53 protein-coding genes (1 of these 53 cut by a window edge) are annotated in these 55653 nt (G+C 63.5%); 29 read left to right on the top strand and 24 right to left on the bottom strand.

Going from position 1 to position 55653, the window contains the following annotated elements:
• From AZSI13_RS01710 to AZSI13_RS01695, 4 genes are all read right to left on the bottom strand, one after another.
• On the bottom strand, nt 1-2601 hold the 5' portion of the coding sequence (locus tag AZSI13_RS01710) for a valine--tRNA ligase (RefSeq protein ID WP_109039453.1). Its footprint begins 237 nt before the window's first position; the window shows 2601 of its 2838 coding nt (coding positions 1-2601); the start codon lies at nt 2599-2601; its stop codon lies beyond the left edge, outside the window.
• 171 nt (nt 2602-2772) lie between these two features.
• The gene (locus AZSI13_RS01705) at nt 2773-3249 is read right to left on the bottom strand and encodes a hypothetical protein (protein ID WP_133247244.1); all 477 of its coding nucleotides are present in this window, start codon (nt 3247-3249) and stop codon (nt 2773-2775) included.
• Nucleotides 3246-3677, bottom strand: a complete 432-nt coding sequence (locus AZSI13_RS01700) for a DNA polymerase III subunit chi (RefSeq protein WP_109039451.1) — start codon at nt 3675-3677, stop codon at nt 3246-3248. Before AZSI13_RS01700 ends, AZSI13_RS01705 begins: the two co-directional genes overlap by 4 nt.
• 19 nt (nt 3678-3696) lie before the next feature.
• Complete coding sequence (locus tag AZSI13_RS01695; RefSeq protein WP_109039450.1) at nt 3697-5193, bottom strand: leucyl aminopeptidase; 1497 nt, start codon at nt 5191-5193, stop codon at nt 3697-3699.
• A gap of 101 nt (nt 5194-5294) precedes the next feature.
• On the opposite strand from AZSI13_RS01695, the gene lptF reads away from it, so the two are divergent.
• Together lptF and lptG are read left to right on the top strand one after the other, a co-directional pair.
• Nucleotides 5295-6383 (top strand): LPS export ABC transporter permease LptF, encoded by a 1089-nt coding sequence (gene lptF, locus AZSI13_RS01690; protein ID WP_109039449.1) that lies wholly within the window; start codon nt 5295-5297, stop codon nt 6381-6383.
• Nucleotides 6380-7486, top strand: a complete 1107-nt coding sequence (gene lptG, locus AZSI13_RS01685; protein ID WP_109039448.1) for an LPS export ABC transporter permease LptG — start codon at nt 6380-6382, stop codon at nt 7484-7486. Before lptF ends, lptG begins: the two co-directional genes overlap by 4 nt.
• A 64-nt stretch (nt 7487-7550) precedes the next feature.
• Here the strand turns inward: lptG and AZSI13_RS01680 are convergent, their stop codons facing one another.
• From AZSI13_RS01680 to AZSI13_RS01665, 4 genes are read right to left on the bottom strand one after another with little or no spacing between them, the layout of a single operon-like run.
• Entirely contained in the window at nt 7551-7988 is a 438-nt protein-coding gene (locus tag AZSI13_RS01680; RefSeq protein ID WP_165833262.1) for an RDD family protein, read from the bottom strand.
• A gap of 17 nt (nt 7989-8005) precedes the next feature.
• The gene (locus AZSI13_RS01675) at nt 8006-8737 is read right to left on the bottom strand and encodes a DUF3106 domain-containing protein (RefSeq protein ID WP_109039446.1); all 732 of its coding nucleotides are present in this window, start codon (nt 8735-8737) and stop codon (nt 8006-8008) included.
• Nucleotides 8734-9105, bottom strand: a complete 372-nt coding sequence (locus tag AZSI13_RS01670) for a DUF3619 family protein (protein ID WP_165833261.1) — start codon at nt 9103-9105, stop codon at nt 8734-8736. Before AZSI13_RS01670 ends, AZSI13_RS01675 begins: the two co-directional genes overlap by 4 nt.
• Nucleotides 9102-9692: an RNA polymerase sigma factor gene (locus tag AZSI13_RS01665; RefSeq protein WP_235609590.1), complete on the bottom strand. Its 591-nt coding sequence runs from the start codon at nt 9690-9692 to the stop codon at nt 9102-9104. Before AZSI13_RS01665 ends, AZSI13_RS01670 begins: the two co-directional genes overlap by 4 nt.
• Before the next feature lie 188 nt (nt 9693-9880).
• On the opposite strand from AZSI13_RS01665, the gene AZSI13_RS01660 reads away from it, so the two are divergent.
• From AZSI13_RS01660 to pssA, 5 genes are all read left to right on the top strand, one after another.
• The gene (locus AZSI13_RS01660) at nt 9881-11587 is read left to right on the top strand and encodes an acetolactate synthase 3 catalytic subunit (protein ID WP_268807494.1); all 1707 of its coding nucleotides are present in this window, start codon (nt 9881-9883) and stop codon (nt 11585-11587) included.
• 17 nt (nt 11588-11604) lie between these two features.
• Nucleotides 11605-12096, top strand: a complete 492-nt coding sequence (gene ilvN, locus AZSI13_RS01655; RefSeq protein WP_109039443.1) for an acetolactate synthase small subunit — start codon at nt 11605-11607, stop codon at nt 12094-12096.
• Nucleotides 12097-12125: 29 nt separating this feature from the next.
• Complete coding sequence (ilvC, locus tag AZSI13_RS01650; RefSeq protein WP_109039442.1) at nt 12126-13142, top strand: ketol-acid reductoisomerase; 1017 nt, start codon at nt 12126-12128, stop codon at nt 13140-13142.
• A 141-nt stretch (nt 13143-13283) separates the two neighbouring features.
• Nucleotides 13284-13928: a phosphatidylserine decarboxylase gene (locus AZSI13_RS01645; protein WP_109039441.1), complete on the top strand. Its 645-nt coding sequence runs from the start codon at nt 13284-13286 to the stop codon at nt 13926-13928.
• A gap of 12 nt (nt 13929-13940) precedes the next feature.
• Nucleotides 13941-14702 (top strand): CDP-diacylglycerol--serine O-phosphatidyltransferase, encoded by a 762-nt coding sequence (pssA, locus tag AZSI13_RS01640; RefSeq protein WP_109039440.1) that lies wholly within the window; start codon nt 13941-13943, stop codon nt 14700-14702.
• 10 nt (nt 14703-14712) lie between these two features.
• Here the strand turns inward: pssA and AZSI13_RS01635 are convergent, their stop codons facing one another.
• Nucleotides 14713-16110 carry a sensor histidine kinase gene (locus AZSI13_RS01635; protein ID WP_109039439.1) on the bottom strand — a complete coding sequence of 466 codons (1398 nt, stop codon included), beginning with the start codon at nt 16108-16110 and terminating at the stop codon, nt 14713-14715.
• Nucleotides 16085-16795, bottom strand: a complete 711-nt coding sequence (locus tag AZSI13_RS01630; protein ID WP_109039438.1) for a response regulator — start codon at nt 16793-16795, stop codon at nt 16085-16087. The genes AZSI13_RS01635 and AZSI13_RS01630 overlap by 26 nt, the downstream gene beginning before the upstream one ends.
• A gap of 75 nt (nt 16796-16870) precedes the next feature.
• Here AZSI13_RS01630 and AZSI13_RS01625 point away from each other — a divergent pair, with 75 nt between their 5' ends.
• The 4 genes from AZSI13_RS01625 to AZSI13_RS01610 all read left to right on the top strand — a co-directional run bounded on the left by AZSI13_RS01625 (nt 16871) and on the right by AZSI13_RS01610 (nt 24141).
• Entirely contained in the window at nt 16871-18142 is a 1272-nt protein-coding gene (locus AZSI13_RS01625; RefSeq protein WP_109039437.1) for a TolC family protein, read from the top strand.
• A 25-nt stretch (nt 18143-18167) separates the two neighbouring features.
• The gene (locus AZSI13_RS01620) at nt 18168-19310 is read left to right on the top strand and encodes an efflux RND transporter periplasmic adaptor subunit (protein ID WP_235609589.1); all 1143 of its coding nucleotides are present in this window, start codon (nt 18168-18170) and stop codon (nt 19308-19310) included.
• A 4-nt stretch (nt 19311-19314) separates the two neighbouring features.
• Nucleotides 19315-22422 carry an efflux RND transporter permease subunit gene (locus tag AZSI13_RS01615; protein ID WP_109039435.1) on the top strand — a complete coding sequence of 1036 codons (3108 nt, stop codon included), beginning with the start codon at nt 19315-19317 and terminating at the stop codon, nt 22420-22422.
• 177 nt (nt 22423-22599) lie between these two features.
• Nucleotides 22600-24141, top strand: a complete 1542-nt coding sequence (locus AZSI13_RS01610) for a 2-isopropylmalate synthase (RefSeq protein ID WP_109039434.1) — start codon at nt 22600-22602, stop codon at nt 24139-24141.
• A gap of 173 nt (nt 24142-24314) precedes the next feature.
• Here the strand turns inward: AZSI13_RS01610 and AZSI13_RS01605 are convergent, their stop codons facing one another.
• Entirely contained in the window at nt 24315-24698 is a 384-nt protein-coding gene (locus AZSI13_RS01605; protein ID WP_109039433.1) for a DUF2069 domain-containing protein, read from the bottom strand.
• A 93-nt stretch (nt 24699-24791) separates the two neighbouring features.
• Between AZSI13_RS01605 and AZSI13_RS01600 the strand changes: the two genes are divergently transcribed.
• Nucleotides 24792-25625: a YihY family inner membrane protein gene (locus tag AZSI13_RS01600; protein WP_165833260.1), complete on the top strand. Its 834-nt coding sequence runs from the start codon at nt 24792-24794 to the stop codon at nt 25623-25625.
• Here AZSI13_RS01600 and AZSI13_RS01595 read toward each other — a convergent pair.
• Nucleotides 25622-27151, bottom strand: coding sequence for a hypothetical protein (locus AZSI13_RS01595; protein WP_109039431.1), 1530 nt, complete (start codon nt 27149-27151; stop codon nt 25622-25624). The two genes, AZSI13_RS01600 and AZSI13_RS01595, sit on opposite strands and share 4 nt — an antisense overlap.
• A 284-nt stretch (nt 27152-27435) precedes the next feature.
• On the opposite strand from AZSI13_RS01595, the gene rpsP reads away from it, so the two are divergent.
• Genes rpsP through rplS form a run of 4 tightly spaced genes read left to right on the top strand, consistent with a single transcriptional unit; the run spans nt 27436 to nt 29466 of the window.
• Nucleotides 27436-27687 (top strand): 30S ribosomal protein S16, encoded by a 252-nt coding sequence (gene rpsP / locus AZSI13_RS01590; protein ID WP_109039430.1) that lies wholly within the window; start codon nt 27436-27438, stop codon nt 27685-27687.
• A gap of 6 nt (nt 27688-27693) precedes the next feature.
• Nucleotides 27694-28242: a ribosome maturation factor RimM gene (gene rimM, locus AZSI13_RS01585; RefSeq protein WP_109039429.1), complete on the top strand. Its 549-nt coding sequence runs from the start codon at nt 27694-27696 to the stop codon at nt 28240-28242.
• 25 nt (nt 28243-28267) lie between these two features.
• Nucleotides 28268-29083: a tRNA (guanosine(37)-N1)-methyltransferase TrmD gene (gene trmD / locus AZSI13_RS01580; protein WP_109039428.1), complete on the top strand. Its 816-nt coding sequence runs from the start codon at nt 28268-28270 to the stop codon at nt 29081-29083.
• 11 nt (nt 29084-29094) lie between these two features.
• Nucleotides 29095-29466: a 50S ribosomal protein L19 gene (gene rplS, locus AZSI13_RS01575; protein ID WP_109039427.1), complete on the top strand. Its 372-nt coding sequence runs from the start codon at nt 29095-29097 to the stop codon at nt 29464-29466.
• A 338-nt stretch (nt 29467-29804) separates the two neighbouring features.
• Here rplS and folE2 read toward each other — a convergent pair whose 3' ends face one another.
• The 4 genes from folE2 to AZSI13_RS01555 form a co-directional block, all read right to left on the bottom strand.
• Nucleotides 29805-30611: a GTP cyclohydrolase FolE2 gene (folE2, locus tag AZSI13_RS01570; protein ID WP_109039426.1), complete on the bottom strand. Its 807-nt coding sequence runs from the start codon at nt 30609-30611 to the stop codon at nt 29805-29807.
• A gap of 89 nt (nt 30612-30700) precedes the next feature.
• Nucleotides 30701-32554, bottom strand: coding sequence for a 1-deoxy-D-xylulose-5-phosphate synthase (gene dxs / locus AZSI13_RS01565; RefSeq protein ID WP_109039425.1), 1854 nt, complete (start codon nt 32552-32554; stop codon nt 30701-30703).
• Between the two features lie 65 nt (nt 32555-32619).
• The gene (locus AZSI13_RS01560) at nt 32620-33534 is read right to left on the bottom strand and encodes a polyprenyl synthetase family protein (RefSeq protein WP_109039424.1); all 915 of its coding nucleotides are present in this window, start codon (nt 33532-33534) and stop codon (nt 32620-32622) included.
• Nucleotides 33535-33605: 71 nt separating this feature from the next.
• A complete protein-coding gene (locus tag AZSI13_RS01555) occupies nt 33606-33884 on the bottom strand; it encodes an exodeoxyribonuclease VII small subunit (protein ID WP_109039423.1) in 279 nt (92 codons plus the stop codon).
• Nucleotides 33885-34031: 147 nt separating this feature from the next.
• Between AZSI13_RS01555 and AZSI13_RS01550 the strand changes: the two genes are divergently transcribed.
• The 5 genes from AZSI13_RS01550 to AZSI13_RS01530 all read left to right on the top strand — a co-directional run bounded on the left by AZSI13_RS01550 (nt 34032) and on the right by AZSI13_RS01530 (nt 37795).
• Complete coding sequence (locus AZSI13_RS01550; RefSeq protein ID WP_109039422.1) at nt 34032-35141, top strand: aromatic ring-hydroxylating dioxygenase subunit alpha; 1110 nt, start codon at nt 34032-34034, stop codon at nt 35139-35141.
• 86 nt (nt 35142-35227) lie between these two features.
• Nucleotides 35228-36085 carry a DMT family transporter gene (locus tag AZSI13_RS01545; protein ID WP_109039421.1) on the top strand — a complete coding sequence of 286 codons (858 nt, stop codon included), beginning with the start codon at nt 35228-35230 and terminating at the stop codon, nt 36083-36085.
• Between the two features lie 97 nt (nt 36086-36182).
• Nucleotides 36183-36539 (top strand): STAS/SEC14 domain-containing protein, encoded by a 357-nt coding sequence (locus tag AZSI13_RS01540; protein WP_109039420.1) that lies wholly within the window; start codon nt 36183-36185, stop codon nt 36537-36539.
• Nucleotides 36539-37387, top strand: coding sequence for a sulfurtransferase (locus tag AZSI13_RS01535; protein WP_109039419.1), 849 nt, complete (start codon nt 36539-36541; stop codon nt 37385-37387). Before AZSI13_RS01540 ends, AZSI13_RS01535 begins: the two co-directional genes overlap by 1 nt.
• A gap of 12 nt (nt 37388-37399) precedes the next feature.
• Nucleotides 37400-37795 (top strand): DUF1992 domain-containing protein, encoded by a 396-nt coding sequence (locus AZSI13_RS01530; RefSeq protein WP_109039418.1) that lies wholly within the window; start codon nt 37400-37402, stop codon nt 37793-37795.
• A 20-nt stretch (nt 37796-37815) separates the two neighbouring features.
• Here the strand turns inward: AZSI13_RS01530 and queG are convergent, their stop codons facing one another.
• Nucleotides 37816-38925 carry a tRNA epoxyqueuosine(34) reductase QueG gene (queG, locus tag AZSI13_RS01525; RefSeq protein WP_109039417.1) on the bottom strand — a complete coding sequence of 370 codons (1110 nt, stop codon included), beginning with the start codon at nt 38923-38925 and terminating at the stop codon, nt 37816-37818.
• 48 nt (nt 38926-38973) lie between these two features.
• Between queG and tsaE the strand changes: the two genes are divergently transcribed.
• The 8 genes from tsaE to ispH all read left to right on the top strand — a co-directional run bounded on the left by tsaE (nt 38974) and on the right by ispH (nt 47373).
• On the top strand, nt 38974-39525 hold the full coding sequence (gene tsaE, locus AZSI13_RS01520; protein WP_109039416.1) for a tRNA (adenosine(37)-N6)-threonylcarbamoyltransferase complex ATPase subunit type 1 TsaE: 552 nt from the start codon (nt 38974-38976) through the stop codon (nt 39523-39525).
• Complete coding sequence (locus AZSI13_RS01515; RefSeq protein WP_109039415.1) at nt 39474-40829, top strand: N-acetylmuramoyl-L-alanine amidase; 1356 nt, start codon at nt 39474-39476, stop codon at nt 40827-40829. The genes tsaE and AZSI13_RS01515 overlap by 52 nt, the downstream gene beginning before the upstream one ends.
• Nucleotides 40830-41112: 283 nt before the next feature.
• Nucleotides 41113-42036: a bifunctional riboflavin kinase/FAD synthetase gene (locus tag AZSI13_RS01510; RefSeq protein WP_109039414.1), complete on the top strand. Its 924-nt coding sequence runs from the start codon at nt 41113-41115 to the stop codon at nt 42034-42036.
• 26 nt (nt 42037-42062) lie between these two features.
• Nucleotides 42063-44855: an isoleucine--tRNA ligase gene (ileS, locus tag AZSI13_RS01505; protein ID WP_109039413.1), complete on the top strand. Its 2793-nt coding sequence runs from the start codon at nt 42063-42065 to the stop codon at nt 44853-44855.
• Complete coding sequence (gene lspA, locus AZSI13_RS01500) at nt 44848-45348, top strand: signal peptidase II (protein ID WP_109039412.1); 501 nt, start codon at nt 44848-44850, stop codon at nt 45346-45348. The genes ileS and lspA overlap by 8 nt, the downstream gene beginning before the upstream one ends.
• A gap of 12 nt (nt 45349-45360) precedes the next feature.
• Nucleotides 45361-45921, top strand: a complete 561-nt coding sequence (locus AZSI13_RS01495) for a sulfite oxidase-like oxidoreductase (protein ID WP_109039411.1) — start codon at nt 45361-45363, stop codon at nt 45919-45921.
• Nucleotides 45921-46361: a peptidylprolyl isomerase gene (locus tag AZSI13_RS01490; RefSeq protein WP_109039410.1), complete on the top strand. Its 441-nt coding sequence runs from the start codon at nt 45921-45923 to the stop codon at nt 46359-46361. The genes AZSI13_RS01495 and AZSI13_RS01490 overlap by 1 nt, the downstream gene beginning before the upstream one ends.
• 73 nt (nt 46362-46434) lie before the next feature.
• Nucleotides 46435-47373, top strand: a complete 939-nt coding sequence (gene ispH, locus AZSI13_RS01485) for a 4-hydroxy-3-methylbut-2-enyl diphosphate reductase (protein WP_201262274.1) — start codon at nt 46435-46437, stop codon at nt 47371-47373.
• Nucleotides 47374-47427: 54 nt separating this feature from the next.
• Here ispH and AZSI13_RS17160 read toward each other — a convergent pair whose 3' ends face one another.
• The 7 genes from AZSI13_RS17160 to AZSI13_RS17825 form a co-directional block, all read right to left on the bottom strand.
• Nucleotides 47428-48030, bottom strand: a complete 603-nt coding sequence (locus tag AZSI13_RS17160; protein WP_133247243.1) for a hypothetical protein — start codon at nt 48028-48030, stop codon at nt 47428-47430.
• 124 nt (nt 48031-48154) lie between these two features.
• Nucleotides 48155-52168 carry a pilus assembly protein gene (locus tag AZSI13_RS01475; RefSeq protein ID WP_109039407.1) on the bottom strand — a complete coding sequence of 1338 codons (4014 nt, stop codon included), beginning with the start codon at nt 52166-52168 and terminating at the stop codon, nt 48155-48157.
• Between the two features lie 29 nt (nt 52169-52197).
• The gene (locus AZSI13_RS01470; RefSeq protein WP_133247242.1) at nt 52198-52752 is read right to left on the bottom strand and encodes a hypothetical protein; all 555 of its coding nucleotides are present in this window, start codon (nt 52750-52752) and stop codon (nt 52198-52200) included.
• Nucleotides 52749-53942: a PilW family protein gene (locus AZSI13_RS01465; protein ID WP_165833269.1), complete on the bottom strand. Its 1194-nt coding sequence runs from the start codon at nt 53940-53942 to the stop codon at nt 52749-52751. Before AZSI13_RS01465 ends, AZSI13_RS01470 begins: the two co-directional genes overlap by 4 nt.
• Nucleotides 53926-54348 carry a hypothetical protein gene (locus AZSI13_RS01460; protein ID WP_109039404.1) on the bottom strand — a complete coding sequence of 141 codons (423 nt, stop codon included), beginning with the start codon at nt 54346-54348 and terminating at the stop codon, nt 53926-53928. Before AZSI13_RS01460 ends, AZSI13_RS01465 begins: the two co-directional genes overlap by 17 nt.
• A gap of 1 nt (nt 54349) precedes the next feature.
• Nucleotides 54350-55012, bottom strand: a complete 663-nt coding sequence (locus AZSI13_RS01455) for a Tfp pilus assembly protein FimT/FimU (protein WP_109039403.1) — start codon at nt 55010-55012, stop codon at nt 54350-54352.
• Nucleotides 55006-55440 (bottom strand): type IV pilin protein, encoded by a 435-nt coding sequence (locus AZSI13_RS17825; protein ID WP_109039402.1) that lies wholly within the window; start codon nt 55438-55440, stop codon nt 55006-55008. Before AZSI13_RS17825 ends, AZSI13_RS01455 begins: the two co-directional genes overlap by 7 nt.
• Nucleotides 55441-55653 lie beyond the last annotated feature (213 nt).

Here is a 55653-nt window from a genome sequence, read left to right as displayed (position 1 = left end):
GCCGACCACGGCCACGGGGGCCGGTTCGTCGCTGGCAATGTCATCCACGATCTGCACTTCGGAGAGCTTGGACAGGGCCGCCAGGTAGGGGGCGAAGCGGGCCAGGGTGTCCTTGTCGCCGACGGCCAGCAGGGGCACCTTGGTGGCGGGGGACATGTTCATCTCGCCGCGCAGGTTGCGGCAGGCACCCACCAGTTCCTTGAGCAGGGCTACCTGGGCTTCCGAGGCCTCGTCCAGCTTGGCCGGGTTGGCTTCCGGGTAGCGGGTGAGCATGATGGAATCAAAGTCCTTGCGGCCGGCGATGGGGGCCACGGCCTGCCACAGTTCCTCGGTGATGAAGGGGATCAGTGGGTGGGCCAGGCGCAGGATGGTTTCCAGCACCCGCACCAGGGTGCGGCGGGTGGCCTTGGCTTCTTCCGGGGTGCCACCGTTCATCTGCACCTTGGCGATTTCCAGATACCAGTCGCAGAACTCGTCCCAGATGAAGCGGTAGAGGGTCTGGGCTAGCAGGTCGAAGCGGTATTCCTCGAAGTGCTTGGCCATTTCCTGCTCCACCTTCTGCAGGTGGCTGACGATCCAGCGGTCGGCGAAGCTGAACTTCAGGGGGGCGTCGGCACTGCAGGCGCCGCCTTCGGCCTGCTGGTGCTGCAGGGCCAGGTCGTGGCCTTCCACGTTCATCAGCACGAAGCGGGTGGCGTTCCACAGCTTGTTGCAGAAGTTGCGGTAGCCGTCGCAGCGGTTCAGGTCGAACTTGATGTCGCGGCCGGGGGAAGCCAGGCTGGCGAAGGTGAAGCGCAGGGCGTCGGTGCCGAAGGCGGGAATGCCTTCGGGGAATTCCTTCTTGGTCTTCTTGGCGATGCTCTCGGCCTGCTTGGGATTCATCAGGCCGGTGGTGCGCTTCTGCACCAGGGCGTCGATGTCGATGCCGTCGATGAGGTCGATGGGGTCCAGCACGTTGCCCTTGGACTTGGACATCTTCTGGCCTTCGCCGTCCCGGATCAGGCCGTGCACATAGACGTGCTTGAAGGGGATCTTGCCGGTGATGTGCTTGGTCATCATGACCATGCGCGCCACCCAGAAGAAGATGATGTCGAAGCCGGTGACCAGCACGGAGGAGGGCAGGTACAGGTCCAGGGCCGGGTTGGACTTGGCCGGGTATTCCGGGGTCCAGTCCAGGGTGGAGAAGGGCCACAGGGCGGAGGAGTACCAGGTGTCGAGCACGTCCGCATCCCGGGTCAGCTGGCCGGCGTAACCGGCGGCGTCGGCCTGGGCCCGGGCTTCTTCCTCGTTGTGGGCGACGAAGACTTCGCCGTTAACGCCGTACCAGGCGGGAATCTGGTGGCCCCACCACAGCTGGCGGGAGATGCACCAGTCCTGGATGTTGTTGAGCCACTGGTTGTAGGTGTTCACCCAGTTTTCCGGATAGAACTTGATCTCGCCGGATTGCACCACGTCCAGGGCCTTCTCGGTGATGGACTTGCCGTCCTCGCCGGGCTTGCTCATGGCGACGAACCACTGGTCGGTGAGCATGGGCTCGATGACCACGCCGGTACGGTCGCCGCGGGGCACCTTGAGCTTGTGCTTGTCGGTCTTTTCCAGGATGCCCAGGGCCTCCAGGTCCGCCACCACGGCCTTGCGCGCGTCGAACCGGTCCAGGCCCCGGTACTTCTCGGGGGCGTGCTCGTTGATCTTGGCATCCAGGGTCAGGATGCTGATGATCGGCAGGTTGTGGCGCTGGCCCACAGCGTAGTCGTTGAAGTCGTGGGCCGGGGTGACTTTCACCACGCCGGTGCCGAATTCCATGTCCACATAGGCGTCGGCGATGACCGGGATTTCCCGGTCGGTCAGGGGCAGCTTCACCATCTTGCCGATGAGGTGCTTGTAGCGCTCATCTTCCGGGTGGACCATGACGGCGGTGTCGCCCAGCATGGTCTCGGGCCGGGTGGTGGCCACGGTCAGGGTGGCGCTGCCGTCCGCCAGGGGGTAGCAGATGTGCCACATGAAACCGTCTTCCTCCTCCTGCACCACTTCCAGGTCGGAGACGGCGGTGTGCAGCTTCGGGTCCCAGTTCACCAGGCGCTTGCCGCGGTAGATGAGGCCTTCCTTGTAGAGGCGGACGAAGGATTCGGTAACGATCTTGTTGAGGCCGGCATCCATGGTGAAGCGTTCCCGCTTCCAGTCCGGGCTGGTGCCCATGCGGCGCATCTGGCGGGTGATGGTGCCGCCGGAGTATTCCTTCCACTCCCACACCTTCTCCAGGAACTTCTCCCGGCCCAGGTCGTGGCGGGAAATGCCCTGGGCGTCCAGCTGGCGCTCCACCACGATCTGGGTGGCGATGCCGGCGTGGTCGGTGCCCGGCTGCCACAGGGTGTTGTGGCCCTTCATCCGGTAGTAGCGGGTGAGGGCGTCCATGATGGTCTGGTTGAAGCCGTGGCCCATGTGCAGGGTGCCGGTGACGTTGGGCGGCGGCAGCAGGATGCAGAAGGACTGGTCGGCGGGCTTGCTGGTGTCCAGGCCGGCGGCGAAGTAGCCGCGTTCTTCCCAGAGCGGGTACCAGTGGCGTTCGACGGCTGCCGGCTCAAAACTTTTGGCGAGTTCCATAGGAATCAGGGGATTGGGGCTAAAGGAAAGGGCGCAATTATACCGGAAGCGGCGGCGGCTCCCGGCCTGCTTGCGCTGGAGAATGGGGTGAAATGATCGGGGGGCGGGGGATTCGGCCGGATCGGGTGCGAGGGTGTTACGGTGGCCCGGCTGATAGCCGGGCCAAGGGGCTCAGTCTGCCGCAGGGGACTCGAGGGGGAGTTGCAGTTGCTGGCGACGGGCAATGAAGTCTCGCAGGGCGGCCTCGGTGGCGGCGATGATGCCCTGCTTCAGGTCGTCCTGCAGGTTAGCCAGGGTCGCTTCCACCAGGCTGGGCAGTTCTGCGGCCAGCCGCTGCTCGATGGAGTGGGCCAGTTCTGCTGCCAGGGTGTCGGCCAGGGTTTCCCGTAGGGCTTCCAGATCGATACCGGCTTCCCGCTCGTCGGGGGCATCGGCACTGACGGTGGCCAGATCCACCACTTCCGTCAGTACCGGGATGTCGTCGTCGGCTTCCGGCGTCAGGTCGGAAAGGTCGAAATCCAGAGGGCCGGCAGGGGCCGGTGGGGGCGGCGGCGCGGCCAGGAAACTGCGGCGGCGCGGCGGAAAGGGAATGACGCTGGAGGTGCCTTCCGGCGGGGTGCCGTGGTTGCCGTTCATGGAGTCGCTCATTTGGCGGAGAGGTCGTGGCGGTTGATTTCGTAGCCCCGATCCTTGTAGAACTTAAAACGGGCGCGGCCGGGGGCCTTGTCTTCCTCGTCCCGGCCAACGATTTCGATGAGGCGCTTGAAACGGGCAAAGCCCGGGGGCACGTCATCATCCAGGTTGAGCAGAAGTTCATCCTGTTTCAGGGCGTCCAGGGCCGCCGGGGTGCCGGCGATAAGTACCGGTGTTTCGGCCGCCAGGGGAGCCTCGGCCCGGCAATGGGGCAGGAAGCCGAGGGCCGGCTGGGTCCATAGCAGGCGGTCGATCTGCTCGGCCATGGCGGGCTCGGAGGTGTAGATGGCCATGGGCAGGCGCTGCGCAAAGGCCTTGTGGGCCAGCCGCACGGCAACGGCCAGGCGGCTTGGGGCGTCGTGGTAAAAATCCACCCGGGTCATGGCCTGCGACTTCCTTCGCTCAGTCCAGCTTGCCGGCCCGCTTCAGCAGGTAATGGGTGAGCAGGGGTACGGGGCGGCCGGTAGCGCCCTTGTCAGCGCCGGATTTCCAGGCGGTGCCGGCGATGTCCAGGTGAGCCCACTCGAATTTCTTGGTGAAGCGAGCGAGGAAGCAGGCGGCGGTGATGGCCCCGGCGTAACGGCCGCCGATATTGGCCATGTCGGCGAAGTTGCTCTTCAGCAGTTCCTGGTAGTCCTCCCACAGGGGCATGTGCCAGGCCCGGTCGAAGGCCTCGTCGCCGCAGTGGGCCAGTTCCCGAGCCAAGCTGTCGTTGTTGCTGAAGAGGCCGGTGGCCACGGCCCCCAGGGCGACGACGCAGGCGCCGGTGAGGGTGGCCACGTCGATCACCGTTTCCGGCTCGAAGCGCTCGGCGTAGGTGAGGGCGTCGCACAGCACCAGGCGGCCTTCGGCATCGGTATTGAGGACTTCGATGGTCTGGCCGGAGAGGGAGGTGACCACGTCGCCGGGCTTGGTGGCGGCGCCACCGGGCATGTTCTCCGTGGCCGGCACGATCACCGTCAGGTTCACCGGCAGCTTCATCAGGGCGGCGGCCTTGATGGTGCCGAGGACGCTGGCGGCGCCGCACATGTCGTACTTCATCTCGTCCATTTCGGCGGCCGGCTTCAGGGAGATGCCGCCGGTGTCGAAGGTGATGCCCTTGCCCACCAGTACCAGGGGCTTTTCATCCTTCTTGCCGCCCTTGTAGTGCAGGACGATGAACTTGGGCGGCTGGTGGGAGCCGCGGGCGACGGAAAGCAAGCTGAACATGCCCAGGGCTTCCATGTCGGCCTTTTCCAGTACCTGGCATTCCAGGCCGTGTTCCTGGGCCATGGCAGTGGCCTGCTCGGCCAGATAGGAGGGCGTACACAAGTTGCCCGGCAGGTTGCCCAGATTTTTCGCCAGGGCCATGCCCTCGGCAATGGCCAGGCCCTGGTTGAGGGCTTCTTCGGCCGGCGTCAGTTCGTTGCGCCGTTCAACGGCAAAGGTGAGCTTACGCAGGGGGCGGCGGACTTCATCCTTTTTGCTTTTCAGCTGGTCGAAGCGATAAACCGTTTCCTGGGCGACGATGGCGGCCTGGCGCACGCGCCAGCTGACGGTGCGCTTTTTGACGGGAATTTCGGTGAGAAAGACGACGCCGTCGAAGGAGCCGGTTTCATTGAGGGTTTTCACCGCCGTGCGCACGGCCTGGCAATATTCCTTTTCCCGGAATTCCTTTTCTTTTCCCAGACCTACCAGGAGAACCCGGTCGCATAGCGTGCCGGGGACATTGTGCAGCAGCAGGGTCGAACCCAGTTTGCCTTCCATGTCACCGCGCCGGATGATGTCGGAGATATAGCTGCGGGCGGCGTTGTCGAGCAATTCCGCGGGGAGGGTCAGCTTGCGCGGTTCGTGGACGCCGACCACGACGCAGGCACTGCGCTGCTTTTCCGGACTACCGCTTTTTATGCTAAATTCCACCGTCCGCTCCTATCCGTAACTTTGTGATAAATCGGCAAAAAAGTAGCTAAACCGCAAATTTCCCGTCGATTATCACCGTTTCCTTCCGGCAAAGTCAAAGCATGATTTTCCAGCGCGCCGTGCGGCGCGAATTCACCCAGGCGGCCGTGGGCGTGTTTGTTGCCCTCTTTGCCATTTTGCTGACCACCCAGCTGATTCGTCTGCTGGGCCAGGCTGCGTCCGGTCAGGTGGCTTCCGAAGCCGTGGTGGCCCTGCTCGGTTTCGCCGCCCTCAATTCCCTGCCGGTACTGCTCTCCCTGACCGTTTTCATGGCCATTCTGCTAACCCTTTCCCGCAGTTACCGGGATTCGGAAATGGTGGTCTGGTTTGCCTCCGGACAGTCCCTGGTGGCTTGGGTGCGCCCAGTGCTCACTTTCGCCCTGCCGGTGGTGGTGACCATTGCCCTGCTTTCTCTGCTGATTTCCCCCTGGGCGTTGAAAATGAGTGCCGAATACCGGCAGAAACTCTCCGGCCAGAGCCGCAACGATACCGCCCAGGTGGCACCGGGCGCCTTCAAGGAGTCGGGCAGCGGAGAGCGAGTGGTGTTCGTCGAGGCTGTGGCTGACGATTCCAGCCTGGTGCGCAACGTTTTCGTCAGTTCACTTCAGCATCAGAAGCTGGGGGTGATGATGGCGTCCTCCGGGCATTCCGAGCAGATGGAGAACGGCGACCGCTTCATGATCCTGGAAAATGGCCGTCGCTATGAAGTGACGCCGGGGCAGCCAGAATTTCGCATCCTGGAATTTGCCCGCTATGCCCTGCGTGTGGAAACCAAGGAAAGCCAGGGTATCGAGAAGACCCCTCGCAATACGTCCACCCGGGAGTTGCTGAAAAATCGTTCGGCCGGCGCCCTGGCGGAAGTCCTGTGGCGCGTCGGGGTGCCGATTTCCGCTCTGGTGCTGGCCCTGCTGGCCATTCCCATGAGCTTCGTCAATCCCCGGGCCGGCCGTTCGGCTAACCTGATCCTGGCGCTGCTGACCTTTACCATTTACAGCAACCTGCTCTCCGTCAGCCAGGCCTGGGTGACCCAGGGGCGTTTGTCCTTCGACCTGGGCTGGTGGCTGGTGCATGTGGTGATGGCAGCCTTGCTGCCGCTCCTGTTCTTCCGCCGCATCGCGGTGTTTTCCTTCCTGCGGTGGCGTAATCGATGAGTTCTTTTCTCGGCAAAACCTATCAGCGTTACCTTTCCCGGGAGGTTTTCGCCGCCACCCTGCTGGTGTTGGCAGCCTTTCTGGCGCTCTTCGGCTTTTTTGACCTGATTAACGAATTGGGGGAGATCGGCAAGGGGGGCTACCGCATTCAGCATGCCGTGATGTTCGTGACCCTGACATTGCCCGGGCGCATCTACGAACTGATGCCGATAGCGGTGCTGATTGGTGCCCTATTCGCCTTGTCCACCTTGGCTCGCCATTCCGAAATCACGGTGTTGCGGGCTTCCGGGCTATCTACCCGGGAACTCTTGATGACCCTGTTCCGGGTGGCGGCCTTGTTCGCCCTCCTGACCTTTCTGATTGGCGAGTTCGTGGCGCCGCCAGCGGAAAAATTGGGTCAGCGTATCCGTCTGCAGGCCCAGGGCATGGCCCTGTCGGCAGATTTTCGTACCGGCTTGTGGGTGAAGGACGAATTCCGCTTCATCAACGTGCGCACGGTGACCCCGGAAGCCAAGCTGCAGGGAGTTCGCATCTATGAGTTCGATGATCGCCAACGCCTGTTGATGGTGAGCGAGGCTAAAGAAGGCGAATATCTGCCGGACAGTATCTGGAAATTGACCCAGGTTGAGCAGACCATCCTGGATTACGACGCCAAGGGAGCGCCACTGCGCGGGCGGGTCGACCACAAGGCGGAAGTGATGTGGCAGTCAGCCCTTAATCCCGACATCCTGTCGGTGCTGCTGGTCATTCCCGAGCGTATGTCGGTGTGGAACCTGATGTCCTACATCAAGCACTTGTCGGACAACCACCAGAAGACCCAGCGTTACGAGATTGCCCTGTGGAAAAAGGTGGTTTACCCCCTGGCAGCCCTGGTGATGGTGGCCCTGGCCCTGCCTTTTGGTTACACCCATAATCGAGTGGGCGGTGTCAGCCTGAAGATTTTCTCCGGCGTCATGCTGGGGGTGTTCTTCCACATGCTCAACGGCCTCTTTTCCAACCTCGGCATAATCAACAGTTGGCCGCCCATTTCTAGTGCCATGGCGCCGTCTGCCATGTTCTTCCTGGCGGCGGTAGGGATGCTGTGGTGGGTGGAGCGGCGATAAGCGGACTACATCTGCATCCGGTCCGATCCCGTAGCAGGGGTCGAAGGCGCTGTGGAACGAGGGGTTAGGGCAGGCGGGTGTCGATGAGCCGGGTGCCGGCCAGTCGGTCGTGCAGGAACTGGCGGTCCTTGTCGAACAGGCACCAGAGTAGGCCGAGGCCGCCCAGCAACAGGCTGGGCCAGGCCAGCAGGTAGCGCAGCAGTGCTTGCAGAGGGCGCACGGCCCTGCCATCGCTGCCGGTCAGGCGGATGTGCCAGGTTTTCATGGCCAGGGTCTGGCCGCCGTGGAGCCAGAACCAGCAGAAATAGAGCAACAGGGTCAGGAAGAAGTGGGCTTGCAGTAGTACTGGATGAGCCACTTTCTGGGTAAACATGCCCAGCAGAACATGGGGAAACAGCAGGGTGATGGCTAGTACGCCAGCCAGCAACAGGGTGTCGTAAAGCATGCCGGCCAGTCGGCGCAGCAGACTAGCCGCCTTCGGCGGTGTGTCGTGGTGGGGCATCGGTGCCATCCTGACGGTTAAGGCTTTTTCGCCACCGGGGTGCGTCGCACCGGCAGTGGTGGAAGCAGGGAGGGCAGTTGGCCTTCTGTAAGAATGCGGATCGGCTTGGGCAGGCGAGGAGCGACAATGCCGTTGCCTTCCTGCCGCCGTTCGCGGGCGTCGGGAACGCCAATCGGCATGGGTTTGGCTGCCGCACCTGCGACGGGATGCATCGGGCGCGAGGCCAGGGGCGTCAGGGTACGGCGCGGCGGCAGAGAGGTAAACGGACTAAAACCCAGGAAGGCCATGCTTTTCGGGCGCACGGTTCCGGCTTCCTTGAGTTGTTGGCGTTGCTCTTCCGAGAGGCTGGTGTATTCCTCCCATTTTTGCTTGACCACTTCCTTGCGTTCCGGCGGCAGGCGCTTCAGATTGCGGAACTTCTCCCGTGCTTCCTTACGCTGTTGGGGCGTCATGTCGGCCCATTCGCGCATCCGGCGCTGGACTCGAGCCTGCTCCTGTTCGCCCATGCGCGGGTAGCGTTCGGCAATGCCGAGCCATTTCTTGCGTCGATAGTTCTCCATGCGGTCCCAGTCCTCGGCCAGGGGGGCGAGAATCTGTTGCTGGCTTTCACTCAACTCCTGCCAGGCCGGCTGGGGCGGGGTGGCCACCACCGTGGTCGTGCTGATGGTCTGGGCGGTGGCAGGCGCCACAGCACCTGCCAGCAAAGCCAGCAACACCAGGGAACAGGCGGCGCCCGGGGCGAACTTCATTCGTCGGGATTCTCGTCCAGCCAGGCGGCAAAGCCCTGGTCGGTATAGGCATCCAGGGGCAGGTCATCGGCCAGCAGGGCGCTATCCACTTCTTCGAGTTCGGCTACCTGCTCCTGGGCCTGCCAGAACATACCGCTGGACAAGCCGATAGCCAGGGCCAGGGCAGCCAGGAAATGCCGGGGACGCAGGTTGTCCATGTGAAAGTGGACACCCAGTCCGGCCAGGACTGGTACGTGGCTTGGCATGCGCTGGTGGGCCAGGGCCTGGGTCCGTGCTGCCGCCAGGCGGTCCATGACGCTCGGGCTGAGGGCCATGGTGCCCTGGTTCAGGTGGCGCCGCACCTGATAGGCAAAGTGCTGTTCATTCATAGGGTTATTCCTTTTGCTTTCAGTGCCGCGGCCAGCGTGTGGGTGGCCCGGGAGCAATGGGTCTTGACGCTCCCCTCGGAGCATCCCATTGCCGCCGCCGTCTCTGCGACGTCCATATCTTCCCAATAACGCATGAGGAAGGCCTCCCGTTGACGTGTCGGGAGGCGGGATATCTCGGATTCGATCACGGCCATGACCTGAGTCTGCTCCAACGCCCCTTCTGGAGTGTCTTCCGGCTTGTTTTCCGTTTCCAGCGTATCCAGGGGGTCGCTGTCCTCGTCGTCTCCGGGCGTCAGGGAGGAGAGGAGGGTGGTCCACATGGAGCGTACCTTGCTACGCCGGTAAAAATCCCGGATGGCGTTCTGCAGAATGCGCTGGAACAGCATCGGCAATTCCTCCGCCGGGCGGTCGCCGTACTTTTCGGCCAGGCGCATCATGGCGTCCTGAACTAGGTCCAGGGCGCTATCTTCGTCTCGCACAGCGAATAGCGCCTGCTTGAAGGCGCGGCGTTCGGTGCTGGCGAGAAAGTCCGACAGTTCGCGTGGTGTAGCCAGAAGTGTTCCTAGTTGGGGAGGCGCGCCCCTCAATGGAGGCTTTGTATTATAGCGCCGGACCGTTCCTTGGCGTTGGCGGGAGTCTTGCCAGGAGTATATCGGGCGGCGGGGCCGATTGATCCGGCACCCTGCATTGGCCGGCCCGAAAAGCCGGGTTTTCCTTGACCAATCCAGGGCAAGCCATTAACGTAACGGGTTTTTCGAGCGACTTACGTAAGGCCATAAAAATGACACTTACCGGTGCGGAGATTGTAATCAGGTGCCTTCAGGAAGAAAAGGTCGACTATGTGTTCGGCTATCCTGGTGGCTCGGTGCTGCATATTTACGACGAGCTGTTCAAGCAGGACGACATCAAGCATATCCTGGTACGCCATGAACAGGCTGCCGTCCACGCCGCCGATGCCTATTCCCGCTCTTCCGACCGGGTCGGCGTGGCCCTAGTGACCTCCGGTCCCGGCGTCACCAATGCCGTGACTGGCATTGCCACGGCCTATATGGATTCCATTCCCATGGTGGTGCTGTGCGGCCAGGTGCCGACCTACTACATCGGCCAGGATGCCTTTCAGGAATGCGACACCGTCGGCATCACCCGTCCCTGTGTGAAGCACAACTTCCTGGTGAAGGACGTCAAGGATCTGGCGGCCACCATGAAGAAGGCCTTCCATATTGCCAAGACCGGCCGTCCCGGCCCCGTGGTGGTGGATATCCCCAAGGACATTACCGCCAACAAGTGTGAGTTCGACTACCCGGCCTCCGTGCAGATGCGCTCCTACAACCCGGTGGTCAAGGGCCACCTGGGGCAGATCAAGAAGGCCGTGCAGATGCTGCTTGAAGCCAAGCAGCCCATCATCTACACCGGCGGCGGCGTGGTCCTCTCCGACGCCTCCGAGAAGCTGGTGAAGCTGGCCAAGCGCCTCAACTTCCCGGTGACCAACACCCTCATGGGCCTGGGCGGCTACCCCGCCACTGACAAGCAGTTTGTCGGCATGCTGGGTATGCACGGCACCTACGAAGCCAACATGACCATGCAGCACGCCGATGTGGTGCTGGCTATCGGCGCCCGCTTCGATGACCGGGTGATCGGCAATCCCGAACACTTCGGCGAAGTGGCCCGCAAGATCATCCATGTCGATATCGACCCCTCCTCCATCTCCAAACGGGTGAAGGTGGATGTGCCCATCGTCGGCAATGTCCCCGATGTGCTGGATGAGTTGCTCAAGCTGCTGGAAGAGAGCGGCAAGGCCGCCCCGGACGTGTCCGCCTGGTGGCAGCAGATCGATGCCTGGCGTGGCAAGAACTGTCTGGGCTACAAGCAGAAGAGCCTGATCGAGCCCCAGTACGTGGTGGAAAAACTCTACGAAGTGACCGGCGGTGACGCTTTCATCACCTCCGATGTGGGCCAGCACCAGATGTTCGCTGCCCAGTACTACAAGTTCGACAAGCCCCGCCGCTGGATCAACTCCGGTGGCCTGGGCACCATGGGTGTGGGCCTGCCCTATGCGATGGGTGTGCTCTTCGCCAACCCGGGCGCCCAGGTGGCCTGTATCACCGGTGAAGGCTCCATCCAGATGTGCATCCAGGAGCTTTCCACCTGCAAGCAGTTCGAGCTGCCGGTGAAGATCATCAACCTGAACAACGGCATGCTGGGCATGGTGCGGCAGTGGCAGGAAATGTTCTATTCCAAGCGCTACTCCCAGTCCTACGTCACCTCCATCCCCGATTTCGTCAAGCTGGCCGAGGCCTATGGCCACGTCGGCATGCGCATCGAAAAGCCCGAGGACGTGGAGCCGGCCCTGAAGAAGGCCTTTACCGAATACAAGGACCGCCTGGTATTCATGGACTTCATCATCGACCCCGAAGCCAACGTCTTTCCCATGGTGGCGGCTGGCAAGGGCCTGTCCGAAATGATCCTGTCCGAAGACCTGTGAGCCCGGAGTAGAGAACCATGCGACACATCATTTCCATCCTGCTGGAAAACGAAGCCGGCGCCCTGTCCCGCGTGGCGGGCCTGTTCTCCGCCCGTGGCTACAATATCGAATCCCTCACCGTGGCGCCTACCGAGGATGCCTCCCTGTCCCGCATGACCATCGTTACCACGGGGTCCGAAGATGTGCTGGAACAGATCACCAAACAGCTCAACAAGCTGGTGGACGTGGTCAAGGTGGTGGATCTTTCCGAAGCCGCTCACTCCGAGCGGGAGCTCATGCTCATCAAGGTCCGCGCCACCGGCAAGGACCGCGAGGAGATGAAGCGGATGGCCGACATCTTCCGCGGCCGCATCATCGACGTCACCGATTCGACCTACGTCATCGAGCTGACCGGCACCGGTAACAAACTGGATTCCTTCATCGCCGCCCTTGATGCCGGCCTGATCCTGGAAACCGTGCGTACCGGCGTCTGCGGCATCGGCCGCGGTGACCGTATTCTCAAAGTTTGAAGCAAGCCCTTGAACCCGAAAGGAAAAAAATGAAAGTTTATTACGACAAGGACGCTGACCTCTCCCTCATCAAGGGCAAGAAAGTCACCATCGTCGGCTACGGCTCCCAGGGCCACGCCCACGCCCAGAACCTGAAGGATTCCGGCTGCAAGGTCACCGTTGGCCTGCGCAAGGGCGGTGCCTCCTGGTCCAAGGCCGAAAAGGCCGGCCTCAAGGTGGAAGAGATCGCCAAGGCCGTCAAGGGCGCCGACGTGGTCATGATTCTGCTGCCCGATGAAAACATCCCCGCCGTGTATTACGCCGACGTGGAACCCAACCTGAAGAAGGGCGCCGCCCTGGCCTTCGCTCACGGCTTCAACGTGCATTACAACCAGGTGGTGCCCCGCGAAGATGTGGACGTCATCATGGTTGCCCCCAAGGGCCCCGGTCACACCGTGCGTTCCGAGTACCTGAAGGGCGGCGGCGTGCCTTCCCTGATCGCCGTGTACCAGGACAAGACCGGCAAGGCCAAGGACATCGCCCTCTCCTACGCTGCTGCCAATGGCGGCACCAAGGGCGGCGTGATCGAAACCAACTTCCGTGAAGAAACCGAAACCGACCTCTTCGGCGAACAGGCCGTGCTCTGCGGCGGTGCCGTGGAACTGGTGAAGATGGGCTTCGAAACCCTGGTGGAAGCCGGCTACGCTCCTGAAATGGCCTACTTCGAGTGCCTGCACGAACTGAAGCTGATCGTGGACCTGATGTACGAAGGCGGCATCGCCAACATGAACTACTCCATCTCCAACAACGCGGAGTATGGCGAGTACGTGACCGGCCCCGAAGTCATCAACGAAGAGTCCCGCTACGCCATGCGTGCTGCCCTGAAGCGCATCCAGACTGGCGAATACGCCAAGATGTTCATCCAGGAAGGCAAGACCAACTACCCCAGCATGACCGCCCGCCGTCGTCTGACCGCCGATCATCCCATCGAGCAGGTTGGCGAGAAGCTGCGCGACATGATGCCCTGGATCAAGAAGAACAAGCTGGTGGACCAGTCCAAGAACTAAGACTGGCAAGACGGGGCGCAGCTTCCGGGGCGGCTTCATGCCGATTCCCGGGGCGGCGCCCCGCTTTTCGTTTCATTCTCCGAATTTTTCCATTGCGGCATTGGCCGGCAATGGTTCGCCAACAGCCCAGAGAGCGCGTCCTTGAACAACTATCCCCACCCCATCATTGCCCGCGAAGGCTGGCCCTTCCTGACCATCGCTCTGGTGGCGGCCCTGGCCGGCAGCCTGTTTGCTCCCGCCTACGTGGCCGTGCCCCTGTGGATCATCGCCCTCTTCGTGCTGCAATTTTTCCGCGACCCGGCCCGCAAGATCGCCGGTGGCGCCAAGACCATCGTGGCCCCAGCCGACGGCCGTATCGTTGCCGTGGAAAAGGCCCTGGATCCCTATCTCAACCGTGAAGCGGTGAAGGTCAGTGTCTTCATGAACGTCTTCAACGTGCACTCCAACCGTAGCCCGGTGGATGGTACCGTGCAGCAGAAGTGGTACAACCCCGGTGCTTTCGTGAACGCCGCCCTGGACAAGGCCTCCGTCGAGAACGAGCGCTGCGCCCTGTGGATCAAGACCGCCGACGGCCAGGACGTGACCTCCGTGCAGGTGGCCGGTCTGGTGGCCCGGCGCATCCTCAACTACGTGGATGGTGGCGTGCAACTGGCCCGGGGCCAGCGCTACGGCTTCATCCGCTTTGGTTCCCGAGTGGACGTGTACCTGCCCCTGGATGCCCGCATCAAGGCCAGCATCGGGGAGAAGGTGTATGCTTCCTCCACCGTTCTCGCCGAACTGGCGTAATCCCCTGAGAAAATGCCCGAACTGAAACCCCGCAAGGCCCTTTTCAACCCGGAACTGAAACGCCGGGGCATCTACGTCCTCCCCAACCTGTTCACCACTGCCGCCCTGTTCGCTGGCTTTTTCGCCATCGTCCAGGCCATGAACGGGTTCTACGAGCAGTCCGCTGTGGCCATTTTCGTGGCCATGGTGCTGGACGGGCTGGATGGCCGGGTCGCCCGCCTGACCCGCACCCAGAGCGCTTTTGGTGCCGAGTACGATTCCCTGTCGGACATGGTGTCCTTCGGTGCCGCACCCTCCCTGGTCATCTACGAATGGGCCCTGCGGGACATGGGCAAGCTGGGCTGGATCGCCGCCTTCATCTACTGTGCTGCCGCCGCCCTGCGCCTGGCCCGCTTCAACACCACGCTGGAAGTGATCGACAAGCGCTTCTTCCAGGGGCTGCCCAGTCCGGCCGCTGCCGCCCTGGTGGCCGGTTTCGTCTGGCTGATGCTGGATAACGACATCGCTGGCAGCGACGTGCGGGTGATTGCCTGCGTGCTGACTATCTTTGCCGGCATCTCCATGATCACCAACTGCCGTTTTTCCAGCTTCAAGGACATCAACCTGCGCAAGAGCGTGCCCTTCATCGTGGTGGGCGCCATCGTGCTGGGTTTTGCCCTGGTGACCATGTATCCCCCCGGCGTGCTGTTCGGCCTCTTCGTGGTCTACGCCCTCTCCGGCTACGTGCTGGCGGGCCTCCGCCTGCTGCGGCGCAAGCCCGCCGCCTCCCAGTAAGTCCGCCTGACTAAACCTGGCCCACCGGCGGGAAGCTGACTTCCAGCCGGGTGCCACCCAAGACCGGGGCCTCGTCCAGCCAGACGTCGGCCCCGTGTTGTTTGGCGATTTCCCGCACGATGGCCAACCCCAGGCCGCAACCTTCCGGGTTGTGTTCGCCATTCACCCGATGGAAACGCTCGAAGACCTTTTCCCGGTGTTCTTCAGGAATGCCGGGTCCCGAGTCGTCCACCTGCAGCACTGCGGCACCGTCACGGCAGAACGTGCGCACGGTGATGCTGCCGGGGGCCGGGGTGTAGTGGATGGCGTTGTCGATCAGGTTGCTCAGCAACTCCTCCAGCAGGAGCGGGTGACCCAGCATCGGGGCCGGTGCCAGGTCGAAGCCCAGGTCGATGCCCTTTTCCAGGGCCAGGGGGTGCCAGATTTCAGCGCACTGATGCACCACCATCATCAAATCCACCGCCTTGGTGGTATCGCCGCTGCGCGGCTCTGCCCGGGCCAGGGCCAGCAGCTGGCGGGCCAGGTGGGTGAGGCGCCGGGTGGCAGTGAGAATGCGCTCCAACTCCGGTCGCAGGGCCGACTGGTTGCTGGCGGTGCCCTTGTCGAGTGCCCGCAGGGCCAGTTCCGCCTGGGCCTGCAGGGCGGCCAGGGGCGTGCGCAGCTGGTGGGCGGCGTCGGAAACGAAATTGCGCTGGGCCGAAAGGGAGCCTTCGAGACGTCCCAGCAGATGGTTCAGTTCTTCCACCAGGGGTGCGATTTCCTCTGGCACCCGGTCGGATGAAACGGGGCTCAGATCCTTGGGTGAGCGCTGGGAAAGCTGTTCCCGCAAGTCTTCCACCGGCTTCAGTCCGTGGCGGATGCCGAGCCAACCCAGGCCCAGGGTGGCGGCCACCAGCAGCAGCTCCGGCAGCAGCATGGAGGTGAGGATTTCCCGTACCAGATTGTCCCGCTTGGTCTGGGTTTCCGCTGCCAGCACCAGCATGGGGATGCCTTCGTGCAGGACGAAGAGGGCGGCGACCCGCACTTCCTTGCCCTGAAACCAGCCGTCGTAATACAGGCGGCCTTCTTCCGGCAACAGGCGGGGCGGGCGGGGCAGCCCCCGGTGGCCGCCGACGGATTCACCCTGGGGGCCGATGACTTCATAGAAGACGTTGTCGTAGCGGTCAGTGAGCAGGATTTCCTGGGCCTGGGCGGGCAGGTTGAGCACCGGGTGGCCGGAGACGACGCGAATCTGCCCCGACAGGGCCAGGGCCGTGTCCAGCAGGGCCCGGTCGTAGGCCCAGGTAGCCGAGCGCAGGGCGATGCCATAGGCCGTCAGGGCGCCTGCCGCCACCAGCGTTAGCATCGCCGGCAGCAGCCAGGTTAGCAGCAGGCGGCGCAGGCTAGGCCGGCGGGGGTTCGTCGCCATGGCTGCCGGCCTCGTCTTCCTTGGGTTTTTCCAGGTAGTAGCCGAGGCCCCGCACGGTGCGGATGGAAATACCCCCCGTCTCCAGCTTCACCCGCAGCCGGGAGATGAACTTCTCGATGGCATTGGGGGTGATGTCCTCGTCCCAGCTGTAGAGGGACTGCATGATCTGTTCCTTGCTGACGATGCGGTTGGCGCGGCTGGCGAGGAACTCCAGGGCCGCCCATTCCCGGGCCGTCAGGTCCAGGGGCTCCTCCCCCAGCCAGGCCCGCTTGCCTACCGTGTCGAGGCGCAGCTTGCCCAGGCGCAGCTCCGGCTCGGGCTGGGTGCGGCCGCGGCGGATCAGGGCCCGGGCCCGGGCCTCCAGCTCCGTCAGGGCCACTGGCTTGACCAGGTAGTCGTCGGCCCCCAGGTCCAGCAGGCGCACCCGCTCTTCCAGGGCTTCCCGGGCCGAGAGGATGAGTACCGGCACCGGCTGCCGCCGCCCCCGCAGGCGTTGCAGCACTTCGCTGCCCTCCAGGCCGGGCAGGCCCAGGTCCAGGATCGCCAAGTCGTAGTTCTGGTCGGCCAGCCAGGCATCGGCCTGCTTGCCGTCCCGCGTCCAGTCCGTGACATAGCCGGATTGGCGCAGGGCCTTCACCAGGCCGTCGGCCAGGAGTTCATCGTCTTCCACCAGGAGAATGCGCATGGGGCGTCAGTAGTTGGTCAGTGAGGGTCAATACGATACCAGCCTCACCTGCTACGAGAAACCCGGTCCAAGCCGATGCTGCGCGCCCACATGTTCCTCCTGGCCTGCCTTGCCCTGTTTTCCGGGGCCGCCATGGCGGCCTCTCCCGCTCCTGCTGCGGCCGATCTCGATCTGGCCACTGCCGAAAGCCTCTGGCAACGCCACAACCGGGAAGTCCGCCTGGCCCGGGAAGGTGTGGCGGCGGCCGAGGCCGACAGCGTGGCGGCCGGCCAGGCCCCCAACCCCCAGTTCAGTATTTCCACTTCCTCCATCAACCCCCGCACGGGCATCGGTGGCGGCTCCCTGAGCCAGAAGCGGGTGGATTCCGTACTGCGCCTGGAGCAGCTGGTGGAACGCGGCGACAAGCGGGAGCTGCGCCAGCAGGTGGCCGGTGCCATGGTCGAAGCCGCCGGTCGCGGCCTGGCCGATGTGCAGCGCCAGAGCCTGCTGCAATTGCGGGCGGCCTACTGGGAACTGCGCCTGGCCCAGGAACGTCAGGCCATCGCCGAGGAAAGCGCCGGTCTCTTCCGTCGTAGCGTGCGGGCGGCAGAGCAGCGCCTCAAGGTGGGCGACGTGGCCGGCACCGAAGTGGCCCGCCTGCGCATCGAGGCCGGCCGAGCCGAAAACGAAGCCCGGGGCGCCCAGGCCGACCTGGAACGTGCCCGTGTGAACCTGGCCTACCTCATCGGCAAGGAACAGGAAGCCGACGGCCTGCGGGCCAGCGAGCCCTGGCCGGCCCTGGAAGGGGCCGTCATGGACAGCAGCGGCGCCCAGGCCCCAACCGACGTTCGCCCCGACGTGCAGGCTGCCCGGGCCCGGGTGCAGGCCGCCGAAGCCGCCCGGGAACTGGCCCGGGCCTCTCGTACCCGGGACGTGGCGGTGGGCGTGCAGTTCGAGCATTACCCCCCGGGCAACGATTCCCCCAACAACACCTATGGCGTCAGTCTGAGCGTGCCCCTTTTCGTACGCCATGCCTACGAGGGCGAAATCGCCCGGGCCGAAGCCGATCTGCTGGGTGCGCGCATCCAGGAAGAGCAGGTACGGGCCCTGGCCCAGGGCGAAACCGCCCAGGCCGCCTCCCTGCTGCGGGCCGCCGTGGAGCGTCGCCGACAGCTGGAATCGGGGCTCCTGGCCGATGCCGAGCGGGTCGCCACCGCCACCGAATTTGCCTATGTACGGGGCGCCCTGGGCCTGCTGGAGCTGCTGGATGCCCGCCGCACCCTGCGTGCCGTCCGTCTCGATGCCGCCGCCCTGCGTGCCGACCATGCCAAGGCCCTGGCCGCCTGGCAGGCCGCCCTGGGGCATTAGGCCCCGGAATTCTGAGGAAATGTTTGTGAAAACCCTGCGCCTTCCGCCCAAGAAAAACCTGGCCATTGCCATCGGTGTGCTCGGCTTCGGCCTGGCCCTGGCCCTCTTCCTGCGCCAGCCGGTGCCGGCTGCCGGCCCCCAGGAGCCGGTGCGCCCCGCCGTCAATTCGAATCAGAGCATCAGCTTCCCCGCCGGTGCCCCCCAACTGGCCTACCTGCGTATCGAAGCTGCGCCGGAACTGCCGGTGCCCCTGCTGGAGCCCCTCACCGGCCGGGTGGCCTATGACGACAACCGCACTGCCCGTATTTTCGCCCCAGTGGCCGGCCGGGTATTGAAAGTGCTGGCCCAGGCCGGTGATACGGTAAAGGCCGGCCAGCCCCTGCTGGCCCTGGATGTGCCTGACTACGCCGACCTCGGCAAGGCCTCGTCGGACCGGGATACCAAGCGCTCGGCCCTGGAGCGCAGCAAGGCCCTCTATGAACTGGAGGTGGTGGCCAAGAAAGACCTGGAAGCGGCCCAGAACGACTACCGGGCGGCGGAGGCCGAGGTGGCCCGCGTCCGGGCTCGCCTGCGCAATCTGTCGCCCCTGCCCGGTGATGCCGGCTTTGCCCTGCGCACGCCCCTGGCCGGCATCGTCACCGAACGTCAGGCCGCTCCCGGCAGCGAAGTGCGGCCCGATGCCGACCAGCCCCTGTTCGTCGTCAGCGACCCCCGCCAGCTCTGGGTCATCGCCGAACTGACGGAGAAGGACCTGGGCAAGTTGCGGGTCGGCCAGGTGGTTTCTGTGGGGGTGGACGCCTATCCGGACCGGCGTTTCCCCGGCACCGTGGAAGCCATTGGCGACGTGCTGGATGCCCAGTCCCGCCGGGTGCCAGTACGTTGCGCCGTGGCCAATCCGGAACGCCTGCTGAAGCCGGAAATGTTCGCCCGCATCATTCCCGAGAATCCCGACCGCCGTCTGCCCCGGGTGCCCAACACCGCCTTGGTGACCGAGGGCCTGCACACCTACCTCTTCGTTGAGAGTGAGCCCGGCGTGGTGGCCCGGCGGGAGGTCACCCTGGCCTTCCGTGGCCACGACAGCAGCTTCATCGAGACGGGCCTGAAGGCCGGGGAGCGGGTGGTCACCGCCGGCGCCCTGCTGCTCAACGCCGAACTGGCCGGGAACTGAGCCCATGCTGGAACGCCTGGTTACCTTTGCCCTGGCCCAGCGCCTCTTCGTCATTGTCGGCGTGCTGGTGCTGCTGGCCGCCGGCGGCTACGCGGTGATGAACCTGCCCATCGAGGCCTTCCCCGACGTGCAGGACGTGCAGGTGAATATCGTCACCCAGGCCCCGGGCCTGGCGCCGGAGGAGGTGGAACGCAGCATTTCCCTGCCCATCGAGCGGGAAATGAACGGGGTGCCGCGCATGACCCAGCTGCGCTCCGTCTCCATCACCGGCCTCTCCATCGTCACCCTGACCTTTGCCGACAATACTGACGACTACTTCGCCCGCCAGCAGGTGACGGAGAAGCTGCAGAACGTCGTTTTGCCTCCCGGCGCCCAGCCCGGGCTGGCGCCCCTCACCACGGCGGTGGGGGAAATCTACCGCTACGTCTTCGAAGCCCCTGCCGACATGCCCATGCACGAAGTGCGGGCGCTGCAGGACTGGGTGGTGCGGCCCGCCCTGCGCCGGGTCACCGGGGTGGCCGACGTGGTCAGCTTCGGCGGTGCGGTGAAGGAATACCAGGTGCGGGTCGATCCGGCCCGCCTGCGCAAGTACAAGATCAGCATCGACCAGCTCACCCAGGCCCTGGCCAGCAATAACGCCAATGCCGGCGGCGGCGCCTTGCGGCGCGGCGACGAGGCCCTGGTGGTGCGCTCCATCGGCCTGCTCGGCAAGGTGGAAGACATCGCCCGGGTCACCGTGGCGGTGCGGGACGGCAAGCCCATCCTGGTGCAGGACGTGGCCCGGGTGGAAATCGGCCCCCGTACCCGTTCCGGCATCGTCTCCTTCAACGAGCGGGACGACGTGGTCCAGGGCATCGTACAGATGAGCAAGGGGCAGAACGCCATCAAGGTTTCCGCCGCCCTCAAGGAAGAAGTGGAGCGCCTGGCCGCCAAGCTGCCGCCGGGGGTCAAGCTGGTGCCCATCTACGACCGGGTGGAGCTGGTCAAACACACCGTCCATACGGTCAGCGAGAACCTGCTGGTGGGCGCCTTCCTGGTGGTGGGCATCCTCATCCTCTTCCTGCGCTCCTGGTTTGCTGCCGCCGTGGTGGCGGTGGTCATTCCCCTCTCCCTGCTCACCGCCTTCGTCATGATGCATACCAAGGGGGTGGCGGCCAATCTCATCTCCCTGGGCGCCGTGGACTTCGGCATCATCATCGACGGCGCCGTGGTGCTGGTGGAGGCCCTCATGGTGCGGCTGGCCGTGGCCAGCCAGGACAACAACCCCATGCACGGCACCCTGCAGTGGCGCATGTTGACCCTCAAGCACACTGCCATCGAGATGGGGCACCCGATCATTTTCTCCAAGGCCATCATCATCCTGGCCTTCCTGCCCATCTTCACCTTCGAGCGGGTGGAGGGAAAAATCTTTTCCCCCATGGCCTACACCCTCTCCTTCGCCATCTTCGGCGCCATTCTCCTGACCCTGACCCTGACACCGGCCCTGACTTCCTTCTACCTGAAGAAGCACAACCTGGCGGAAAAGCATCTGGACTGGATGCACCGCCTGCAGGAGCGTTACCGGGACCTGATGCAGTGGGCTGACGGCCGGCGGCGCCAGATCGTCGCTGGCTCCGCTGCGGCCCTGGTACTCTCCCTGGCCCTGGTGCCCCAGCTCGGCAGCGAATTTCTGCCCAAACTGGACGAAGGCAACATCTGGCTGACCATCACCCTGCCGCCCGCCACCAACTTGGGCAAGACCAAGGAGATCGAGCAGGAGGTGCGGCGCATCCTCATGTCCTATCCGGAAGTGAGCAAGGTCATCGCCCACGTCGGCCGGCCCGATGACGGCACGGACCCGAAGGGGCCCAACAACATGGAAATCCTGGCCGATCTCAAGCCCCATGGTGATTGGCGCTTCTCCAGCAAGGAGGCCCTGATTGCCGACATGAGCCAGAAGATTCGCAGCATTCCCGGCGTGCCCACCAACTTCTCCCAGGTCATCGAGGACAACGTGCAGGAATCCATTTCCGGCGTGAAGGGTGAAATCGCCGTGAAAATCTTCGGCCCCGACCTGGATATCCTGGAAGACAAGGCGGAACAGGTGGTGGGGGTGCTCAGCGCCATCCACGGCGCCGCCGACGTGGCCGCCATCAAGGTCAGCGGCCAGACCGAGCTGGACATCACCCTGGATCGGGAACGCATGGCCCGCTACGGCGTGAGCGCCCAGGATGTGAATGCCACCGTGCAGACCGCCCTGGCCGGCAGCGCCGCCTCCGTTTTCTACGACGGCGACCGGCGTTTCGATATCGTGGTGCGCCTGGAGAAGGAATATCGGGACGCGGTGGATGACGTGGGCGAACTGCCCATCGCCCTGCCCCAGAGCGACCACCCGGCCCTGGCCGACCCCGGCACCATTCCCCTGGCCGCCATCGCCAATGTGGAAGTGCGCCAGGGGCCGGCCCGCATCGCCCGGGAGGCCGGCGGCCGCTATGTGGCGGTGAAGGCCAACCTGCTGGGCCGGGACCAGGGCAGCTTCGTCAAGGAAGCCATGGCCAAGGTCAAGGAGAAGGTCCACCTGCCCGGCGGCTACAGCATGACCTGGGGCGGCCAGTTCGAGAACCAGCAGCGGGCCACCAAGCGCCTGGCAGTGATCGTGCCCCTCTCGGTGCTGGGTATTTTCGTGCTGCTCTTCTGGGCCTTCCGTTCCATGCGCTTCGCCTTGCTGGTGCTGGGCATGGTGCCCTTCACCTGGGTCGGCGGCATCCTCGGCCTGGCCGCCGCCGGGCTGCACATGTCGGTCTCTGCCGCCGTCGGCTTCATTGCGGTGGCCGGCATCTCCGTGCAGAACGGGGTGATCATGGTGGAGCAGTTCCTCGAAGGCGTGCGCAATGGCCAGAGCGTTGCCGAATCGGTGCGGGAAGGCGCCGTCGGCCGCCTGCGCCCGATCCTCATGACCGCCCTGATGGCCGGCCTGGGCCTCCTGCCGGCGGCCCTTTCCCACAGCATTGGCTCCGAGACCCAGCGCCCCTTTGCCGTGGTCATCGTCGGCGGCATCGTCTCCGCCACCATCTTCACCCTGATCCTCCTGCCGCTCCTCTTCCCCGCCCTCTGCAAGACCCAGGAGAACTGACGACTGGCAGGCACCGCCAAGCCCCAGGGAAGCCATCGGGACGCCCTGCTCCGCCGAACCCGGTGGGGCAGGGCGTTCTTTCTTGCGTGCCGGCCATGCCGTTTCCCCCGCCCGGTGCGCTAGAATTCCTTCCCCTGCGCAAATCATTCCCGTGGCGGCAGATTCCGGAGAGAGACCATGAAACAGCAGCTGATCATTTTTGATACCACCCTGCGCGACGGCGAGCAGAGCCCCGGCGCTTCCATGACCAAGGAAGAGAAGCTGCGGGTGGCCCGCCAGCTGGAGCGGATGCGGGTGGATGTGATCGAGGCCGGCTTCGCGGCGGCCTCTCCCGGCGATTTCGACGCCATCCACAGCATTGCCGAGGCCATCAAGGATTCCACCGTCTGTTCCCTGGCCCGGGCCAACGAGAACGACATCCGCCGTGCCGGCGAGGCCATCAAACCGGCCAACCGGGGTCGCATTCACACCTTCATTGCCACCAGCCCGATCCACATGGAGAAGAAGCTGCGCATGAGCCCGGACCAGGTGGTGGCCCAGGCCGTCAAGGCCATCGGCTGGGCGCGGGAATACACCAACGATGTGGAATTCTCCGCCGAGGATGCGGGCCGTTCCGAGCTGGATTTCCTCTGCCGCATCTTCGAAGAAGTGATCAAGGCCGGCGCCACCACCATCAACGTGCCCGACACCGTAGGCTATAACCTGCCCAGCCAGTTCGCCGAGACCATCCGCCAACTGATCGAGCGGGTGCCCGGCGCCGACAAGGTGGTGTGGTCCGTGCATTGCCACAACGACCTGGGCCTGGCCGTGGCCAATTCCCTGGCGGCCGTGCAGGTAGGGGCGCGTCAGGTGGAGTGCACCATCAACGGTCTGGGCGAGCGGGCCGGCAATGCCTCCCTGGAAGAGGTCGTCATGGCCATTCGCACCCGGGGCGACATCTTCCCGGTGGAAACTCGCATCGACACGACCCAGATCGTGCCGGCCTCCAAGCTGGTCTCCCAGATCACCGGCTACCCGGTGCAGCCGAACAAGGCCATCGTCGGCGCCAACGCCTTTGCCCACGAATCCGGCATCCACCAGGATGGCGTGCTGAAGCACCGGGAAACCTACGAGATCATGCGGGCCGAAGACGTGGGCTGGACCCAGAACAAGCTGGTGCTGGGCAAGCACTCCGGCCGCAACGCCTTCAAGACCCGTCTGTCGGAGCTGGGTATCGAGCTGGCCAGCGAAGAGGCCCTGAATGCGGCCTTTGCCCGCTTCAAGGAGCTGGCGGACAAGAAGCACGAGATTTTCGACGAGGACCTGCAGGCCCTGGTCTCCGACGAGACCGTGACGCCGGAGGAGGAGCACTACAAGCTGGTGTATTCCCAGGTCTGCTCCGAAACCGGGGAAACCCCCGACGCCGCCGTCACCCTGGCCGTCGGCGGTGCCGAGCGCAAAGCGGCCTCCCAGGGCAGTGGCCCGGTGGATGCGGCGTTCAAGGCCATCGAGCAGATCGCCGGTAGCGGTGCCGAATTGCTGCTGTATTCGGTCAACGCCATCACCACCGGCACCGATGCCCAGGGCGAAGTCACCGTGCGTCTGGCCAAGGGCGGGCGCATCGTCAATGGCCAGGGGGCGGATACGGATATCGTCATCGCTTCGGCCAAGGCTTATCTCAACGCCCTCAACAAGCTCCATTCCTCCCTGGAAAAGCTCAATCCCCAGGGCAATATCTAAGGGGCGGTGATCTCATCCCGGTGCGGCCTGCCGCGCCGGAGGTGGCCTAAGCGTTGAAGGGGGCGTCGCCCGTAACGGTGGTTATGCCTTGTAAACGTAAGCGGGGCGCGGACATGTCTGACATGCCGCGCCCCGCTTGCTTCTCCGAGGTGCTTCGATGGAGATCGGCGTCCCTATTGCTTCTCAGGGCTGCCTTCGGCTTCTGCCAGCTGCCGCTGGCGGGAGGGGCGGGTGAGGCGGGCGTAGGCCACCACGGTGCCGAAGAAGGCCAGGGCGAGGAGGGTTTCCAGCACCGCCAGCCTCTGGGCCAGGCCCTGGTCGGACGTGGCGCGGACGCTGCCTTCGGCCAGGTAGAAGAGGATGAAGAGGGCGCTCCACTGGTAGGTGTAGCGCCGGCCCCTGAGAATGCCAAAGAGGGGCGGCAGCAGAAAAACGGCCTTCAAAGCCAGCCAGGAGCCGCCAGGTTTGAGGGGGGCGAGCCACAGTTCCCAGGCCAGGCAGAGGAAGATCAGGGCGATCAGGCAGGTGCTGGCGGCGAGGACGAGGCGTTTTTCCATGGCAGGGCTTTCATACAGGGTCGGCTATTATAGCGGCGATCATCTGCCGGGCTGCCTGCCCGGCCCTTCCATTCTTTGCCAGCCATGGAGCCTATGGCCAGACGACGTAACCATTCCCGGGGCACCCTGATCAGCGAAATGGTGGGGCGCTTCCGGGAGGAACGCTTTCCCCAGATCGCCGCCAGCCTCGCCTACACCACCCTGCTTTCCCTGGTGCCGCTGGTGGGGCTGATCGTCGGCGTGTTGTCCGACCTGCCTTTCTTTCCCCTCATCCTCGACCAGGTGAATACCTTCCTCGTCAGCAACCTGCTGCCGGACAAGGCGGGGGTGGTGATCGCCAAATACACCCTGATGTTCTCCCACAAGGTGGATCGGCTGACCTGGATCGGCATCATGGTGCTGGCCGGTACGGCCCTGGTGCTGATGCTGACCATCGAGCGCACTTTCAATCACGTCTGGCAGGTGGACGTCTCCCGTTCCCCGGGCCACCGCCTGCGGCTCTATCTGGTCATCGCCCTGCTGGGCCCCTTGGTGCTGGGGGCGGTGTTTGGCGTCACGTCCTACGTGGTGACTGCCTCCCTGGGGCTGTTCAACGAATCCCAGTGGGTGCGCAATGTCCTGTTGAAGATCCTGTCAGCCGTACTGCTGGGGGGGTTCTTCGCCTTCCTCTACTACGCGGTGCCCAATGTCCGGGTGCGCCTGGGTCATGCCCTGTGGGGCGGGGCCTTCGCCGCCCTGGCCATTACCGTGATGCAGCGCGGCTTTGAGTTCTACCTGGCCAAGGTGCCGTCCTATACCCTGATCTACGGCGCCTTTGCCGCCGTGCCGATCTTCCTCATGTGGCTGTACCTGTCCTGGCTGGTGGTGCTGATCGGCGGGCTGCTGGCGGCCACCCTGCACCGCCGCAACCCCGCCCAGGGCGCTTAGCCGGGGTTGTTTTCCGGCTCGGTGGCGAAGATTTCCACCCGGCCGGTCTGCTCTTCCAGGGCGGTGGTGCGGACTTCGCGGATTTCCAGGTTGTCCCGCTCCACCAGGAGTACCAGGTGCCCTTCGTGACCGGCCAGGAGGCCGGCCGGGATGACCAGGGAATCGTGGGGGCGCAGGCCCGGAATGGCCGGCAGGATGGCCACGTGGGGGTGGGCGCTGGCATTTTCCCCCGGCAGGGCCAGGGTGGCCGGCAGGGCCTGGGGGGCCAGGATTTGCAGGCCGATTTCCAGGTGTTCAGGATTTTCCGAGAGGGCCCAGCGGACGATGCAGGTCTGCCAGTGCTTGCGGCCGGGCGGGTGGCTTTCCGGCTTGAGGGCGACGATGTCACCCACTTCCAGCCGGTCCGCAGCGCCCGAGAGGTGCATTAGGGCGTAACCATCCGGGCTTTCGTTGGTGATCATCCAGGAGGAGCCGTCGTCCTCCTCCAGCAGGTGGCCGCGCAGCAGCTGGGTCAGGGGCTCCAGGCCGGCATGGAGATTGACCCGGTAGCTCTGGCGCCGGCGGGGGAAACGGCGGCGGGCCGGGTTGCCCCAGAAGCGCACGATACGCCGCAAAACGCTGCGTCCGGCCAGGGTGCCGGCGAACTCTGGCAGGTCCAGGGTCTCAGGCGTGCCCTTGGCGCTGTCCAGGGATTGCAGGCGGCGTTCGAGAAAATAGGCCAGGCCGTCGCAGGAGAACCACAGCACGGGGGTTTCTGGCGGGGGCAGGCGGCGGGCCAGGGCGATGGCCGGCGTGTCCCGGGTCGGGTCGATCCAGAACAGGCCGTGGTGACGCTCGTCGGTGGCGCTGAGGAATTCCAGGCGGCGGCCGTGCCGGGCGGCGATGTCGGCAATGAACTGCAGTTCCCGGGCGGCGAAGGAGGCCGGCTGGGCGCAGGCCAGGAGCAGGGCGGCGGCGTATTCCAGAACAATGCTGTTGCAGGGCTCGGGCTGGGGGCGGAATTCCTCCACCCCGCGCTGCCGGGCCATGCCGAAGGTGCGGTGGGTCATCTCCCAGATGCCGACCGCCGCCGGGGCGGCTACCAGGGCGCTGATGAAGAGGTGGCGTTGCAGCAGGTGCTGGGCTCGCCAGAGGGCGATTTCCGGCGGCTGGCGCAGGCCCTTGACCATGTGCTCTTCCACCTGGTCTTCCACGCTGGTCAGGAAATCCCGGGCCAGGTGTTCGAGCAGGTCCTGGGCCGCCTTGAGCAGCGCCCGCACCTTGCGCGGTAGTGGCAGGCCGGCTTCGCTCAGGCGGGGCACCAGCTCATTCACCGCCAGCAGGGTGCGCTCGTGGATCAGGTCCAGGGCCTTGTGCCGTTGCTGGCCGCTGGCGGCCAGATCCTCCAGGGCCAGCAGATGGCCCTTCAGGGTGTTCAATTCCTGCTGCAGGTCTTCGGAGGCGGGCAGGGCCAGCCACTCGATGATGGCGCTGACGCCAATGGGCGAGGTGGAGCTGTCGGCAGAGGTCGGCGGCGTGTCGCTCATGGCGCGGGCAGGCGGGCGGAAAGGTTGGCGGATTATAGCCTGAGGGCTCTGCCGAGGTCCTTGCCGCCTGTCGGCCCAGAGGGGCTTTCCATTACCCGGTCAGGTCAGTTACTGCCCCAGGAGCCGGCAGGGGAGGGGCGGGCAGCGGGGCGTATGGCGGAGTGGCAGCGGTGAAGTGGCGCCGAGCGCGCCAGCTACGAAAGCAGGAGCTTGTTTTAGTGCTTGTTTTGTCGCGATTTATTGTTATAATCTTGCCCTTTTTCTGATTTCGGAAGAGAACAACGATGGTTGTCATTCGCCTTGCCCGTGGCGGCGCCAAGAAGCGCCCCTTCTACAACATGGTGGTTACCGATTCCCGTAACCGTCGCGACGGCCGTTTTGTCGAGCGCGTGGGTTTCTACAACCCCGTGGCTTCCGGCAATGCCGATAGCCTGGTGGTCAAGATGGACCGCCTGACCTACTGGACCGACAACGGCGCCCAGCTGTCCCCCACCGTCGCCCGTCTGGTCAAGCAGTTCGCTGCCAAGGCCGCTTAATTCAGCGTGACGGCTGCTGACACCAACCCGCTCATCGTCCTGGGGAAGATCACCGTCCCCTACGGTATCCAGGGCTGGGTCAGGATTCACCCCTTCGCCGACGATCCCCTCGCCTGGGCCAAGATGCCCCAGTGGTGGGTGGCAGCGGAGAAGGGGGATGGGGCAGCTGATGCGCCTTTGGCGCAGTGGCGTCCCTGCAAGGTAAAGCAATGCCGCTGGCACGGAGACGGGCTGGTGGCGCAGCTTGACGGCGTCCCCGACCGGAATGCCGCCGAAGCCCTGCAAGGGTTTCTGGTGGGCGCCCCGCGGGAAGCCCTGCCGGCAACGGCAGATGATGAGTTTTACTGGGTCGATCTGGTCGGCCTGGATGTGGTCAATACCCGTGACGAAAAGCTGGGCCAGGTGGCTGGGCTGATCGAAACCGGGGCCAACGACGTGCTGCGCGTCGCCAGCGAGGACGGAGAGGAGCGCTTGTTGCCCTTCGTCGCCGCAGTGGTGCTGGCAGTGGAAAAGGATGCGCACCGTATCCGCGTCGATTGGGAAAAAGACTGGTGATGCTTCGGCCAGGAAGGGCGTGACGATGCGGTTTGACGTCATTACCCTGTTTCCGGAAATGCTTGCTGCCCTCACCCGCTTCGGCATCAGTCGCCGGGCGCTGGAGGATGGCCGCTGGCACCTGGGAACCTGGAATCCCCGGGATTTCACCGAGAACAACTACCGTACCGTGGACGATCGCCCCTATGGCGGCGGTCCCGGCATGGTGATGCTGCCGGAACCCCTGGAAAAGGCCATCACGGCCGCCCGGGAATCACAGCAGCAGGCCGGCGTGGCTCAGCCGCGGGTGATCTACCTGTCGCCCCAGGGTAAGGCCCTGACCCATCAACGGGTCATGGAACTGTCCCAGGAAGCGGGGTTGATCCTGCTCTGCGGCCGCTACGAAGGTGTGGATGAGCGTCTGATCGAACGCTGCGTCGATGAAGAAATCTCGATCGGGGACTTCGTGCTCTCCGGAGGCGAAATCCCGGCCATGGCCCTGATGGATGCCGTGGTGCGGCAGTTGCCTGGCGTGCTTAACGATGCCGCCTCGGCCGAGCAGGACTCCTTCGTCGATGGCCTGCTGGACTGCCCCCATTACACCCGGCCCGAAGTTTATGAAGGAATGCCGGTGCCGCCGGTGCTGTTTTCCGGCCACCACAACAATATTCGCCGCTGGCGGCTCAAGCAGTCGCTGGCACGAACCCGGGAGCGTCGCCCGGAGTTGTACGCCAAATGGCTGACGCAACAGACCGAAGGTGGCAAGAAGCTGCCCAAGGAAATTACGCAACTCCTCGGCGAACTTGAAAAAGAAGCGCAAGCGGAGCAATGCGGTGAGATGAAAAGCAGCACTCAACTTTAGGAAGTCCTCACATGAACCTGATTGCACAACTGGAACAAGAAGAAATCGCCCGCCTGACCGCTGGCAAGACCATCCCCACCTTCGCCCCCGGCGATACCGTGGTGGTGGGTGTGAATGTCGTTGAAGGTACCCGCAAGCGGGTCCAGGCTTACGAAGGCGTGGTTATCGCCAAGCGTAACCGTGGCCTGAACTCTGCCTTCACCGTGCGCAAGATTTCCTCCGGCGAAGGTGTGGAGCGTACTTTCCAGCTCTACTCCCCCCTGATCGCTTCCATCGAAGTGAAGCGTCGTGGTGACGTGCGTCGTGCCAAGCTGTACTACCTGCGTCAGCGCTCCGGCAAGTCCGCTCGCATCAAGGAAAAGCTGGAACTCAAGCGCGGCTAATCGCTTTAGCTGCTGCAATGAAAAGGGCGCCGCAAGGCGCCCTTTTTTTGTGCCCGGGAGGCGAGGGTAGGGAGAGGGTGGTTGGTGCGCCAGAACGACTGTTGGGGCATCTGGGCGTCCCGTCTAACGTCCTGCTGATGCCTTCCCCGGCGTGGCGGCCCGCATTCGCTACCGTCTACGTACCGGCCTGTTTGCGCTTCTTGCTCCAAGGGCATTTCTTGCACCCTTTCTTGCAGCATTTGCCAGCCATGAACTCTCCTTGTGGATGGCCCGGCGAAGAGGACGGGCTTTCCGATTGGTGGAGAGAATTCAGGAATGGTTCTCAACAATGCGGCAATTTACACGTCAGCTCGCTTGTCCTTTTCGATCAGGGCGTAGGCGGAGTGGTTGTGGATGGATTCGAAATTTTCCGATTCCACCACGTAGTGGTCGATGCGGGCATCGGCATCGAGGCGGGCGGCCACATCCCGCACCATGTCTTCGACGAACTTGGGGTTGTCGTAGGCCCGTTCGGTGACGTACTTCTCGTCCGGCCGCTTGAGCAGGCCGTAAAGCTCGCAGGAGGCCTGGGCCTCCACCATCTGGATGAGGTCCTCGATCCAGACGAAGGCGTTGAGCTGGGCGGTGACAGTGACGTGGGAACGCTGGTTGTGGGCGCCGTAGGCGCTGATTTCCTTGGAGCAGGGGCAGAGGCTAGTGACCGGTACCAGGACCCGCACGGTGGAGCGGATGCGGCCACCGTCGATGTCGCCGATAAAGGTGACGTCGTAGTCCATCAAGCTGGGCACGCCGGAAACCGGCGCCGTTTTGCTGATGAAGTAGGGGAAGCGCATCTCGATCTGGCCGGTCTTCGCCTCCAGCCGGGCCACCATGGCCTCGAGCATGGCAGGGAAAGATTCCACCGAGATTTCCCGCTCGTGGCTGTTGAGAATCTCGACGAAGCGCGACATGTGGGTGCCCTTGAAGTTGTGGGGCAGGCCGACGGTCATGTTGAAGTTGGCCACCGTATGGCGCACGTCGCCGCTCTTGTCGCGGATTTTTACCGGATGGCGGATGTCCTTGATGCCCACCTTGTCGATGGGGATGCGGCGCGTGTCTTCGCTGTTCTGGATGTCGGGGATGGGCGCGGTGGACATGGTGTGCATTCCTGGTGGCGCTCCGCCGGGACCCCGGGCGCAACGGCAGGCGGGCGGCGGAGGCGGGTGTGGCGGGGTGCGTGGGTGGTCGGAGCCGCTCAGGCGGCGAGGCGGGCCTGGATGCGGGCAATGATGCCGGCGGTGTCCAAGCCCAGCTCGGCCAGCAGCCGGTGCTGGTCGCCGTGGTCGATGAAGCGGTCAGGCAGGCCCAGGCGCAGCAGGGGAACGTTCAGGCCCATTTCCTCCAGGGCCCGGGAAACTTCGCTGCCGGCGCCACCGATCAGGGCATTCTCTTCGATACTCACCAGCAGGCGATGGTTCCGCGCCAGTTCGGCCAGCAGTTCCCGATCCAGAGGCTTGATGAAGCGCATGTTGGCCACCGTGGCATCCAGGGCCTCGCCCGCCTCCAGGGCCGGCGTCACCATGCTGCCGAAGGCCAGCAGGGCCACCTCCTTGCCTTGGCGGCGCAGTTCGCCCTTGCCCACCGGCAGCGGGGTCAGCGCCGCTTCCGGCGTCACGCCGCTGCCGCCGCCGCGGGGATAGCGCACTGCGCTGGGGCCGTCGATGCCCATGGCGGTGGTCAGCATCTTGCGGCACTCGTCCTCGTCCGCCGGCGCCATCACCACCAGGTTGGGGATGCAGGTCATGAAGGAGAGGTCGAAGGCGCCGTGGTGGGTGGCTCCGTCGGCGCCCACCAGGCCGCCCCGGTCGATGGCGAAGACCACCGGCAGGTTCTGCAAAGCCACGTCGTGCACCAGCTGGTCGTAGCCCCGTTGCAGGAAGGTGGAGTAGATCGCCACCACCGGCTTCAGGCCTTCGCAGGCCAGGCCGGCGGCGAAGGTGACGGCGTGCTGTTCGGCGATGCCGACATCGAAATAGCGTTCCGGGTACAGCTCGGCAAAGCGCACCAGGCCGGAGCCCTCGCCCATGGCCGGGGTGATGCCCACCAGGCGCGGCTCGGCGGCCGCCATGTCGCACAGCCAGTCGGAGAAGACCTGGGTGTAGGTCAGTTTGCCGCCGCCCTTGCCGCTCTGGATGCCAACTTCGGGCTGGAACTTGGAGACGCCGTGATACAGCACCGGGTCCGCCTCGGCCAGCTTGTAGCCCTGGCCCTTCTTGGTGATGACGTGGAGGAACTGGGGTCCCTTGAGACCCTTCAGGTTCTGCAGGGTGGGCACCAGGGCGTCCAGGTCGTGGCCGTCGATGGGGCCGATGTAGTTGAAGCCCAGCTCCTCGAACAGGGTGCCCGGGGTGAGCATGCCCTTGACGTGCTCCTCGGCTCGCTTGGCCAGTTCCAGCAGGGGCGGGGCGACGCCCAGCACCTTTTCGCCGGCGCGGCGGGCGGCAGAGTAGAGCCCACCGGAGAGCAGGCGGGCCAGATATTTGTTGAGGGCGCCCACCGGTGGTGAGATGGACATGTCGTTGTCGTTGAGGATGACGAGCATGTTGGCGTCGGCGACGCCGGCGTTGTTGAGGGCCTCAAAGGCCATACCGGCGGTCATTGCCCCGTCGCCGATGATAGCCACGGATTTGCGGTTTTCCCCCTTCTGCTTGGCCGCCAGGGCCATGCCCAGGGCGGCGGAGATGGAGGTGGAGGAGTGGCCGACACCGAAGGTGTCATAGTCGGATTCGCAGCGCTTGGGAAAGCCGGAAAGGCCGCCGTGCATGCGCAGGCGATCCATGCCGGCGCGGCGCCCGGTCAGTACCTTGTGGGGGTAGGTCTGGTGGCCCACGTCCCACACCAGCCGGTCATCCGGGGTGTCGAAAACGTAGTGCAGGGCGATGGTCAGTTCCACCGTGCCCAGGTTGGAGGAAAGGTGGCCGCCGGTCTTGGAGACGGATTCGAGGATGAAGGTCCGCAGTTCCTCCGCGAGCTGGGGCAGCTGACGCTTGTCCAGGCGCCGCAGCTGGGCCGGGCTGTCGATGCTGTCGAGAAGGGGCGTGGCGGTCATGGTGCGGCGCTCGAGTGGGGGCGGTGGCGGGCCTGGGGTGAAAGGGCGGCAGAAAGGCTGGGGGCTCAGAACTGGCGGTTGGTGATGAAATCGGCCAGTTCGGTAAGGCGCCGGGCCCGGGGGCCGAATTCCGCCAGGGCGCCAAGGGCATCGCGGCGTAGGTCTTCAGCCAGCTGGCGGGCCGTATCCAGGCCCAGCAGACTGACGTAGGTGGGCTTTTCGGCGGCGGCATCCTTGCCGGCCGTCTTGCCCAGGGTGGCGGTGCTGGCCGTGCAGTCCAGGATGTCATCCACCACCTGGAAGAGCAGGCCGGCCCGCTTGGCGAAAGCGTCCAGGCGCTGCAGGTCGGCGGCGGCCAGGGGCGCGCCGCTCTGGGCCCCCATGAGCACGGCAGCGCGGATCAGAGCGCCGGTCTTCAGAGCGTGCATCAGTTCCAGTTCCGGCTGGGAGAGCGGCTTGCCCACCGAGGCCAGGTCGATGGCCTGGCCGCCGGCCATGCCGCAGGAGCCGCTGCCGTGGGCCAGCAGGCGTACCAGTTCCAGGCCCTGGGTGCCGTTGGGCCAGGGGTGGGCAGCGAGAATTTCGAAAGCCCGGGACTGCAGGGCATCCCCCACCAGCAGGGCGGTGGGTTCGTCGTATTCCACATGGCAAGTGGGGCGGCCGCGGCGCAGCACGTCGTCGTCCATGCAGGGCATGTCGTCATGCACCAGGGAATAGACGTGGATCATTTCCACTGCACAGGCGACGCAGTCCAGGGCCTCCTCGCTGGCGCCGGAGAGCTGGCCGGCAGCGAAGGCCAGCAGGGGGCGTACCCGCTTGCCGCCGCCCAGGGCGCTGTAGCGCATGGCGTCATGCAGGCGATGGAGAATGGTCTCGGCACCCGGCAGATAGCGGCCCAGGGCGGCCTCGGTACGGGTCTGGACCTGGGCCATCCAGTCGGTGAAGGGGGGCGTTGCGCCGGCGTTGGAGGTGGGGGCCATGGACTTGGGGAAAAGTGAAAGCGGGGCAGGGAGGGACGGGTGTGCAGGGCCGGCGCAGAGGGGCGTCCGGGCTAGGCGCCGGACGGGTCGCCGCCCAGTTCCTTCAGGGTGCCGTTTTCCAGAATCTGCACTTTCTGTTCGGCGTCGCTCAACTGTTGCTGGCAGTGCTGGAGCAGCTCAACGCCCCGCTTGTAGGCGGTGAGGGATTCTTCCAGGGGCAGGTTGCCGGCCTCCATGGCCTGGGCGATGCGCTCCAGTTCGGCCAGGGCGTCTTCGAAGGCGAGGCTGGCGAGAGGCGGGGAAGAGGCGGGAATCTCGGCGGATGCAGGGGTTCCGGTCGAGGCTGGCATGGGCGGTTGATCCATATCAATAACCGGTGGAAACGCCAAAAAATACCGTATCACGGGGCTTTTGGTCAAATTTGACCCGGGGTAGAATGCCGCCTTCGTTGATTTTGCTTCATTTTTCACCCATTGCCTTTTACCGGAGGTGTGGACATGTCCGACATCGCATCCAGCACCAAACTGGCTCCCGCCGTTAGCCAATTCCCCGTCGAATGGTATTTCGACGAAAAAATGTTCGAATTGGAGATGAAACTCTTCTTCGAGCAGGGGCCGGGCTACGTCGGCCACGAGCTGATGGTGCCCAATGTGCATGACTACCGCACCATGGAATGGCGCGACCACGGCCGCATGTTGGTGCGGCAGCCGGACGGCATCTACGACATGTCCAACATCTGTCGCCACCGCCAGGCCATCATGTTGCAGGGCAGCGGCAATGCCGAGCACATCGTCTGCCCGATCCACCGCTGGACCTACGACAGCGAAGGCAGCCTCAAGGGCGCGCCTCACTTCCCCGCCAATCCCTGCCTCAACCTGCACAAGCGCAAGCTGGATTCCTGGAACGGCCTGCTCTTCAAGGGGCCGCGTAATGCCCAGGCTGACCTGGCTGGCATGAACGTGGCGGGCGAATTCGACTTCTCCGGCTACAAGCTGGACCGGGTCGAGATGCACGAGTGCAACTACAACTGGAAGACCTTCATCGAGGTGTACCTGGAGGACTACCACGTGGTGCCCTTCCACCCCGGTCTGGGCAATTTCGTCACCTGCGACGACCTGACTTGGCAGTTCGGCGAGTGGTATTCCGTGCAGAAGGTGGGTATCACCAATCTGGACAAGGTAGGCTCCGCCCCCTACGGCCGCTGGCAGAAGGCGGTGAAGGATTTCTACGGTGCCCGGGGCGAAAAGCCCAAGCAGGGTGCGGTGTGGCTGACCTACTACCCCAATGTGATGGTGGAGTGGTATCCCCACGTGCTGGTGGTGTCCACCCTGATTCCCCAGGATGTGAACAAGACCATGAACGTGGTGGAGTTCTACTACCCGGAAGAAATCGTCGAGTTCGAGCGGGAATTCATCGAGGCCGAACAGGCCGCCTACATGGAAACCGCCATTGAGGACGACGATATCGGCGAGCGCATGGATCGGGGCCGCCTGCAGTTGCTCAAGGAAGGCCGCAACGAAGTGGGCCCCTACCAGTCTCCCACCGAGGATGGCATGCAGCACTTCCACGAGTTCTACCGCGGCATCGTCGCGCCCCACCTGAAGTAGAATTTTCTGATCGGCCGGCTGGACTGGCCCGATCGTCGGGGCGCCCCAGGGGCGCCCTTTTCTTTTTGCTGTCGAGAGCTTTGCCCATGCAATCCCTGTGGATGGTCGCCGCCGCCTTTCTCTTTTCCTGTATGGGGGTGTGCGTCAAGCTGGCGGCGGAGGCCGGTTATTCTCCGGCGGAAATCGTCTTTTACCGCAACGCCATTGCCCTGGTGCTGATGACCACCAGCCTGCTCTGGGGCCGTCTCGACCCGCGCACGCCGCTGTGGAAGTTCCAGCTCTATCGTGGCGTTTCCGGCTTCATCTCCCTCATGCTGTACTTCTACGCCATCGCCTGGCTGCCTCTGGCTACGGCGGTGACGCTCAACTACACCTCGCCCCTTTTCCTCGCCCTGTTTCTCGCCGGCCTTTCCGGCGCTCGGCTGCCTCGGCCTTTGCTGGGGGCGTTGGTGGCGGGTTTTGCCGGCGTGGTGCTGCTGCTCAAGCCCAGCTTCCACGCTGAACAGCTGGTGGGTGGCCTGATGGGCCTGGCTTCCGGCGTGCTGGCCGGCCTGGCCTATTACAACGTGCGGGAGCTGGGGCAGAAGGGGGAGCCGGAGTGGCGCACGGTGTTCTACTTTTCCCTCATTTCCACCGTCGGCGGCGGTTTGTGGATGCTCTTCTTCCGCTTCCACCCGATCACCCTTCGGGGCGGCCTGCTGCTCCTGGGTGTGGGCATCTTTGCCACCCTGGCCCAGCTGGCCATGACCCGGGCCTATGCCCGGGGCCGCACCCTGGTGGCGGCCAGCCTGGCCTACACCGCCGTGGTCTTCGCCAGTCTCTTCGGCATGTTCTTCTGGGGCGAGGTGCTGAGCCTCTCGGCCTGGGCCGCCATCGGCCTGATCGTCCTGTCCGGCATGGCTGCCACCCGCTTCTCCCGCGCCAATCCGGCGGAGCAGGATTGAGGCATCGGGCCCGGTGCCGGGATCGGGCCGCCAGGCCGCCAGTGGCGCCGGGTTTCACGCTACACTGGCAGCACAACAAGACAACACGGAGCAGATCATGATCGTTACCGACCACCAGCAGGACCTCGTGACCGTTGCCGTTTTCGGCGAATTCACCCTGGCGGACTACAAGGAATTCGAGGAACTGGTCAATTTCAAGGTCAAGTTCCAAGGGCCGGTGAGCCTGTTTTTCGACCTGCGCCAGATGGCCGACGTGACCCTGGATACGGCCCTGGAAGAAATCCGCTTCTCCCGCGCCCATGCCAACGATTTCGAGCGCATCGCCGTGCTCACCGACAGTCAGTGGGTGGCCTGGAGCGCCTGGCTTTCCCGCGCCTTCGTCGATGCCAGCATCCGCGTCTTCTCCGATGAAGACGAAGCCCGCGCCTGGCTGAGCGAACAGGACGTCATCTGATGTCCGTGGCTATCCACACCACCCTGGTGGAGGCGGCCACTCTGGCCTCCCACCTCGGCGACCCTGCCTGGGTGGTGGTGGATTGCCGCCACGATCTGGCCAATCCGGCCACTGGCGAGACGGCTTATGCCCAGGGGCACATCCCCGGGGCCGTCTTTCTGCATCTGGATCGGGATCTATCCGGCCCCAAGAGCGGCCGTAACGGGCGCCATCCCCTGCCCGAGGTGGCTGCCCTGGCGGCGACCCTGGGACGGGTTGGCCTCGGCCCTGGCATCCAGGTGGTGGCCTACGACGACTGCGGCGGCATGATGGCCGGCCGCTTGTGGTGGCTGCTGCGCTGGCTCGGCCACGAGGCCGTGGCCCTGCTGGATGGCGGCCTGCCGGCGTGGACCGCGGCCGGCGGTGCCCTGACGGCTGAGCTGCCGGCCCCCGCCGTCCGAACCTTTACCCCCGCGCCCCGGGGCTGGGTGCTGTCTGCTGTCGAGGTTCTCGATGGTCTGGGCCAGCCCGGCCGCATCATCGTCGATGCCCGGGCGCCGGACCGCTTCCGCGGCGAAAACGAAACCGTCGACCCGGTGGGCGGCCATATCCCCGGTGCCCGCAACCGCTTCTTCCGCGACAACCTGGGGAGCGATGGCCGCTTCAAGCCGGCAGAACAGCTGCGCCAGGAGTGGGCAGAGACCCTGGCCGGCTTTGCGCCGGAAGCGGTGGTGCACCAGTGTGGCTCCGGCGTTTCTGCCTGCCACAACCTGCTGGCCATGGAGATTGCCGGCCTGCCCGGCTCCCGGCTCTATGCCGGTTCCTGGAGCGAATGGTGCGCCGATCCGGCGCGGCCGGTGGCGCGTTGAGAGGTTAGGGCGGTGCTGGCGTTCGAGTTGCTGGCGGAACAGCGCATCAACGAGGCCCTGGCAAAGGGTGAGCTATCCGGCCTGCCTGGCAGCGGCCAGCCCCTGGACCTGGAGGACGACCTGCTGGTGCCGGAAGATCAACGCCTGGCCCAGCGCATTCTCAAGAACGCCGGCTATACCCCGCCGGAAGTGGGGCTGCGGCGGGAAATTGCGGAGCTGCGCGCCCAGCTTGAACTTCTGGATGAGCGCGAGCGCGGCCCGGCCTGGCAGCGCCTCACCTTATTGATGAGCCAGTTGAGCCTGGCCCGCGGCGCTGCCGTCAATCTTTCCCTGGAAGACCGCGACTGGACGCTCCTCAAGGAGCGCTTTGCCGGTGCACCCACGCCTGTGGCGGGCCGCCCCGACTGAATGCCCGCGCCGTGCCGTGGCTAGACGCCGCCTTCGGGCGGCGTTTTGCTTTCCAGCTGTCGCTGCGCCCAGGCCACGTGTTCCCGCACCAGCGGCGAATCGTCGTTGCGGCGGGCGGCCAGGGCGGCCTTGGCTTCTGCGGTGGCCGGGCCGTTGCCCAGGGCCACGGCGATGTTGCGCCGCCAGGAGGCAATGCCGATGCGGCGGATGGGGCTGCCGGCCAGGCGCTCGAGGAAATCCGCCTCGCTCCAGACCATCAGGGTGGAGAGGCGCGCCGAATCCAGCCCCTGGCGGGGGGTGAAGTCCGGGTCCCCCAGCTGGCCGAAGCGGTTCCAGGGGCAAAAAAGCTGGCAGTCGTCACAGCCGTAGATGCGGTTGCCCAGCAGGGGGCGCAGGTCCTCGGGAATGGGGCCGTCCTGCTCGATGGTCAGGTAGGAAATGCAGCGTCGGGCATCGACCTCGTAGGGGGCGACGATGGCCCGGGTGGGGCAAACCTCGATACAGCGGGTGCAGGCGCCGCAATGGTCGCTCACTGGTGCATCCGGCGGCAGGGGCAGGTCGGTGTAGATCTCGCCGAGGAAATGCCAGGAGCCCTCCCGGGTCAGCAGCAGGGTGTGTTTGCCACGCCAGCCCAGGCCGGATTTGCGGCCGAATTCCACCTCCATCACCGGCGCCGAGTCGGAAAAGACCCGATAGCCGAAGGGGCCGACTTCCGCCTGCAGGCGGTCGGCGAGCTTCTGCAGGCGGTTGCGCACCACCTTGTGATAGTCCCGGCCCAGGGCGTAGCGGGAGACGTAGCCCAGTTCGGCGTCCGCCAGCACTTCCCCGGGGGACCGGCCTTCGGGCAGGTAGGGCAGGCGCACCGAAAGCACCGTCTGCACACCGCTCACCAGCAGGTCCGGATCGAGCCGCAGGGGGGCGTGTTTGGCCATATAATCCATGGTCCCGTGGTAGCCCTGCTCCAGCCATTGCAACAGGCCCTGGCCGGCACTGCCCACCTCGGCCCGGCTGATGGTCAGGTTGGCGAAACCCAGTTCCCGGGCCCAGCCCCTGAGGCGGGCGATCAAGCCGGCCCAGTCCCGCGCTGCCGGCACTGTTGAGTTTGCGGCATCCGCCCCGGTCTGGGTCATTGCGTCCGCCACCCTGGCGCTTTTTGTCGTTGTTTCCGGTTTTTCCATATGCCCGATCTTAACCAATCTCCCGATTTGGCCCTTAATCCAGGCCAAAGTTTGCCCGCCCCCTGCCTGTTTTTGCCCGATGAGGCGGCGACCCAGGCCCTTGGGGCAGCCCTGGCCCAGGTGGCGGGGGCCGGTCTGGTGATTTATCTGGAAGGGGATCTGGGGGCAGGCAAGACCACCCTGGTGCGCGCCCTGTTGCGCGCCCTGGGGCACACCGGGCCGGTGAAGAGCCCGACCTATACCCTGGTTGAAGTTTACAAACTTTCGAGCTTATACTTGTATCACTTTGATTTTTATCGTTTCGAGTCGCCGGAAGAGTTTGTCGATGCTGGATTGGACGATTATTTCCGCCAAGGGGCCCTGTGCCTTGTGGAATGGCCGGACAAAGCCGCTGGCTTTGTGCCGAAGCCGGATCTCGTCCTCTCTTACCGTTTTCGCGAAGGCGATAGCTGCGATGGCCGTGATGTTCTGCTGCAACCCCATTCTCCGGGAGGTGAGCAATGCGTAAACGCTCTCATGTCCCGCCTGCCGAGCGCCGCCGCGCCCTGCTGAAAGCCGGCGGGGCCGCCCTGGTCCTGCTCGTCACCCCCCTGGCCCGGGCCGCTGCCGGCAAGGCGCCCTCCATCCTTTCGGTGCGGGTCTGGCCTGCTGCCGACTACACCCGGGTGACCCTGGAGCACGATGCACCGGGCGGCGCGCCCCTGAAATTTACCCAGTTCTCCGTGAAGAACCCGGAGCGACTGGTGGTGGATATCGAAGGCATTGAATTCAACGGTGTGCTGGAAAGCCTTTCTAACAAGGTGGCGCCCGACGATCCCTACATCAAGCTGCTGCGGGCCGGCCGCTTCAAGCCCGGCGTGGTGCGCCTGGTCATGGAGCTGAAGACCGAGGTGCAGCCCCAGGTCTTCTCCCTCAAGCCGGTGGGCGAGTACGGCAGCCGCCTGGTGCTGGATGTGTACCCCCTGAATCCCCCCGATCCGCTGCTGTCGCTGCTGGAAAAGCAGGAGCCGGCCGTGCCGGATGCCGTCGCCGAGGCTGGCCGCAAGGAGGTGGCACCGGAGCCGGAAGCCAGACCCAAGCTCCAGGCAGAAGCCAAGCCTGCCGAGCCGGTGAAGCGCAACACCAAGCCGGTGGTGGATCGACTCGTTACCATCACCCTGGATCCGGGCCACGGTGGCGAAGACCCGGGGGCGGTGGGCAAGGGCGGCAGCCACGAGAAGAACGTGGTGCTCTCCATCGCCAAGCGCCTGAAGGCCAAGATCGATGCCGAGCCCAATATGCGGGCGGTGCTGACCCGGGATTCGGATTTCTTCGTGCCCCTGCACATGCGGGTGCAGAAGGCCCGCCGGGTGCAGGCCGATCTCTTCGTTTCCATCCACGCCGACGCCTGGATCAGCCCCGATGCCCGAGGGTCCTCGGTGTTCGTCCTCTCCGAGCGTGGCGCTTCCAGTTCCCAGGCCCGCTGGCTGGCCCAGAAGGAAAACGAGGCCGACCTCATCGGTGGCGTGAATATCGGCGTCAAGGACCCCTTCCTCGCCCGCACCCTGCTGGATCTCTCCCAGACCGCCACCATCAATGACAGCCTGAAGCTGGGCAAGGCCGTGCTGGGGGAACTGGGGGGCATCAATGCCCTGCACAAGGCCAGCGTCGAACAGGCCGGCTTTGCCGTGCTGAAGGCGCCGGATATTCCGTCCATCCTGGTGGAGACGGCCTTTATCAGTAATCCGGAAGAGGAAAAGCGCCTCAACGACGATGCCTACCAGGACCGTATGGCCGAGGCCATGCTCAAGGGCATCCGTCAGTACTTCGCCCGTAATCCGCCCCTCGCCAAGTCCCGCCTCGCCCGGCTGGATTGAGGCGGTGGCTCGCCGGGCAGGCGACATTCCGCCCGCCTGTCGGCCCATATGCGGAATAAGGAATGCCCTGGGAGGCAAGCAGGGCGGCCTTCTCCCTCGTGCCATCGCCGCTTGCCGCGTCCTTCCTGCCTCTCCGGCCTACCCATGGGCGGAGGCCCGTCCCGCCTGCTCCCCAGCCCCGCTCTTGGCAAAGGGGCAGGGCCGCAGGGCGGAGGCAAAACCGTTATAATTCAGCCTTTTTTCGCGCCCCACCCGGGGCTACGGAAGGATTCCGGCTTTCACCATGCTCGTCCTGCGCGGCGTTAAAACCCCGGCCCCCAGTGCCACGGTGCTGACCATCGGCAATTTCGATGGCGCACATCTTGGCCACCAGGCCCTGCTCGCCCGGGTGCGGCAGGCGGCTTCGGCTTGCGGGTTGCCGGCGGCGGTGCTGACCTTCGAGCCCCATCCCCGGGAATTCTTCGATCCGGCCTCGGCCCCGGCCCGGCTCACCACCCTGCGCGAAAAATTGGAGCTGCTGCAGAATTACGGCGCCGACCTGGCCTGCGTCAGCCCCTTCAACACCGTCTTCGCTGCCCTGACAGCGGACGAATTCATCGAACAGGTGCTGGTGCGCTGCCTCAAGGTGCGCCACCTCATCATCGGCGACGACTTTCGCTTCGGTGCCCGCCGGGCCGGCGATTTCGCCCTGCTGCAGGCAGCCGGTGCCTCCTTCGGCTTCCAGGTGGAGGCCATGGAGAGCGTGCTGACCGGGGGCGAGCGGGCCTCCAGCTCCGGCGTGCGCGAGGCCCTGGCGGCTGGCGACATGGCCCGGGCTGCCCGCCTGCTGGGCCGGCCCTACAGCATCGACGGCCGGGTGGTGCATGGCCAGAAGCTGGGGCGCCAGCTGGGCTTTGCCACTGCCAACATCCGCATCAAGCACAATCCCTTGCCGCTCACCGGGGTCTTCGCTGTGCGCGTCACCGGCGCCGGCGGCCAGCCCCTCAACGGGGTGGCCAACCTGGGGGTGCGCCCCACCGTGGGCGGCGAGATGCGCCCCCTGCTGGAAGTGCACCTCTTTGATTTCGACGGCGACATCTACGGCGCCCACCTTTCCGTTTCCTTCCTGCACAAGCTGCGGGACGAGATGAAATTCCCCGACTTCAACGCGCTCGTGGCCCAGATTGGCCAGGACGCGGAAGCCGCCCGCGCATTTTTCCAGCGTTAAGAAAACCTTAGGCATTTGAGGCTGTTATGGCTGACTACAAGAACTCCCTGAATCTTCCCGACACTCCCTTCCCCATGCGCGGCGACCTGCCCAAACGGGAGCCCCAGTGGGTGCAGCAATGGCAGGAAAAGAAGCTGTACCAGAAGATTCGCGAGATCTGCGCCGGCCGGCCCAAGTTCATCCTGCACGACGGCCCTCCCTACGCCAACGGCAACCTGCACCTGGGCCACGCCCTGAACAAGATTCTCAAGGACATCATCGTCCGCTCCAAGACCCTGGCTGGCTTTGATGCGCCCTACGTGCCGGGCTGGGACTGCCACGGCCTGCCCATCGAGCACAAGATCGAAGTCACCCACGGCAAGAACCTGCCCGCCGACAAGGTGCGGGAACTGTGTCGCAGCTACGCCGCCGAGCAGGTGGAAGTGCAGAAGAAGGAATTCATCCGTCTCGGCGTGCTGGGCGACTGGGACAACCCCTACCTGACCATGAACTTCGCCAACGAGGCCGGCGAGATCCGCGCCCTGGCCGAGATGGTCAAGCAGGGCTACGTCTTCAAGGGCCTGAAGCCCGTCAATTGGTGCTTCGACTGCGGCTCCGCCCTGGCCGAGGCCGAGGTGGAATACGCGGACAAGAAGTCCCCCACCATCGACGTGGCCTTCCCCATCAGTGAAGCCGATGCCCCCAAGCTGGCTGCGGCCTTTGGCCTCAACGCCCTGCCCAAGCCTGCCTATGCCGTGATCTGGACCACCACCCCGTGGACCATTCCCGCCAACCAGGCCCTCAATATCCACCCCGAACATGAATACGCCCTGGTGGACACGGGGGACCGTCTGCTGGTGCTGGCCAAGGAGCTGGTGGCCGACTGCCTGAAACGCTACGGTTGCGAAGGCACGGTGCTGGCGACCGTCAAGGGCAAGGCCCTGGAGCGCCTGGAATTCCGCCACCCCTTCTACGACCGCGTTTCCGTCGTCTACCTGGCCGACTATGTGGGCCTGGATGCGGGCACCGGCATCGTCCATTGCGCCCCCGCCCACGGCGTGGACGACTTCAACGCTTGGCGCCATTACGGCCGCGGCAACGACGAGATCATTTCCATCGTCAAGGGTGATGGCGTCTATGTGGACGAGCTGCCCTTCTTCGGCGGCCTCTCCATCTGGAAGGCCAACCAGGCCATCTGCGACAAGCTGACCGAAGTGGGCTGCCTGCTTTCCCACGGCAATGTCAGCCACAGCTACATGCACTGCTGGCGCCACAAGACGCCGGTGATCTACCGGGCCACCGCCCAGTGGTTCGTCGGCATGGACCGCCTGCCCACCGACGGCAAGTCCTTGCGCGAAAAGGCCCTGGCCGGGGTCGAGGCCACCGCCTTCTATCCGGCCTGGGGCAAGCCCCGCCTGCAATCCATGATCGCCAACCGGCCCGACTGGTGCATCTCCCGCCAGCGCAACTGGGGCGTGCCGATTCCCTTCTTCCTGCACAAGGAAACGGGCGAACTGCATCCGCGCACCGTGGAGTTGATGGAGGAAGTGGCCCAGCGCGTGGAGCAGGAAGGCATCGAAGCCTGGTTCAAGCTGGATGCGGCCGAACTGCTGGGGGCCGAAGCCGCCCAGTACGAAAAGATCAGCGACACCCTGGACGTCTGGTTCGACTCCGGCACCACCCACTGGCACGTGCTGCGCGGCTCCCATAACGACGGCCACGCCACCGGCCCTCGCGCCGACCTCTACCTGGAAGGCTCGGACCAGCACCGGGGCTGGTTCCATTCCTCCCTGCTCACCGGCGCCGCCATCGACGGCCACCCGCCCTACAAGGCCCTGCTCACCCACGGCTTCACGGTGGACCAGCAGGGGCGCAAGATGAGCAAGTCCCTGGGCAACACCATCCTGCCCCAGGAAGTCTCCGACAAGATGGGCGCCGACATCCTGCGCCTGTGGGTGGCGGCTACGGACTACTCCGGCGAATTGGCCATGTCCAAGGAAATCCTGGCCCGGGTGGTGGAAGCCTACCGCCGCATCCGCAACACCCTGCGCTTCCTGCTGGCCAACGTGGCTGACTTCGACGCCGCCAAGGATATGCTGCCGGTAGCCGAGTGGTTCGAGATCGACCGTTACACCCTGGCCCTGACCCGCCAGCTGCAGACCCAGGCCCAGGCCGACTACGACCGCTACGAGTTCCATCGCGTGGTGCAGGCCCTGCAGACCTTCTGTTCCGAGGACCTGGGCGGCTTCTGGCTGGATATCCTGAAGGACCGCCTGTACACCACCGCCCCCGGTTCCAAGGCCCGCCGCTCGGCCCAGAGCGCCCTGTGGCACGTCACCCAGAGCTTCATCCGCCTGATGGCGCCGATCCTCTCCTTCACCGCCGAGGAAGTGTGGCAGATCCTCTCCGGCGATGCGGACCAGTCCATCATGTTCCACACCTGGCATGACCTGCCGGCTCAGGGCGACGAAGCGGCCCTGCTGGCCAAGTGGGGCCTGGTGCGCGAGGTACGGGGCGATGTGAGCAAGGTGCTGGAAGAACTACGGGAAGCCGGCAAGATCGGTGCCTCCCTCCAGGCCGAAGTGCGTATTCAGGCTGATGGCGATAAGTATGCTGCCCTGGCCAGCCTGGGCGATGACCTGCGTTTCGTCCTCATTTGCTCCAAGGTGAGCCTGGCCCAGGGCGCCGATACCATCACCGCCGAGGCCTCCACCCAGAAGAAGTGCGAGCGTTGCTGGCACTACCGGGACGATGTGGGCAGCAACCCGGAACACCCCGAACTGTGCGGCCGTTGCGACAGCAACCTGCACGGCGACGGCGAGGCCCGGACCCATGCCTAAGTCCTCCCTGGGCCGCTGGTACGGGCTGGCGGCCCTGGTCATCGTCCTCGACCAGCTCTCCAAATGGGTGGTGCTGACAACCCTGAACTACGGCGATGCGGTGACCGTGACGTCGTTTTTCAACTGGGTCTTTGTCTTCAATCGGGGCGCGGCCTTTAGTTTTCTGGCAGATCAGCCGGGGTGGCAGCGCTGGTTCTTTACGCTGCTGGCCCTCGGCGTATCCGGCTGGATTGGCTGGATGTTGCGGCAACACCTGGCCGAGCGCCTGCTCTGCTTCTCCCTGACCCTGATCATGGGCGGCGCCTTGGGCAACGCGATTGACCGCCTGCGCTTTGGCGCCGTGGTGGATTTCGTCCAGGTGCATGCGGCCGGCTGGTATTTCCCCGCCTTCAACGTGGCGGATTCGGCCATCTCGGTGGGGGCCGTGTTGCTGGCCTGGGATCAAATTCGCCGCAAGCCTGTCCAAGGAAATCCGGATTCCTCCGTTTCCTGAGACAGGGCCATTATGAACAAGCCGCGCATTCCACCAGGCCAACGCCTGGTGACCGACTTCCCGGTGCTGGATCTGGGTATCCAGCCCGATATCCACCACGAAAACTGGCAACTGCGTTTGTTTGGCCTGGTGAGCCAGGAGCTGGTACTGGACTGGGATCACCTGCTCTCCCTGCCCCAGGTGCGGTTGATCAACGACTTTCATTGCGTCACCACCTGGAGCCGTCTGGATGTGCCTTGGGAGGGCGTGCTGGCTCGCGAGGTGGTGGCCCTGGCTGGCCCCTTGCCCGAGGCCCGGCATGTGACGTTGCACAGCTACGACGGCTACACCACCAACGTGTCTCTGTCTGCCCTGCTGGACGACGATGTGCTGGTGGCCCATTCGGTGGATGATGCCCCTCTGGCCATCGAACACGGTGGCCCGGTACGCCTGGTGCTGCCCAAACGTTACGCCTGGAAGAGCGCCAAATGGCTCTCGGCCATTGAATTCCATGCCGAAGACCGCCCGGGTTACTGGGAGGTGCGCGGCTACCATAACGAAGCAGATCCCTGGAAAGAAGAGCGGTACTCCTGATGAGCGAAACCCAGATCACCGTCGCGCCCGACAGCTTTCTCACCCTGCACTACCGGGTGACGACCAGTGACGGCAGCGAGATTCTCAATACTTTCGACATGAAGCCGGCCACCCTGCAAATGGGCAGTGGCCAGTTGGCGGAAAACCTGGAAAAGTGTCTCCTCGGCCAGCCGGCCGGCGAGCGCCTGGTGTTTCTGCTGGAGCCGGCCCAGGCCTTTGGCGAGCACAATCCCCGGCTGGTGGAACGCATCGCCCGGGAAGCCCTGCCGGCCGGTATGGAGCTGAAGGAAAATGCCGTGGTGGAATTCAACGACGGGGAGGGTGCCGAGTTCGCTGGCTTTCTGCGCGAGCTGACGGAGACCCATGCCCTGTTCGACTTCAACCACCCGCTGGCGGGCAAGTCCGTGCGCTTCGAGGTGGAAATCATCGGCATCCTTTGATGCCACTGGGGCCCAGGCCCCCTTCTGCATTCAACTTCGGGAGCGGGCCGATGTCCGCTCTCATCTCCTGAGAGTGTCCCCAATGGAAGTCATCCTCGCCAATCCCCGCGGCTTCTGCGCCGGCGTCGAACGGGCCATCGCCATTGTCGAGCGGGCCCTGGAACGCTTTGGTGCCCCCATCTATGTGCGTCATGAAGTTGTGCATAACAAGTTCGTGGTGGATGGCCTGCGGGCCAAGGGTGCCGTGTTCGTCGAGGAACTGGACGAGGTGCCGGTGGGGGCTACGGTGATTTTCAGTGCCCATGGCGTATCGAAGGCGGTGCGGACCGAAGCGGAGCGCCGCGGCCTGAAGGTCTTCGATGCCACCTGCCCCCTGGTGACCAAGGTGCATGTGGAAGTGGGCAAGATGCAGCAGCAGGGCCGGGAAGTGGTGATGATCGGCCATCGGGGGCATCCGGAAGTCCAGGGCACCATGGGCCAGAGCGATTCCGGCATGTATCTGGTGGAAACGGTGGAAGATGTGGCCCGCTTGGCGGTCAATACGCCCCAGCAGCTTTCCTATGTGACCCAGACGACGCTGTCCGTGGATGATGCAGCCACGGTGGTGGATGCCCTGCGCGAGCGCTTTACCGATGTGGTAGGTCCGAAGAAGGACGATATCTGCTACGCCACCCAGAACCGCCAGGATGCCATCAAGCAACTGGTGCAGGAGGTGGATATGGTGCTGGTGGTGGGCTCGCCGAAGAGCTCCAACACCAATCGCCTGCGGGAAGTGGCCGCCCGGGCCGGGGTGCCGGCCTACCTTGTGGAACGGGCCGAGTCGGTCGATGCTACTTGGTTCGCTGGTGTCCGGCGGGTGGGGATAACCTCCGGCGCCTCCACGCCGGAAGTGCTGGTGGAAGGGGTCATCGAGGCCCTGAAGCGGATTGACCCGGCGGCTACCGTCTCCATTGCCGCGGGCGAAGAGGAAACTACGGTTTTCCCCCTGCCGCGGGAGCTGGCTTCTTCCTGAGGCCAGTTGTGGCCGTGCGTCTGCGGGACGAAATGTCGACTGCCGACACTTCATCTATTTGACGGCTGGCAGCTTCTGCCGGAATTCCATCTGAATCCGGCTCACCACCTTTTTCCCTTCCATCTCCCCTGCCGTAAAGCGGGCGTGCTCCAGCAGGCGCGAAATCAGCCAGTCGGCAAAGGCATTTGACTTCCCCCGCCAGGGTTTCAGTCGCCGCGCTTCACGCACCCAGCCCTGTTCGTCGATGACCAATTCAAGCAGGACGGGTTCGTCAGAGAAAGGGAAGGGGGGGGCATCTTCATTCAGGACTTCACTGTTCCTTAGCTCCGGGTGACGGGTCAGCCATTCGGCGGGTACCGGTGTGCGTTCGTCCACCGGCAATAAAGGTAACGGTGAGGTTGGGGCCGGGCTAAGCGTGGCTGTTGTTGCCGATGCAGCAGCCTCTGGCGCCAGGGCTTCCATCGACTCTGTTGCCGGCAGGAATGCCTGCTTTTCCACAGGCGTGGGCAACGTCACCGTCAGTGGCAGCGGCGATGACAGGGGACGTGGTATCCAGCGATAGCCTGCCGCCGGCAGCAGCAATCCGCCATGCGCGGCCGCCGAGAGGGCCAGGCATATCAGGAATCTGCGTCGAGGGATGTCGGAGTCTCGCTGCATCGAAGGTTGCTGAAAATAAAAGGGACTGCCGGTTTGCAGTCCCTCAGGTGTCCGCCACTGCCGGAAGGCGAGGGCGGGGGCCGGCCACGGATGACAGTGTATCCGTGGCCGGGGTGGTCATGGCTTAGTCGCGCAGAATTTCCCGCCAGGTAACGCGGCGCCCGAAGAACGGCGTGGGGCTGAATTGCTCGCCGCTGCTGGTGGAGGAAATCTGCCCGTCGGAGCCGGTGACGATCAGCTTGATCTTGCCATCAGGCAGCTTGATGGAGGTCATGCCGACGATCAGCTTGTTGCCCAGATTGCGCACCGAACCGTTCAGGATCGGCGGGAAGGGTGCGCTGACGGAGCAGGAACCCAGGGGCAGCTGGTACAGCTTGGAACGGCCGCTGGCGAGGCACACGCCACTTTCCGGGATGTTGGTGGGGAAGGTGAGCAGGTTGCCTTCCAGTTTCGGATCCACCATCACCACCCGTTCGGCACCACCGTTGGCCGGGCTATCCGGCAGGTCCAGATACCAGCCACGGGTGCTGCCGCTGTCGCTGGTAGCGGAAACTGTAGCGCCACCGGCTGATAGTGCTTGAAGTGAACCACGGGGTGAGGTCAGCGTGCCTTGATTATCGTAATCGTCCACGAAACCGTAGAAGGTCTGAGGTGTTTTGTCAGTGAGGTCTCCAGCTTCAATAAACTTGCCGCTGCCGATATAGACCGAGGTCTTGCCGTTGCAGGTGGTCAGTTCAGGTGCCGTAGTGAAGGGCTGTCCAGTGCCGGACATGACCTTGGCGACATCGCCACTGTTGGGGTCAATCCGCCAGACGTTGCCATCCAGATCGCCGCCATACACCAGGGACGCTGTTTGATCGATACCGGGCTTGGCGAATTTCGGTGAGAAGCGGGAGAAGCCAACACCGCCGTTGATATCGATACTGCGTACCAAGCTGCCAGAATAGGCATCCACGACAATCAGGGCGGCTCCCTGGCTGGCTGGCTTGACGCCGGAAGACATCATGGCAACCCAGCGCGGGCTACCACCGCCATCACTGACCTTGGCTAGCCAGGGTTTGCCGAAGGAAAAACCAATCTGACTACCGAGGCCGGGAGTTGCACTGGTCAGCTCCCAAAGCAGCTTGGGTGCGGTGGGTTCAGTTACATCCATCGCAAAGTAGCCGGACAGGGGCGCGCCATTGGTCGGGTCTGAACCTTGTACGACGCCAGGGCCAAGGCCTGCTACCAGGATGGTCTTCCACACAGCCCCTTCACCGCCGCACCCCGAGATGCAGACATCGCCCACGGTCACCGTCCCATCCACGAAGAAGCGGTGGTTGTTGCCGTAAGTGCTATCTGCCAGGCGCCACATTTCAGTCAGGGCCGGAGTGGGGATAAAGGCCCACATTTCCTCGCCGGTGGAGCCATTGAAAGCGTGCAGCATGCCGTCGTTGCCACCGATATAAATGGCCGGAGTACGAGCACAGCTAGCCCCGCTGCCGAGACCGGCGGAGAAACCCGGGTAACCAGGGTCTTCATAATAGGCGCTGGCCTTGCAGACGTACTTCGGTGCGGAATCCACAAAGTCACCCAAAACACTGTCACGCTGACGGAAGAGGCGGAATGCATTGCTGTCCCGGTTGTCGTAGCCCCACTGGCCGCGCAGATACTTCACCAGCTTTTCGGCATTGGCCTCCGCTTTGTATTCCGTCGTCCAGGTTGGGTATTGCACGAGCTTGGTGACGTCGAAATTGGAAATACGACTACCTAAATTGCCTTTGGTGAAGTCGGTCAAGGTTCCTGCTGCATTGAAATAAATCTTGCGCGTATCGCTGTCCGCCGCAACCTTGCTGGCGAGCGTGCCGGTGCAAGCCGTCAGGTTCTTGACCGGATCCGCCGGGATATTTTCGGCGCACCACTGGGCTTGAAGATTGACGTTGCCACTGGCTAGGTCGATGAGTCGTGATTCCAGATTGCCGACCCACTTGCCGGTCGTGTAGGTGGCGACGTAGGCGTAGTTGTCACCGTTGACCGGTTCCATGGTACTAGTGGCTGCAGCAGCACCCGCGCCATACTGGGCTGAAATGTTGGCCAGGGCTTCCTTCAGGCTGGACACCAGCACCGAGGGGTCCTGGGCAGAGAAATACTGGCCACGACCATTAACGGCAGCATGCCAGAGGTCATCCACGGCCGAGTCGCTGTCGGCCTTGGGTTGCGGCCAGTTGAGGGTGTTGTTCTTGATCTGGGCAAAGTCACCGGTGAGCGCGGTCTTGTAGTCCTTGCGGTAGGTGAGTTGGCCGTCGATGCCCAGGCCGAGCGTGAAGGTACTCATGTGCTGCTTCTCGTTCGGGTCATCCGAAGAGATGGGCACGTTGTTTTCGCAGACGTCGGCACCGGTACTGGGGGAGGTGCAGTTCCCCAGGGTGGGGGTGCGCAGGTCGTTGTTGTAGAAATACATGGCGGTGTCCGCCAGGGAGGTAGAGGACGTTGTCGGCCCTTCGTAGTAAGGACGGGAGGTCGTTCCACCATCCAGGTTGCCGATCTTCGAACCTGCCAAATCCACGACCCCCGTTCCCGAGGTGTCGCCGTTAGGGCCGTTCCAGTAGCCGTCCGTGGTCAGCAGGGCAAAGTTCTGCTGGCAGGAATACTGCATGGGGTCATCAGTAATCCCATTTGGCTTCTTGCCAGCGAATACGCGACCAGCGAAGGAGAGCGCTTCCCGGAGGGGCGTGTTGCCTGAAGCATTGGCAGCGAGCAGCTTGGTGTACCAGGTGGAACGTTGGCTGGTATCAAAGCCCTTGATCGCGACATATGAGCCGGAGAGGGAGTTAATCTGGGTATAACCCACTCGGAAGCTGTTGTCGATGTTCTTGAACGCTTGCGTGGCAGCGGACTTCATGGACTTGATCCGGGTGCTGTAGTAGGCGTACCAGTTGGCGAAGTTGGTCATTTCCTCCGTGTAGGAGCAACCATCGGTATAGGTAGTGCAGTCGCTACGCCCAACCGGTTTGCTGCCATTCACCTGGTACTTTGGGGTGGTCGAGACAATATCTACCCGCTTGAAGAAGGCAAATCCGTCGACACCATTGGTCTGGATGGAACCGCTGGTGGTGACCGAGGCAACTGCTGAGGGTGCATAGTTGCCCCAGGTGCCAACAGTTTTTGCGGTCAGGGTGACAACGCAACTACTGCTGGTCGCCGTGAACTGTGCCGATGCACTGATCTTGGCAACGATCTGGGCAGCCAGACCGGTACAGTTCGTTGTGCTGTTGGTTGAAGTGCTGGTGTAGTTGGCCGTTCCCGAGAGCAACTCCTGGCCGTTGACCTTGATAGATGAAACCGACTGCTGAACATTCTTGGAGGTCCAGCCGCCAAGCGTTAGCTTAAGGATGGCAGCTACACCCGTTTCGTTTTCGATAAAGCTGGGGATGGCGTAGGTCGAATCCTTCTTTGCCTTGCAGTCTGTGAAAGATCCGGATTTGCACCAGCGGAATGGTACTTCCACCTGGTAACTGCCTGTCTTGGTCTTGCTGCAGTTGGTGGCATCGGAAGTGGTGCAGTAGATGGGCTGCAGGTTGAAGTAGTAGGGCGGAACGTTATCTTCGGTGTAGCTGCTGGTATTGCTGCCACCACTCGTATAGTAGGTGCCGTTCGGGTAGGCGTAGGTGGTATTGGCTACGCAGTCGGAAGAGTTGTACTTGCACCACTTGCGGTTGGTGTACTGGCTGGCAAGGTTGCTTTTGGCGCTGCTGCTCTTGTAGCCGTCGTCCATGACCGAGGTCCAGTTTGTGGTGAAACTGGCGGACATTTCCGGATAGCTGTCACCGTTAGCCTTGATGCCTGGAGCATAACGAATTCGCGGATCGTAATACTGCTTGTTAAAACCCGCACTCATATAGGGCGGATGGCCGATCAGGCAGGCGGTCAGGTTGGTTGTGGATGCGTCACGTTTGCACAGGTTGTCATTGACGTAATCGGGGGTGTAATCCCAGCCCATGGACCCTGAATCGTCCAGGATGAACAGGAGATTTGGTGCAACAGGCTGGGATGCAGCCTTGGCTAACGGTACCTGAGAGACCTTTATGTCGGCGCTGGCGATTGGGATGCCTCCAGCTGCCAGCAGGGCAAGGGCAAGGGATAGGCGATAAGCAGTCATGGCATTTCTCCTGGACGGAGCGAGACGGTTCAGTAGGTGATGACTTGGACGATGGACTCGGATTGCCGAGGACCAAGTGCCCGAGCGGTAATTCTGTAGATAGGAGTGATGCTGCTATTGCCCGCGAGGCCAGGAGTTTCTCCTGTGTCGGATTTTTGGACATTGGTTTCACCACTATCGGCGCATGTTCCTGCCTCGGGTTTCCCAGTAGCGGTACAAAGTCGGTGAATGACATACCAGAGCTGATAGCCATTCTGGTCAGCAACCTTCAGCCCATTTTGATCCCACTGAAAGGTCAGGATGTCATTATTGGTAATGCCAACATTCTGAGTGGCATAGTAGCCATTGCCAGCTATGTCGTTGCTGAGGTCGGCCGCAGTGGATAGCCATGTGGTAGCCGTTTCAATAGCCGTATCGGTAACGGCAACCCCCTGCTGCCGGAAGCCGATATTTCCGGCGATTCCGGTAGCAGAATCCACGCTGCGCAGCAGTGCCAAAGCGCCCAGCATCATGGCGACTAAGGCAATTAGGGCAATGAAGAGCACAGCGCCCTGCTGGTTACGGTGTAGGGGATGATTTTTCATGATGTGGCCCCCCAAATGATATTGCGCAGAGGTACAACCACTTCTGTTGTGCTGTAGCGGTATTTCTGCCAATCACCGTTAAGCGTCAACTCCCCTTGGCCGCTCCATTGAGGGGGGACGGTGTCTCCAGAACCTGTCGGCTTTAAGGATCGGGCGACGACTGCGATACGCATGACGCGCAGATTCTGCCAGTCAGCGGCAGTCGGGTTGCAGCCGCTTGCAGCACAAACTGTTGTGCGCCAGGTATCTACGGCGCCACCACCGGATGCAATGCCGAACTCTGCCCGAAGGGCAACAATTTCGCTGGCAACTGGGACCCATACCTGTGTATCGGAAGCTTTTCCTTGTGCTGTGCAGTCGGATTGTTGGTAGTCGCAACGGGTGAGGCGGCCTCCACGAACTGCATAGAATGCATGTACTAGGCCATCCCGCCCGCCTAGATTGAAGAGCCTGCCATCCTTATACGCAGCCACCGGAACCCCAAGGCCTCCGGGCTTGTTACGTGTGGGCATGACCTGAGCGCAGCCATGATAGCGATTGGCATAGCTGGCATATCCGTATTGCAGCTCAGTCAGGGCGCCTGTCCCGGAGCAGTTCACTGTTCCGGGGCCGTCGGTAAGCTCATAGACGCTGCAATCACTGCCAGCAGCCTTTGGTACTGCCAACATCATATCGCCAGCAACAAATCCGGCCGTGTTCTGGACCGTGTACCCGGTCCCGCTATCAGCACCAATGGCAACACCCTTCCCTGTAATTCCGATACCGCTGGTGCCATAAGCGGCACCAATGACGTCTGTATTGGGGTCGCCTGCGGGGATGCCAGGTGGATTGATTGATACCGGTACAAAAGGAACGTTGTTAGGAGAAAACTGGAACTCTTGGGGATCTCTTTGTGCATTGAATGTACGCACGGTGCCCTGAGAGCAAAACTGAATGAAATTAGTATTGTTGACGTAGACGCCATAGCCGGAAATTCGCAAATCCCGTTCCAACAGGTAGGTCGCCAGTGCGCTGTTTGTCTGAGCATCGGCGCCGGTGGTCGTACCCCTTCTCTGACGATCAAAGAAGCTCATGCTTTGGGATATCGCAAGCACTGTCAGCAGGCCGATGACTACCGCTACCATCAGTTCAACTAAAGACAGGCCGTTTTGAGAATGGCGTGCGCCAGGTGTCTTAATTGCGCGATACATTGGCCATGTGTACATAGCGGTGTTCCTCGTCGATCCCCGGAGTCCTCCAGGTGAGGGTAACGGTAACCTGGGTGTTGTTGATGACAACTGCTGCCTGACCACCTGGCAATGTTTGCTCTATACGCTCCCCCCAAGGGGCATTACCACAACCTGATGAGCCCTTGCTAAAGGTGCCTGCACAGGTGGCTAGCTGTTCCTTGGGAACACTCCACATGTCACCGACGATCTGGTTAGCAACGAAGGCCGCATCTGCCCGCTTTTTAGCCTCATCCTGTGCTTTGATGGATGCCGCCTGGAATCCGGCCATGCCAAGAACTCCCAGGGAAAACAACAGAATGGCAATCAGCGCTTCTAGTAGCGCGATGCCACGCTGACTGTCTGGCTGGTGGTATGTTTTGTTGATCATTTCAGCATTTCCGAGGATCGCCGGTGGTGTAGACAGCGGGGTCGCAAAGCCGGGGTTCCCCCCCCATGCCGATATTCAGGCGTAGACAACGAACGTCGCCGCCGTCAGCGAGGCAATTGTTTTCCTGATGGGTGACGTTGATTGACAATGTGCCACCGGCCAAAGCGGCGGGTGTCAGGGAGCCCTGAGGGCAATTGGCGGCGATTGGGTTGATGCGACCTAAACTCGAATAGCAAAGCGTGCTGTTGTTCAGGTCAATCTGAACGCGCTCATCCGTGTCAAAAGTGCCTTTTGCCAGGATGATGGGATTGGCGCCTGCACAGCCATTGCTGGGGAAGGCCGTTTGCTTGCTTACCGGATCGCCGCAGTGACTGGCTGCAGAACAATGGCTAACAACCCAGTAGCGTCCTGTCGATGTCGTGGTACAGGCATTATCGAGTGAGTCCACAACCTGAAAGACAACAGTATTGTTGCTCCGGATGGCCTCTCCCCTCGAGGTTTGAGCCGCAACCAAGAGACTCTCTGCCGTATTGCGGACAGCGAGACTTTGGAGATAGGCAGTAAAACTAGGGAGAGCAAGGGTGGTCAGAATTGCCAGGATAACTATGGTTATCATGGCCTCAATAAGACTGATGCCCCTCAGCTTGTGCTTAGTGTTTAGCATTCGTTACCCTTGATCAGCCAGCAGCTCTTGCTGACGCTACTGCCCTTGAATAAGGTTGTTTGCTTTTGCCCACCTTCACTGGCGGTATAAGTACCTTCACTCTCGATCTGAGCTGTTGCGGTCAGCGTAAAGCCTTGTCCTGCTGAGGTCGTGGCACAATTAAATGCGTAGTAGGTGGATGCAGGAGCTGCAATTCCACATGCGCCGGGGCCGTAATTGCGATTGTCCAAGTAGTAGTGTTCCATTCGGGAGGACCAACTTGCCAGCTGCGAGGTGGCTTCAGCTGCTCTGGCTCGCCGGGTGTAGTCCTTGTAGGAAGGCAACGCAATGGCAGTCAGGATGCCGATGATTGCCACTACTATCATCAATTCCATCAGGCTGAAGCCCTTTTGCTTAATTCCGGCGAATGAGGTTTGGCGAATGGTCATGGCACTACTTCTCCTTTGTCAGTTTCAAGGATTGAGGAAAGAGCAGGGTAATACAAGTATTGCCTGATGAACGGTGTTTCTCCCATTGCCAAAGGTAGTCCGTTGGGTACAGTGAAGCAGGAGCGCGTTGGGCCTGAGATGTCCTATTCCCAAGCCCTTCATTCGTTGCTAGAATCCGCATCCCGTTGCAGTTGTTGAGGGTAGTTGCCGGTG

The organism is Azospira sp. I13 (assembly GCF_003112695.1).
Lineage (GTDB): Bacteria > Pseudomonadota > Gammaproteobacteria > Burkholderiales > Rhodocyclaceae > Azospira.
This window is presented reverse-complemented; position numbering and strand designations above follow the sequence as displayed.

Bases quoted from the DNA above. Each gene is read 5' to 3' on its own strand.
- AZSI13_RS01495 (WP_109039411.1), top strand. From the start codon at position 45,361: ATGAACAAGCCGCGCATTCCACCAGGCCAACGCCTGGTGACCGACTTC.
- AZSI13_RS01610 (WP_109039434.1), top strand. From the start codon at position 22,600: ATGAAACAGCAGCTGATCATTTTTGATACCACCCTGCGCGACGGCGAG.
- AZSI13_RS01700 (WP_109039451.1), bottom strand. From the start codon at position 3,677: ATGACCCGGGTGGATTTTTACCACGACGCCCCAAGCCGCCTGGCCGTT.
- AZSI13_RS01635 (WP_109039439.1), bottom strand. From the start codon at position 16,110: ATGGCGACGAACCCCCGCCGGCCTAGCCTGCGCCGCCTGCTGCTAACC.
- lptG (WP_109039448.1), top strand. From the start codon at position 6,380: ATGAGTTCTTTTCTCGGCAAAACCTATCAGCGTTACCTTTCCCGGGAG.
- AZSI13_RS01615 (WP_109039435.1), top strand. From the start codon at position 19,315: ATGCTGGAACGCCTGGTTACCTTTGCCCTGGCCCAGCGCCTCTTCGTC.
- AZSI13_RS01595 (WP_109039431.1), bottom strand. From the start codon at position 27,151: ATGAGCGACACGCCGCCGACCTCTGCCGACAGCTCCACCTCGCCCATT.
- folE2 (WP_109039426.1), bottom strand. From the start codon at position 30,611: ATGCACACCATGTCCACCGCGCCCATCCCCGACATCCAGAACAGCGAA.
- AZSI13_RS01705 (WP_133247244.1), bottom strand. From the start codon at position 3,249: ATGAGCGACTCCATGAACGGCAACCACGGCACCCCGCCGGAAGGCACC.
- AZSI13_RS01680 (WP_165833262.1), bottom strand. From the start codon at position 7,988: ATGCCCCACCACGACACACCGCCGAAGGCGGCTAGTCTGCTGCGCCGA.
- AZSI13_RS01540 (WP_109039420.1), top strand. From the start codon at position 36,183: ATGATCGTTACCGACCACCAGCAGGACCTCGTGACCGTTGCCGTTTTC.
- AZSI13_RS17160 (WP_133247243.1), bottom strand. From the start codon at position 48,030: ATGCAGCGAGACTCCGACATCCCTCGACGCAGATTCCTGATATGCCTG.
- ilvN (WP_109039443.1), top strand. From the start codon at position 11,605: ATGCGACACATCATTTCCATCCTGCTGGAAAACGAAGCCGGCGCCCTG.
- AZSI13_RS01675 (WP_109039446.1), bottom strand. From the start codon at position 8,737: ATGAAGTTCGCCCCGGGCGCCGCCTGTTCCCTGGTGTTGCTGGCTTTG.
- AZSI13_RS01545 (WP_109039421.1), top strand. From the start codon at position 35,228: ATGCAATCCCTGTGGATGGTCGCCGCCGCCTTTCTCTTTTCCTGTATG.
- AZSI13_RS01490 (WP_109039410.1), top strand. From the start codon at position 45,921: ATGAGCGAAACCCAGATCACCGTCGCGCCCGACAGCTTTCTCACCCTG.
- rpsP (WP_109039430.1), top strand. From the start codon at position 27,436: ATGGTTGTCATTCGCCTTGCCCGTGGCGGCGCCAAGAAGCGCCCCTTC.
- AZSI13_RS01510 (WP_109039414.1), top strand. From the start codon at position 41,113: ATGCTCGTCCTGCGCGGCGTTAAAACCCCGGCCCCCAGTGCCACGGTG.
- AZSI13_RS01555 (WP_109039423.1), bottom strand. From the start codon at position 33,884: ATGCCAGCCTCGACCGGAACCCCTGCATCCGCCGAGATTCCCGCCTCT.
- AZSI13_RS01460 (WP_109039404.1), bottom strand. From the start codon at position 54,348: ATGATCAACAAAACATACCACCAGCCAGACAGTCAGCGTGGCATCGCG.
- AZSI13_RS01470 (WP_133247242.1), bottom strand. From the start codon at position 52,752: ATGAAAAATCATCCCCTACACCGTAACCAGCAGGGCGCTGTGCTCTTC.
- trmD (WP_109039428.1), top strand. From the start codon at position 28,268: ATGCGGTTTGACGTCATTACCCTGTTTCCGGAAATGCTTGCTGCCCTC.
- rplS (WP_109039427.1), top strand. From the start codon at position 29,095: ATGAACCTGATTGCACAACTGGAACAAGAAGAAATCGCCCGCCTGACC.
- lspA (WP_109039412.1), top strand. From the start codon at position 44,848: ATGCCTAAGTCCTCCCTGGGCCGCTGGTACGGGCTGGCGGCCCTGGTC.
- AZSI13_RS01625 (WP_109039437.1), top strand. From the start codon at position 16,871: ATGCTGCGCGCCCACATGTTCCTCCTGGCCTGCCTTGCCCTGTTTTCC.
- AZSI13_RS01455 (WP_109039403.1), bottom strand. From the start codon at position 55,012: ATGCTAAACACTAAGCACAAGCTGAGGGGCATCAGTCTTATTGAGGCC.
- ileS (WP_109039413.1), top strand. From the start codon at position 42,063: ATGGCTGACTACAAGAACTCCCTGAATCTTCCCGACACTCCCTTCCCC.
- AZSI13_RS01475 (WP_109039407.1), bottom strand. From the start codon at position 52,168: ATGACTGCTTATCGCCTATCCCTTGCCCTTGCCCTGCTGGCAGCTGGA.
- tsaE (WP_109039416.1), top strand. From the start codon at position 38,974: ATGCCCGATCTTAACCAATCTCCCGATTTGGCCCTTAATCCAGGCCAA.
- dxs (WP_109039425.1), bottom strand. From the start codon at position 32,554: ATGACCGCCACGCCCCTTCTCGACAGCATCGACAGCCCGGCCCAGCTG.
- AZSI13_RS01560 (WP_109039424.1), bottom strand. From the start codon at position 33,534: ATGGCCCCCACCTCCAACGCCGGCGCAACGCCCCCCTTCACCGACTGG.
- AZSI13_RS01465 (WP_165833269.1), bottom strand. From the start codon at position 53,942: ATGTATCGCGCAATTAAGACACCTGGCGCACGCCATTCTCAAAACGGC.
- AZSI13_RS01600 (WP_165833260.1), top strand. From the start codon at position 24,792: ATGGCCAGACGACGTAACCATTCCCGGGGCACCCTGATCAGCGAAATG.
- AZSI13_RS01605 (WP_109039433.1), bottom strand. From the start codon at position 24,698: ATGGAAAAACGCCTCGTCCTCGCCGCCAGCACCTGCCTGATCGCCCTG.
- pssA (WP_109039440.1), top strand. From the start codon at position 13,941: ATGCCCGAACTGAAACCCCGCAAGGCCCTTTTCAACCCGGAACTGAAA.
- AZSI13_RS17825 (WP_109039402.1), bottom strand. From the start codon at position 55,440: ATGACCATTCGCCAAACCTCATTCGCCGGAATTAAGCAAAAGGGCTTC.
- AZSI13_RS01515 (WP_109039415.1), top strand. From the start codon at position 39,474: ATGCGTAAACGCTCTCATGTCCCGCCTGCCGAGCGCCGCCGCGCCCTG.
- AZSI13_RS01630 (WP_109039438.1), bottom strand. From the start codon at position 16,795: ATGCGCATTCTCCTGGTGGAAGACGATGAACTCCTGGCCGACGGCCTG.
- queG (WP_109039417.1), bottom strand. From the start codon at position 38,925: ATGACCCAGACCGGGGCGGATGCCGCAAACTCAACAGTGCCGGCAGCG.
- AZSI13_RS01670 (WP_165833261.1), bottom strand. From the start codon at position 9,105: ATGAATGAACAGCACTTTGCCTATCAGGTGCGGCGCCACCTGAACCAG.
- AZSI13_RS01535 (WP_109039419.1), top strand. From the start codon at position 36,539: ATGTCCGTGGCTATCCACACCACCCTGGTGGAGGCGGCCACTCTGGCC.
- ilvC (WP_109039442.1), top strand. From the start codon at position 12,126: ATGAAAGTTTATTACGACAAGGACGCTGACCTCTCCCTCATCAAGGGC.
- AZSI13_RS01550 (WP_109039422.1), top strand. From the start codon at position 34,032: ATGTCCGACATCGCATCCAGCACCAAACTGGCTCCCGCCGTTAGCCAA.
- lptF (WP_109039449.1), top strand. From the start codon at position 5,295: ATGATTTTCCAGCGCGCCGTGCGGCGCGAATTCACCCAGGCGGCCGTG.